The organism is Sagittula sp. NFXS13, assembly GCF_040148795.1.
In the GTDB taxonomy this organism is placed as follows: domain Bacteria; phylum Pseudomonadota; class Alphaproteobacteria; order Rhodobacterales; family Rhodobacteraceae; genus Sagittula; species Sagittula marina.
In genome coordinates, this window is sequence record NZ_JAGEMH010000005.1 from 112,145 (window position 1) to 166,746 (window position 54,602).

52 protein-coding genes, 1 tRNA gene, 9 pseudogenes and 3 riboswitches (2 of these 65 running past the window's edge) are annotated in these 54,602 nt (G+C 61.5%); of the genes and pseudogenes, 32 read left to right on the top strand and 30 right to left on the bottom strand.

All coding sequences use genetic code 11. The annotated features are described in order from the left end of the window. The 5 genes in view from J4E08_RS12680 to J4E08_RS12700 are tightly spaced (at most 23 nt apart) and all read left to right on the top strand, a layout consistent with a single transcriptional unit that may run on beyond the window. Positions 1–61, top strand: partial view of a sugar phosphate isomerase/epimerase family protein gene (locus J4E08_RS12680; RefSeq protein WP_349538810.1) — the final stretch only. Its footprint begins 998 nt before the window's first position; only the last 61 of its 1,059 coding nucleotides appear in the window; its start codon lies off the left edge, out of view; it ends in the stop codon at positions 59–61. Next, the gene (locus J4E08_RS12685; protein ID WP_349538811.1) at positions 58–1,215 is read left to right on the top strand and encodes a Gfo/Idh/MocA family protein; all 1,158 of its coding nucleotides are present in this window, start codon (positions 58–60) and stop codon (positions 1,213–1,215) included. Before J4E08_RS12680 ends, J4E08_RS12685 begins: the two co-directional genes overlap by 4 nt. Next, positions 1,212–2,711 carry a sugar ABC transporter ATP-binding protein gene (locus J4E08_RS12690; protein WP_349538812.1) on the top strand — a complete coding sequence of 500 codons (1,500 nt, stop codon included), beginning with the start codon at positions 1,212–1,214 and terminating at the stop codon, positions 2,709–2,711. Before J4E08_RS12685 ends, J4E08_RS12690 begins: the two co-directional genes overlap by 4 nt. Continuing rightward, positions 2,708–3,712, top strand: a complete 1,005-nt coding sequence (locus tag J4E08_RS12695) for an ABC transporter permease (RefSeq protein WP_183968171.1) — start codon at positions 2,708–2,710, stop codon at positions 3,710–3,712. The genes J4E08_RS12690 and J4E08_RS12695 overlap by 4 nt, the downstream gene beginning before the upstream one ends. Positions 3,713–3,735: 23 nt before the next feature. Further along, on the top strand, positions 3,736–4,689 hold the full coding sequence (locus J4E08_RS12700; protein WP_349538813.1) for an ABC transporter substrate-binding protein: 954 nt from the start codon (positions 3,736–3,738) through the stop codon (positions 4,687–4,689). Positions 4,690–4,786: 97 nt separating this feature from the next. Here J4E08_RS12700 and J4E08_RS12705 read toward each other — a convergent pair whose 3' ends face one another. The 5 genes from J4E08_RS12705 to J4E08_RS12725 all read right to left on the bottom strand — a co-directional run bounded on the left by J4E08_RS12705 (position 4,787) and on the right by J4E08_RS12725 (position 8,272). Beyond that, positions 4,787–5,455 (bottom strand): TenA family protein, encoded by a 669-nt coding sequence (locus tag J4E08_RS12705; protein ID WP_349538814.1) that lies wholly within the window; start codon positions 5,453–5,455, stop codon positions 4,787–4,789. Continuing rightward, positions 5,452–6,258 (bottom strand): bifunctional hydroxymethylpyrimidine kinase/phosphomethylpyrimidine kinase, encoded by an 807-nt coding sequence (gene thiD / locus J4E08_RS12710; RefSeq protein WP_349538815.1) that lies wholly within the window; start codon positions 6,256–6,258, stop codon positions 5,452–5,454. Before thiD ends, J4E08_RS12705 begins: the two co-directional genes overlap by 4 nt. Continuing rightward, entirely contained in the window at positions 6,255–6,869 is a 615-nt protein-coding gene (thiE, locus tag J4E08_RS12715; RefSeq protein WP_349538816.1) for a thiamine phosphate synthase, read from the bottom strand. Before thiE ends, thiD begins: the two co-directional genes overlap by 4 nt. Continuing rightward, complete coding sequence (thiM, locus tag J4E08_RS12720; protein WP_349538817.1) at positions 6,866–7,654, bottom strand: hydroxyethylthiazole kinase; 789 nt, start codon at positions 7,652–7,654, stop codon at positions 6,866–6,868. The genes thiE and thiM overlap by 4 nt, the downstream gene beginning before the upstream one ends. A 45-nt stretch (positions 7,655–7,699) precedes the next feature. Continuing rightward, positions 7,700–7,796: riboswitch (TPP riboswitch) on the bottom strand. Positions 7,797–8,029: 233 nt separating this feature from the next. Beyond that, positions 8,030–8,272 (bottom strand): hypothetical protein, encoded by a 243-nt coding sequence (locus tag J4E08_RS12725; RefSeq protein ID WP_349538818.1) that lies wholly within the window; start codon positions 8,270–8,272, stop codon positions 8,030–8,032. A 125-nt stretch (positions 8,273–8,397) separates the two neighbouring features. On the opposite strand from J4E08_RS12725, the gene J4E08_RS12730 reads away from it, so the two are divergent. The 3 genes and pseudogenes from J4E08_RS12730 to J4E08_RS12740 all read left to right on the top strand — a co-directional run. Then, entirely contained in the window at positions 8,398–9,627 is a 1,230-nt protein-coding gene (locus J4E08_RS12730; protein ID WP_349538819.1) for an MFS transporter, read from the top strand. A gap of 519 nt (positions 9,628–10,146) precedes the next feature. After that, positions 10,147–10,230, top strand: a tRNA-Leu gene (locus tag J4E08_RS12735). Positions 10,231–10,745: 515 nt separating this feature from the next. Then, a pseudogene (locus J4E08_RS12740) lies at positions 10,746–11,001 on the top strand (transposase); the annotation flags it as partial. A 369-nt stretch (positions 11,002–11,370) separates the two neighbouring features. Here the strand turns inward: J4E08_RS12740 and J4E08_RS12745 are convergent. Together J4E08_RS12745 and J4E08_RS12750 are read right to left on the bottom strand one after the other, a co-directional pair. Continuing rightward, positions 11,371–12,804 (bottom strand): aldehyde dehydrogenase family protein, encoded by a 1,434-nt coding sequence (locus J4E08_RS12745; RefSeq protein ID WP_349538820.1) that lies wholly within the window; start codon positions 12,802–12,804, stop codon positions 11,371–11,373. 76 nt (positions 12,805–12,880) lie between these two features. Next, complete coding sequence (locus tag J4E08_RS12750; RefSeq protein ID WP_349538821.1) at positions 12,881–13,474, bottom strand: TetR/AcrR family transcriptional regulator; 594 nt, start codon at positions 13,472–13,474, stop codon at positions 12,881–12,883. Between the two features lie 169 nt (positions 13,475–13,643). On the opposite strand from J4E08_RS12750, the gene J4E08_RS12755 reads away from it, so the two are divergent. The 6 genes from J4E08_RS12755 to J4E08_RS12780 all read left to right on the top strand — a co-directional run bounded on the left by J4E08_RS12755 (position 13,644) and on the right by J4E08_RS12780 (position 19,995). Beyond that, positions 13,644–15,011, top strand: a complete 1,368-nt coding sequence (locus J4E08_RS12755) for an aminotransferase (protein WP_349538822.1) — start codon at positions 13,644–13,646, stop codon at positions 15,009–15,011. Between the two features lie 73 nt (positions 15,012–15,084). Then, positions 15,085–16,161, top strand: coding sequence for an ABC transporter ATP-binding protein (locus J4E08_RS12760; protein WP_349538823.1), 1,077 nt, complete (start codon positions 15,085–15,087; stop codon positions 16,159–16,161). Then, entirely contained in the window at positions 16,158–17,051 is an 894-nt protein-coding gene (locus J4E08_RS12765; RefSeq protein ID WP_349538824.1) for an ABC transporter permease, read from the top strand. The genes J4E08_RS12760 and J4E08_RS12765 overlap by 4 nt, the downstream gene beginning before the upstream one ends. Continuing rightward, positions 17,048–17,842 carry an ABC transporter permease gene (locus J4E08_RS12770; RefSeq protein WP_349538825.1) on the top strand — a complete coding sequence of 265 codons (795 nt, stop codon included), beginning with the start codon at positions 17,048–17,050 and terminating at the stop codon, positions 17,840–17,842. The genes J4E08_RS12765 and J4E08_RS12770 overlap by 4 nt, the downstream gene beginning before the upstream one ends. A gap of 23 nt (positions 17,843–17,865) precedes the next feature. Then, positions 17,866–18,792: an ABC transporter substrate-binding protein gene (locus tag J4E08_RS12775; protein ID WP_349538826.1), complete on the top strand. Its 927-nt coding sequence runs from the start codon at positions 17,866–17,868 to the stop codon at positions 18,790–18,792. Between the two features lie 171 nt (positions 18,793–18,963). After that, positions 18,964–19,995, top strand: coding sequence for a histone deacetylase family protein (locus tag J4E08_RS12780; RefSeq protein ID WP_349538827.1), 1,032 nt, complete (start codon positions 18,964–18,966; stop codon positions 19,993–19,995). A gap of 83 nt (positions 19,996–20,078) precedes the next feature. Here the strand turns inward: J4E08_RS12780 and J4E08_RS12785 are convergent. Then, positions 20,079–20,210, bottom strand: a pseudogene (locus J4E08_RS12785) (ATP-binding protein); the annotation flags it as partial. A gap of 6 nt (positions 20,211–20,216) precedes the next feature. Continuing rightward, positions 20,217–20,637 (bottom strand): annotated as a pseudogene (locus tag J4E08_RS12790) (IS21 family transposase); the annotation flags it as partial. Positions 20,638–20,852: 215 nt separating this feature from the next. Here J4E08_RS12790 and J4E08_RS12795 point away from each other — a divergent pair. Continuing rightward, a complete protein-coding gene (locus tag J4E08_RS12795) occupies positions 20,853–21,275 on the top strand; it encodes a hypothetical protein (protein WP_349538828.1) in 423 nt (140 codons plus the stop codon). Between the two features lie 567 nt (positions 21,276–21,842). On the opposite strand, the gene J4E08_RS12800 is transcribed toward J4E08_RS12795, so the two are convergent. After that, positions 21,843–22,274: a MarR family winged helix-turn-helix transcriptional regulator gene (locus J4E08_RS12800; RefSeq protein WP_349538829.1), complete on the bottom strand. Its 432-nt coding sequence runs from the start codon at positions 22,272–22,274 to the stop codon at positions 21,843–21,845. A gap of 85 nt (positions 22,275–22,359) precedes the next feature. On the opposite strand from J4E08_RS12800, the gene J4E08_RS12805 reads away from it, so the two are divergent. Continuing rightward, entirely contained in the window at positions 22,360–22,803 is a 444-nt protein-coding gene (locus tag J4E08_RS12805; protein ID WP_349538830.1) for a hypothetical protein, read from the top strand. Positions 22,804–22,987: 184 nt separating this feature from the next. Here the strand turns inward: J4E08_RS12805 and J4E08_RS12810 are convergent, their stop codons facing one another. Next, positions 22,988–23,545 (bottom strand): TetR/AcrR family transcriptional regulator, encoded by a 558-nt coding sequence (locus J4E08_RS12810; protein WP_349538831.1) that lies wholly within the window; start codon positions 23,543–23,545, stop codon positions 22,988–22,990. A gap of 148 nt (positions 23,546–23,693) precedes the next feature. Between J4E08_RS12810 and J4E08_RS12815 the strand changes: the two genes are divergently transcribed. The 5 genes and pseudogenes from J4E08_RS12815 to J4E08_RS12835 form a co-directional block, all read left to right on the top strand. Next, the gene (locus tag J4E08_RS12815) at positions 23,694–24,746 is read left to right on the top strand and encodes an aldo/keto reductase (RefSeq protein ID WP_349538832.1); all 1,053 of its coding nucleotides are present in this window, start codon (positions 23,694–23,696) and stop codon (positions 24,744–24,746) included. A 62-nt stretch (positions 24,747–24,808) separates the two neighbouring features. Next, on the top strand, positions 24,809–25,441 hold the full coding sequence (locus J4E08_RS12820) for a glutathione S-transferase family protein (protein ID WP_349538833.1): 633 nt from the start codon (positions 24,809–24,811) through the stop codon (positions 25,439–25,441). An 866-nt stretch (positions 25,442–26,307) separates the two neighbouring features. Further along, complete coding sequence (locus J4E08_RS12825; protein WP_349538834.1) at positions 26,308–28,095, top strand: sodium:proton antiporter; 1,788 nt, start codon at positions 26,308–26,310, stop codon at positions 28,093–28,095. A gap of 266 nt (positions 28,096–28,361) precedes the next feature. Continuing rightward, the gene (locus J4E08_RS12830) at positions 28,362–28,718 is read left to right on the top strand and encodes a DUF6500 family protein (protein WP_349538835.1); all 357 of its coding nucleotides are present in this window, start codon (positions 28,362–28,364) and stop codon (positions 28,716–28,718) included. 230 nt (positions 28,719–28,948) lie between these two features. After that, a pseudogene (locus J4E08_RS12835) lies at positions 28,949–29,390 on the top strand (IS5/IS1182 family transposase); the annotation flags it as partial. A gap of 303 nt (positions 29,391–29,693) precedes the next feature. On the opposite strand, the gene J4E08_RS12840 reads toward J4E08_RS12835, so the two are convergent. Next, on the bottom strand, positions 29,694–30,707 hold the full coding sequence (locus J4E08_RS12840; protein ID WP_349538836.1) for an AraC family transcriptional regulator: 1,014 nt from the start codon (positions 30,705–30,707) through the stop codon (positions 29,694–29,696). 114 nt (positions 30,708–30,821) lie between these two features. Here J4E08_RS12840 and J4E08_RS12845 point away from each other — a divergent pair, with 114 nt between their 5' ends. After that, the gene (locus J4E08_RS12845; RefSeq protein ID WP_349538837.1) at positions 30,822–32,573 is read left to right on the top strand and encodes an acyl-CoA dehydrogenase family protein; all 1,752 of its coding nucleotides are present in this window, start codon (positions 30,822–30,824) and stop codon (positions 32,571–32,573) included. Between the two features lie 21 nt (positions 32,574–32,594). Further along, positions 32,595–33,404 (top strand): methylthioacryloyl-CoA hydratase, encoded by an 810-nt coding sequence (gene dmdD / locus J4E08_RS12850; RefSeq protein WP_183968218.1) that lies wholly within the window; start codon positions 32,595–32,597, stop codon positions 33,402–33,404. Positions 33,405–34,066: 662 nt separating this feature from the next. Here the strand turns inward: dmdD and J4E08_RS12855 are convergent. From J4E08_RS12855 to J4E08_RS12875, 5 genes are all read right to left on the bottom strand, one after another. Next, positions 34,067–34,729, bottom strand: a complete 663-nt coding sequence (locus J4E08_RS12855) for a glutathione S-transferase (protein ID WP_349538838.1) — start codon at positions 34,727–34,729, stop codon at positions 34,067–34,069. Positions 34,730–35,120: 391 nt separating this feature from the next. After that, positions 35,121–36,146, bottom strand: coding sequence for a FecCD family ABC transporter permease (locus J4E08_RS12860; RefSeq protein ID WP_349538916.1), 1,026 nt, complete (start codon positions 36,144–36,146; stop codon positions 35,121–35,123). Positions 36,147–36,174: 28 nt separating this feature from the next. After that, positions 36,175–37,107 carry an ABC transporter substrate-binding protein gene (locus J4E08_RS12865; protein ID WP_349538839.1) on the bottom strand — a complete coding sequence of 311 codons (933 nt, stop codon included), beginning with the start codon at positions 37,105–37,107 and terminating at the stop codon, positions 36,175–36,177. Beyond that, positions 37,104–37,901 carry an ABC transporter ATP-binding protein gene (locus J4E08_RS12870; RefSeq protein WP_349538840.1) on the bottom strand — a complete coding sequence of 266 codons (798 nt, stop codon included), beginning with the start codon at positions 37,899–37,901 and terminating at the stop codon, positions 37,104–37,106. Before J4E08_RS12870 ends, J4E08_RS12865 begins: the two co-directional genes overlap by 4 nt. Then, positions 37,898–38,317, bottom strand: a complete 420-nt coding sequence (locus J4E08_RS12875; protein ID WP_349538841.1) for a DUF1636 family protein — start codon at positions 38,315–38,317, stop codon at positions 37,898–37,900. The genes J4E08_RS12870 and J4E08_RS12875 overlap by 4 nt, the downstream gene beginning before the upstream one ends. Positions 38,318–38,438: 121 nt before the next feature. Beyond that, positions 38,439–38,659, bottom strand: a riboswitch (cobalamin riboswitch). A 110-nt stretch (positions 38,660–38,769) separates the two neighbouring features. Between J4E08_RS12875 and J4E08_RS12880 the strand changes: the two genes are divergently transcribed. Continuing rightward, on the top strand, positions 38,770–39,036 hold the full coding sequence (locus J4E08_RS12880; RefSeq protein WP_349538842.1) for a helix-turn-helix domain-containing protein: 267 nt from the start codon (positions 38,770–38,772) through the stop codon (positions 39,034–39,036). 46 nt (positions 39,037–39,082) lie between these two features. Here J4E08_RS12880 and J4E08_RS12885 read toward each other — a convergent pair. Continuing rightward, a pseudogene (locus tag J4E08_RS12885) lies at positions 39,083–40,246 on the bottom strand (S-(hydroxymethyl)glutathione dehydrogenase/class III alcohol dehydrogenase). Between the two features lie 141 nt (positions 40,247–40,387). Here J4E08_RS12885 and J4E08_RS12890 point away from each other — a divergent pair. Both J4E08_RS12890 and J4E08_RS12895 read left to right on the top strand, forming a co-directional pair. Beyond that, positions 40,388–41,047, top strand: a complete 660-nt coding sequence (locus J4E08_RS12890) for an AraC family transcriptional regulator (RefSeq protein WP_349538843.1) — start codon at positions 40,388–40,390, stop codon at positions 41,045–41,047. Then, a complete protein-coding gene (locus J4E08_RS12895; RefSeq protein WP_349538844.1) occupies positions 41,032–41,361 on the top strand; it encodes a helix-turn-helix domain-containing protein in 330 nt (109 codons plus the stop codon). Before J4E08_RS12890 ends, J4E08_RS12895 begins: the two co-directional genes overlap by 16 nt. On the opposite strand, the gene J4E08_RS12900 is transcribed toward J4E08_RS12895, so the two are convergent. The 3 genes from J4E08_RS12900 to J4E08_RS12910 are packed head-to-tail and all read right to left on the bottom strand — an operon-like array spanning position 41,358 to position 44,003. Continuing rightward, the gene (locus J4E08_RS12900; RefSeq protein ID WP_349538845.1) at positions 41,358–42,263 is read right to left on the bottom strand and encodes a nickel/cobalt transporter; all 906 of its coding nucleotides are present in this window, start codon (positions 42,261–42,263) and stop codon (positions 41,358–41,360) included. The genes J4E08_RS12895 and J4E08_RS12900 overlap by 4 nt on opposite strands. Beyond that, positions 42,254–42,907, bottom strand: a complete 654-nt coding sequence (locus J4E08_RS12905; RefSeq protein ID WP_349538847.1) for a DUF1007 family protein — start codon at positions 42,905–42,907, stop codon at positions 42,254–42,256. Before J4E08_RS12905 ends, J4E08_RS12900 begins: the two co-directional genes overlap by 10 nt. Before the next feature lie 43 nt (positions 42,908–42,950). After that, positions 42,951–44,003 (bottom strand): zinc ABC transporter substrate-binding protein, encoded by a 1,053-nt coding sequence (locus J4E08_RS12910; RefSeq protein WP_349538848.1) that lies wholly within the window; start codon positions 44,001–44,003, stop codon positions 42,951–42,953. A gap of 93 nt (positions 44,004–44,096) precedes the next feature. Between J4E08_RS12910 and J4E08_RS12915 the strand changes: the two genes are divergently transcribed. The 3 genes from J4E08_RS12915 to J4E08_RS12925 are packed head-to-tail and all read left to right on the top strand — an operon-like array spanning position 44,097 to position 46,137. Next, positions 44,097–44,591: a transcriptional repressor gene (locus J4E08_RS12915; protein WP_349538849.1), complete on the top strand. Its 495-nt coding sequence runs from the start codon at positions 44,097–44,099 to the stop codon at positions 44,589–44,591. After that, positions 44,588–45,328 (top strand): ATP-binding cassette domain-containing protein, encoded by a 741-nt coding sequence (locus J4E08_RS12920; RefSeq protein ID WP_349538850.1) that lies wholly within the window; start codon positions 44,588–44,590, stop codon positions 45,326–45,328. The genes J4E08_RS12915 and J4E08_RS12920 overlap by 4 nt, the downstream gene beginning before the upstream one ends. Next, complete coding sequence (locus tag J4E08_RS12925; protein ID WP_349538851.1) at positions 45,325–46,137, top strand: metal ABC transporter permease; 813 nt, start codon at positions 45,325–45,327, stop codon at positions 46,135–46,137. The genes J4E08_RS12920 and J4E08_RS12925 overlap by 4 nt, the downstream gene beginning before the upstream one ends. 151 nt (positions 46,138–46,288) lie before the next feature. Here the strand turns inward: J4E08_RS12925 and J4E08_RS24530 are convergent. From J4E08_RS24530 to J4E08_RS12940, 4 genes and pseudogenes are all read right to left on the bottom strand, one after another. After that, positions 46,289–46,369 (bottom strand): annotated as a pseudogene (locus J4E08_RS24530) (phosphoribosyl-AMP cyclohydrolase); the annotation flags it as partial. 38 nt (positions 46,370–46,407) lie between these two features. Continuing rightward, a pseudogene (locus tag J4E08_RS12930) lies at positions 46,408–46,617 on the bottom strand (GTP-binding protein); the annotation flags it as partial. Positions 46,618–47,088: 471 nt separating this feature from the next. Further along, positions 47,089–47,538 carry a hypothetical protein gene (locus J4E08_RS12935; RefSeq protein WP_349538852.1) on the bottom strand — a complete coding sequence of 150 codons (450 nt, stop codon included), beginning with the start codon at positions 47,536–47,538 and terminating at the stop codon, positions 47,089–47,091. Positions 47,539–47,790: 252 nt separating this feature from the next. Beyond that, entirely contained in the window at positions 47,791–48,696 is a 906-nt protein-coding gene (locus J4E08_RS12940) for a LysR family transcriptional regulator (protein WP_349538853.1), read from the bottom strand. 118 nt (positions 48,697–48,814) lie between these two features. Here J4E08_RS12940 and J4E08_RS12945 point away from each other — a divergent pair, with 118 nt between their 5' ends. From J4E08_RS12945 to J4E08_RS12955, 3 genes are all read left to right on the top strand, one after another. After that, complete coding sequence (locus J4E08_RS12945) at positions 48,815–49,216, top strand: DoxX family protein (protein WP_349538854.1); 402 nt, start codon at positions 48,815–48,817, stop codon at positions 49,214–49,216. A gap of 75 nt (positions 49,217–49,291) precedes the next feature. Next, positions 49,292–49,873, top strand: a complete 582-nt coding sequence (locus tag J4E08_RS12950) for a flavodoxin family protein (RefSeq protein ID WP_349538855.1) — start codon at positions 49,292–49,294, stop codon at positions 49,871–49,873. A gap of 14 nt (positions 49,874–49,887) precedes the next feature. Further along, the gene (locus tag J4E08_RS12955; protein ID WP_349538856.1) at positions 49,888–51,357 is read left to right on the top strand and encodes an aldehyde dehydrogenase family protein; all 1,470 of its coding nucleotides are present in this window, start codon (positions 49,888–49,890) and stop codon (positions 51,355–51,357) included. A gap of 380 nt (positions 51,358–51,737) precedes the next feature. On the opposite strand, the pseudogene J4E08_RS12960 reads toward J4E08_RS12955, so the two are convergent. The 5 genes and pseudogenes from J4E08_RS12960 to cobA form a co-directional block, all read right to left on the bottom strand. Continuing rightward, positions 51,738–52,037 (bottom strand): annotated as a pseudogene (locus J4E08_RS12960) (transposase); the annotation flags it as partial. An 11-nt stretch (positions 52,038–52,048) separates the two neighbouring features. After that, positions 52,049–52,325 (bottom strand): annotated as a pseudogene (locus J4E08_RS12965) (hypothetical protein); the annotation flags it as partial. Positions 52,326–52,380: 55 nt separating this feature from the next. Then, positions 52,381–53,130: a precorrin-6A synthase (deacetylating) gene (cobF, locus tag J4E08_RS12970; protein ID WP_349538857.1), complete on the bottom strand. Its 750-nt coding sequence runs from the start codon at positions 53,128–53,130 to the stop codon at positions 52,381–52,383. A gap of 64 nt (positions 53,131–53,194) precedes the next feature. Beyond that, on the bottom strand, positions 53,195–53,872 hold the full coding sequence (locus J4E08_RS12975; RefSeq protein ID WP_349538858.1) for an energy-coupling factor ABC transporter permease: 678 nt from the start codon (positions 53,870–53,872) through the stop codon (positions 53,195–53,197). A 59-nt stretch (positions 53,873–53,931) separates the two neighbouring features. Further along, positions 53,932–54,111: riboswitch (cobalamin riboswitch) on the bottom strand. Positions 54,112–54,137: 26 nt separating this feature from the next. Then, positions 54,138–54,602 carry the 3' portion of a uroporphyrinogen-III C-methyltransferase gene (gene cobA / locus J4E08_RS12980; RefSeq protein ID WP_349538860.1) on the bottom strand. 255 nt of this gene lie beyond the right edge of the window, so the window shows 465 of its 720 coding nt (coding positions 256–720); its start codon lies beyond the right edge, outside the window — the gene reads right to left on this strand; the stop codon is at positions 54,138–54,140.

Genomic DNA, 54,602 nt, shown 5'->3' on the forward strand with positions numbered 1-54,602 from the left:
TTTCGCCGATGGTGGCGCGGATGAGGCCGCCAACCGCAAGATGCTGGGGCTGTCGCAATGAACCGGTTCGAGGGCCGCAGCGGGCCGATCCGGCTGGGCATGGTCGGCGGCGGGCAGGGCGCGATGATTGGCGGCGTTCATCGGGTGGCCGCCCGATTGGATGGCGCGTTTCAGCTTGTGGCGGGGGCGCTGTCGTCGACCGAAGACAAGGCGCGGGCCTCTGCGCAGGAGGTCGGTATCGCCGAAGATCGGACCTACACCGACTATATCGAGATGGCCAAACGCGAGGCGCGCTTGAAAGATGGCATCGAGGCGGTGTCGATCGTGGTGCCCAATCACATGCACCTGCCTGTGGCGCGTGAATTCCTGAAGCGTGGCATTCACGTCATTTGTGATAAGCCGCTGACCGGGACGTTGTCGGATGCAAAGCGGCTGAAGACAGCCGCGGAGAAATCCGATGCTCTGTTTATCCTCACGCACAATTATACAGGGTATCCGCTGATCCGTGAGGCGCAGGCGCGGGTTGCACGCGGGGATCTGGGCGATATCCGGCTGGTGCAGGTGGAATATGCACAGGACTGGCTTGCCGAAGCGCCGGACGCCGACAACAAACAGGCCGCGTGGCGCACTGATCCGGCCAAAAGCGGTGCCGGCGGCGCCACTGGTGACATTGGCACCCATGCCTGGAACCTGCTGCGGTTTGTCACCGGGCTGGCACCGGAGGCCATCGCGGCCGACTTGCAGAGTTTCGTGCCGGGACGCACGCTGGATGACAACGGCCATGTGATGTTGCGGTTTGAAGGCGGCGCACGCGGCACGCTGTGGTGCAGTCAGGTCGCGGCGGGGCGTGAGAATGATCTGCGCCTGCGCATTTTTGGCACGCGCGCAGGGCTGGAATGGCGGCAGGAAAACCCCAATGCCTTGCAGATCACACCGCTTGGCGGCAGCACCGAGATCATCACGCGCGCCTCAACGGCGACCACCGCAGGCTCACGGCGACTGACGCGCATTCCGCCCGGACACCCGGAGGGGTTTTTCGAAGCCTTTGCAAACATTTACGGCGAAGCGGCGCAGGCCATTCGCGCGGCGCGCACCGATGCGCCCTTGCCGGCGGGCGTGACTTTTCCTTCCATCGCGGACGGGGTGGAGGGCGTGGCCTTTGTCGAGGCTTGCGTGCGCTCGTCCAAACGCAACGCCGCGTGGGTTTCGCTGTGACCGCCATTCTTGAGGCACGTGGTGTCACCCGGTCCTTTGGACCGATCGAAGTCCTGCACGGCGTCGATTTTTCACTGGTCCCCGGCGAAATACACGCCCTGATCGGAGAAAACGGCGCGGGCAAGTCGACGATGATGAAGATCCTCGGCGGTTATCTGGCACCGACGACCGGCGCGCTTATGCTTGATGGCAAGCAGGTCCGTTTTGCCGATCAGCGGGCAGCCGAAGCCGCTGGCATCCTCATGATCCACCAGGAATTCAATCTCGCGCTCCAGCTTACAGTCGAGGAGAACCTCTTCCTTGGCCGGGAAAAACGGCGCGGGCCTTTTCTGGACGGGCGGGCCATGCGGGAGGAGGCTCGCACGCTTTTGGCGCGGCTTGATTGCCATGTGGATCCGCGCAGGCGCATTCAGGATCTGTCGGTCCCCAATCGCCAGATGGTCGAGATCGCCCGCGCGCTTGGGCGACAGGCGCGCGTCCTTATCATGGACGAACCGACGGCCGTTTTGACGGGACGCGAGACGGATGTGCTGCTGGAGCAGATCGAACGGCTGAAGGCCCAAGGCACCGCGATTTTGTACACCAGTCACAAGCTGGACGAGATCGCCCGCATCGCCGACCGTGTCACGGTTCTGCGCGATGGCACGCATATCACCACCCGCCCGGCAGAGGAGTTTACCGAACATGCGATGGCCGAAGCAATGGTGGGGCGCGAATTGTCGGACCTGTTTCCGGCCAAGGCAAAGCCCGGTGCCGACGTGGTGCTGGAGGTCGAGGGGCTGACCGTGCCCGGTTATGTGCGCGATGCGTCGTTCACGCTGCGCCGGGGCGAGGTTCTGGGCTTTGCCGGGCTGGTCGGAGCAGGGCGCACGGAACTGATGGAGGGGATCGTCGGCCTGCGCCCCGCGCAGGGCACGGTGCGGGTCAACGGCACGCCGCTGAAACCCGGGTCAGTGCGGGCCGCGCGTGAGGCCGGGCTGGTCTATCTGACCGAGGATCGCAAGGACAAGGGGCTGCTGCTGGGCAAGGCGCTGACCGAGAACCTGACGCTGCTGGCGCTCGACACGTTCGGCGGCGTGTTCATCGACCCGCAGGCCGAGGTTCAGGCGCTGGATCAGGCGATCGAGGAATTCGACATCCGTGTGAAGGATCGCAAGATGCTGGCTGGCAGCCTGTCTGGTGGTAACCAGCAAAAGCTGCTTCTGGCCAAGACGATGCTGGCCAAGCCGCAGATCGTCATCATCGACGAGCCGACACGCGGCATCGACATCGGCACCAAGCAACAGATCTATGAGTTCATCGCCGCGCTGGCCGCGCAGGGGAAAAGCGTGATCGTCGTGTCTTCGGAATTGCCCGAGGTGATCGGGCTGTCCTCGCGCGTGTGCGTGATGGGACGGGGGCACATCGCCGCTGAACTGAGCGGTGCCGAAATCACCGAAGATGCCATCCTGCGCCGCGCCATGGGCGTCAGTGAAACGACCGGAGAACCCGCATGACTGACACGACCGTAGAAAGCGACGCCACGCCGCGCCGAGGCGCCCTTCGCCTGCAAACCATTGGTCCGGTTCTGGCGTTGATCGCGCTGATCATCCTTGGTGCGTCGCTGAATTCCAACTTCCTTGGCTATGCCAACGTGACCAACGTGCTGGCGCGGTCTGCCTTTATCGGCATCATCGCCATCGGCATGACCTTCGTGATCACCGGTGGCGGGATCGACCTGTCCGTGGGGTCGATGGCGGCCTTTGTGGCAGGCGTCATGATCATGACGATGAACGCGCTTATTCCCGTGCTTGGGATTGGCGTGCCCCTGGTTGCGGCAGGTATGGCCGTGGCGCTCTTGACCGGGCTTGCCGCCGGGCTGCTGAACGGCGTCCTGATTGCCAAGGTGGGCATCGAGGCGTTCATCGTGACGCTTGGCGCGATGGGGGTCTACCGGTCGTTGACCACGTGGCTGGCCGATGGCGGCACGCTGTCACTGAACTTTGACGCGCGCAGCTTTTATCGCCCGGTCTATTACGACGGCCTTCTGGGTGTGCCGTGGCCGATCATCGTATTTGCCGTTGTCGCCATCGTGGGGGAAATCGCCATGCGCAAGACCGCCTACGGCCGCCATTGTGCGGCGCTGGGGGCGAATGAGCAGGTTGCCCGATATTCCGCTGTCCGCGTCGATGCGGTGCGCATGTCGACCTACGTGTTGCTCGGTGGCCTCGTTGGCCTTGCCACAATCATGTACGTGCCGCGCCTTGGCTCCGCCTCCGGGTCCACCGGAACGCTGTGGGAGCTGGAGGCGATTGCCGCCGTCATCATCGGGGGCACCGTGCTGAAGGGGGGCTTTGGCCGCGTCTGGGGCACTGTGATCGGTGTGCTGATCCTGAGCCTGATCGACAACATTCTGAATCTCGCCTCGATTGTCTCACCCTATCTCAACGGCACGATCCAAGGCGTCATCGTTATCCTGGCCGTGGTTTTGCAACGGCAAGGAAAATCTGCCGACTGAACGGCACATAAGGGAGGAACCACATGAAACGCAGACATATCCTGAAGGGGGCGGCGCTGAGCCTCGCGCTCGCAGCAAGCCCTGCATTGGCCCAAGAGGACAGCTACACCATCGGCGTCGCCATCCCCTCGGCCACACATGGCTTCATGGGCGGGCTGAACTATCACGCGCAGGCGTCGATCACACGATTGGAGGAGACCTACCCCCAGATCGAATTCGTTCTTACCACCGCCGGGGACGCCGGGAAAATGGTGAACGACATTGAGGACATGGTCGCTACGCGCGGCATTGATGCGCTCGTTGTCCTCCCCTTTGAGTCCGAGCCGCTGACCTCGCCGGTGCAGGCCGTGAAGGAACAGGGCATCTGGGTGACGGTGGTTGATCGCGGCCTCGCCGTCGAAGGGATCGAGGACCTCTACGTCGCGGGCGACAACACGGGCTTTGGCCGCGTGGCTGGCGAATATTTCGCCGAAACTCTGGGCGAAGGCGACAATATCGTTGTGCTCCGCGGCATTCCGACAACGCTCGACAACGAACGTGTGGAGGCATTCGAGGCTGCAATCGAAGGGTCCGGCATCAACGTGCTCGACATGCAGCACGGCAACTGGAACCGCGACGATGCGTTCAATGTGATGCAGGATTTCCTGTCGAAATACGACGACATCGACGCTGTCTGGGCGGCAGATGATGACATGGCCATTGGCGTTCTGGAGGCCATTGCCCAGGCCGGGCGCGAAGACGACATGTGGGTTGTCGGCGGCGCAGGCATGAAGGAAATCATCGCGCGGATCATGGAAGGCGACCCGCAGCTTCCTGTTAACGTCACGTATCCTCCGGCGCAGATTGCAACGGCGATCGAGCTGACGGCGCTTGGCCTTGTGTCGGCAACGCCGGTCTCGGGTCGGTTCATCATCGGCAGCCAGCGCATCACGCCAGAGAATGCGGAACAGTTCTACTTCCCCGACAGCCCGTTCTGATCGGGATTGCGAAACGGCGACAGGCGCACAGTGGGTGTGCCTGTCGCCAATATTATCGGCCAATGCCGGCGGACAATACCGAGGGGCAGTGCCTTTATCAGGCCGGGATGTCCCACGCTTCGCCGCGATAGGCACTTTCCCAGAACATCCACTCGTGCCACGACGCGCGTGTAAATGCGGCGGTCATCGCTTTGCGGGTCTCCTCATCGGCTTGTGCGGCCAGTCGGTTCGTCAGGTCCAGCATGGCCGTCACGGCGTCCTCGAAATCGGGGCTGGCGTAGGTGTCGATCCAGGCGGAAAACGGATTGTCGGGCTTGGCGCGTGCGTGGATCATCACTCCGATCTTATGGTAGATCCAAAAGCACGGCAGAAGGGACACGACCGCCACGGGAAACGGCTCGACGGCCGCCGACCGGATCAGGAAGCTGACATAGTGGTCGCAGGCGCGCGATGGCGGCGCGGCGGCAAAGTCCTCGGCGGAGACATCGAACCGGTTCATGTAGTCCGCGTGCAGCAGACGTTCCACGACGATGGCCCCTTTGGCTGACCCTGCCAGTTGCGCAACGGCGTCCGCATCCGGCGCGCGGGCGGCGGACAGGGCCAAAGCGCGGGCAAACCCCTCCAGGTAATGCGCATCCTGAATGATATAGCGGCGGAAAGTCTCCGGCGGCAAAGTTCCGTCCGCCAATTCGGTGTTGAACGGCATTGTGGCAATGACGTTCTGAAGATCTGAGGTGTCCGTCCAAAGCGTGTCGGTGAATGTCATGCTGTCCCTCCATCGAGGCTGTAGAAGTGGTGAATCGGGCCGTGACCGCGGCCCACCGTCAGGTGATCGGCGGCGGCAATAGCGGCGGAGATGTAGCTCTTGGCGCGCTGTGTCGCCTCTGCCAGCGCGTGGCCCGCGCCCAGGTGCGCCGCCAGCGCGGAGGACAAGGTGCAGCCTGTCCCATGGGTGTTCCGGGTCGCAGCGCGTGGTGCGGCGAAGCGCTGGCTGCCCTTGGCCGTGATCAGGACGTCGGTGGCGTCACTGTCGGAGAGGTGGCCGCCTTTCACCAGGACCGCAATGCATCCAAACTCTCGCAGACGCTGACCATGGGCGGCCATTTCCTCCAGCGTCTTAGCCGGCGTGGTGCCTAACAAATCTGCCGCTTCCGGCAGATTGGGGGTCAGGACCGTTGCGCGTGGAAGCAGTAGATCACGCAAGGCGTTGACGGCCTCGGCGGCCAGCAACCGGTCGCCACCCTTGGCGACCATCACCGGATCAAGGACCACGGGAACGTCGAGGCCGTCCAATGCCTCGGCCACCACGGCCACGGTGGCGGCGTCGCCAAGCATGCCGATCTTCACCGCATCAATGCGAATGTCGTCCCGGAGCGCGGCGATCTGGGCGCGGATCATCGCGGGCGGTATCATGTCGACGGCCTGAACGCCGCGCGTGTTCTGCGCGGTCAGCCCCGTAATGACCGCCATGGCATAGCCGCCATTGGCCGATATGGCCTTGATGTCGGCCTGGATACCAGCGCCGCCAGAGGGGTCCGACCCCGCGATGGATAGAATATTGGGGATCATGTTTCGTTCCAGTTTTGCACAAAGGTTTGCGCGGCAGCCTCAGGGTTCGTGGCCCGAGAGATGGCAGAGACCACGGCCATCCCGGCGCAGCCCGCACGGCGGACCTGTGTCGCATCGTCTGGCCCCAGTCCGCCGATGGCCATGCAGGGCAGGGCCGTGCGGGACACGATGTCTGCCAACCCTGTCCACCCCAGCGGTGGCGCGTGATCCGGTTTGGACGCCGTGGCCCGGACCGGCCCGACACCCAGATAATCGACGCACCCCGGCGGCACGGCGGCTGCCTGCTCGGCGCTTTCGATCGAGAGACCAAGAATGGCCTCTGGCCCAATGCGGGCGCGGGCGGCACGTGGATCGCCATCGGACTGGCCAATGTGCAGACCTGCTGCGCCAATGGCGCGCGCGATCTCTGTCCGGTCATTTACGATCAGTTTCGCGCCAAGCGGTGACAGCCGGTCCATCATCTGGCACGCCAGATCGGCAAAGGCCGCATCGGCAAGGGTCTTGTGCCGCAACTGCACCCAAAGCGCACCGCCGCGCGCCGCCTGCTCGGCCTGCTCCAGCAGGGTCCAGGGTGCCTCGGCATCAGTGACAAAGCAAAGGGACGGGATCATGTCGTGCTGATCCGTGCGGCTGCGTCCAGATCCGGCCCTGTCATGGCGTAGAGCGCATCCAGAAAGGCAGGCTGGAAACTGCCGGGTCCATGTGCGGTTTTGGCAGCGATCTCTCCGGCGAGACCGTAGTAGGCCAGCGCCGCGACCGTGCTGTCAAAGATCGACCCGGAGGTGATGAACGCCCCCACCACGCCTGTCAGCGCACAGCCCAATGCGGTGACGCGTGTCATGATCGGGTCGCCATTGGCCACTCTGGCGGTGCGCGTCCCGTCCGTGACAAAGTCGATGGCCCCGGTGACCGCCACAACGCCGCCGGTCTTTGTCGCAAGGGCGTGCGCGGCCTGTTCGGCGGCCTCGACCCCATCAGCGGCATCCGCGCCCCGTCCGCGCGTGTCAGCGCCCGCCAGCGCGAGGATCTCTGAGGCATTGCCCCGGATCACTGTCGGCTTCAACGCGAGCAGCCGCTGGCCAAGCGCACGGCGCATTCCCGTCGCGCCAACGGCCACCGGGTCGAGCACCCAGGGCGTGCCATGATCCTGCGCCGCGCGCGCCGCCAGGACCATGCACTCCGCCCATTCCGCATCGAGCGTGCCAATGTTCACGGTCAAGCCCTGCGCAAGGCCCGCGAACTCACTGGCTTCTTCTTTGGCATGGACCATGGCGGGTGAGGCGCCCGCCGCCAACATGACATTGGCGGCGATGTTCATGGCGACATAATTGGTGATGTTCTGGATCAGCGGCGCCGTGGTGCGCATCGCCAAAAGGGAACGGGAGGGATCGGTCATCGCATCTCTTTCCTATTGGGCGGAGATGCAGAGAGGACCGCACAAGGCGACCGTCATACAACTTCCTCCGCCGGTATGAGCCGGTTCAGGTTCAAAGGGTGCTTCTCAACCCGGCGGATGCCGGATGCCCCTGTTGTGCGCTTTGGATTGCACATGTCTTTTGGAATGTCGATAGGCACGTCTCGCAGGGACCACCGGGGCGCGGGCTGTTGGCTGACCTTCGGTCGTTTTACCGCGATCGTCGTGCGCAGTTTTTTCGAGGGTAAGCGCGGGCAGGGGCGTCCCTCGCAATCGTCAACGGGACGGAGGGCCGTCTGGCGGTCGAGCGCGGAAGGCAGTGTCACGTTTCGGGCTGTCGGCCGGTGCGTCCCGGCATCAAAGATGCTGAAACCCTGAACGGAACGGACCATCGGGCACGAGGGAAAGCATTGCACCAAAGTCGTTCTTTGTGCTTTTCGAGCGCTGCACGATCATGGTTGCAACGACATTGAAAGACGCGGGGCTGTCCCCGCCGGGGGGGGCTTCGGCCTGTTCATGCGGGTGGTTGAGTTCGGACCTTGGGGGCATCATGATGAACGGGGCCAATGTGGCGGCTTTGACCTCGCGGCCTCCACACATTGAGGCTTGTCGAGCCGGTGCAAAAGCCCGACATGCTGGCGGGCACACCATGGGCCCCGACGACCATCGGCGGGGGCATTCTGCCCTGCGTCCGACCCGGGCAAGCATATCTGGAGGGAATGCCAATGACTGACGCTTCGGTGATGCCGCACGCCACGGGGCGCTGGCGGATGCTGGCGATCATTTGCGTCGGCGTTGTCGGTGTGCTTGCGACCTGGTTCTCGGCGACGGCCATCGTGCCCGAGCTGATCCGTGTCTGGCAGCTTTCTCCGGGGCAGGCGGCGTGGCTGACAAATGCCGTGCAATTGGGGTTTGTCGTGGGCGCCGTGGGCGCGTCTCTCGTCAACCTGCCCGACATCCTGCCCATGCACCGCCTGATGACCGGTGCGGCGCTTCTGGCGGCGTCGTCGAATGCTGCGCTGCTAGTGGTCGGCCCGGACACCGCGGTGATTGCCCGTTTCGTGACGGGCGTTGCGCTTGCCGGGGTCTATCCGCCGGCGCTCAAGCTCATGGCGACCTGGTTCGTAAAGGGCAGGGGCCTCGCGCTCGGGTTTCTGATCGGGGCGCTGACCTTCGGCTCCTCCATGCCCCATCTTGTGCGTGCAGTGGCCGATGGCGTCGATTGGCATTCGGTGGTCTGGGCCACTTCGGCCTCTGCCCTGGGTGGCGCGTTGATATTTGGCCTCTTTGTACGTGAGGGACCAAATCCATTTGGCAGAGCCACCTTCAACCCGCGCCAGTCCCTTACCGTCTTTACCGATCGGCCACTTCTGCTCGCCAACATCGGCTACTTTGGCCATATGTGGGAGCTTTACGCCATGTGGGCCTGGTTTCTCGCCTTTGCCGCCGCGGCAGAAGCGGGGGTGCACCCGTTCCCCTTCGGCTCTCCTTCGATGCTGAGCTTCGTTGTGGTCGCATCCGGGGTGATCGGGTGCCTTGCCGGGGGCTGGCTTTCGGATCGGATCGGGCGCTGCCTGACCTGCGCGGGCATGATGATCGTGTCGGGTGCCTGCGCGATGCTGATCGGTGTCTTCTTCGACGGGCCGCCACTTCTGCTTGCGCTGCTGGCGCTCCTGTGGGGCGTGACAGTCATCGGCGACAGTGCACAGTTCTCGGCAGCCGTGACAGAACTCGCCGACAGTGCCTTCGTTGGCACAGCGCTCGCACTCCAGATGGGGATCGGCTTTGGCCTGACGGTCGTTTCGATCTGGGCGCTGCCCATCTTTGCACAGTGGATCGGCGGATGGCAGTGGGCCTTTTTGTTCCTGGTGCCGGGACCGGTCGTTGGCACGTGGGCAATGCTCTCCCTTCGGGGCCGCCCCGAGGCACAGAAACTCGCGGGGGGCGCGCGCTAGGCAGGACTTTCGTGCGCGGGCTGAAGAGGCGGCAGAAAGTGTCTGGCTCAGGCTGCGGCGTCGGCAAAGGGCAAGGTTTTGTCGCGCTCCCAACCGCTTGGCGTTGAAAATCATCACCGTGTGTGGGTGCCTTTTCCGGTCCTTTGTTTGGGGGGCATTGCTGTTGGAAAACCAAAACAAAGGTGAAGCAGACCCACCTCAATCCGGCACACTGCGATGTGGCTGCGTGGGATAGTGACGCTTTCGTTGATACATGTACTCATTGATACATGGGTTCAGATTTCAGCGGGCGACTTGCCAAGCTGTGTGCGCGTGGATTTCTGGCGACCGGCGTCGGCGCGTGTTGCGGAACGAAGGCAGTGCAATGCGCCTCCCCTACGCTGACGGTGGCACAACAAGGCGGGTTCACAAACGCGGTGAAGCACATTTGCCGCTTCCAAGGCTGTCAAAGATCTTGACGATCTGAGGCGTTTTTCCTCTCGCACCTCGCGACAGGCTTTGCTATCTAACGCCGAATGTGCGGGTGTGGCGGAATTGGTAGACGCACCAGATTTAGGTTCTGGCGCCTTTGGCGTGGGGGTTCGAGTCCCTTCACCCGCACCATCTTGATTTCAAAGGAAAAGTTACTGAAGTGGAAACGCTGCGCTCAGATCGAGCGCCCGAGTTTGGCACTTTGTTAGCGCTTTCCGGTTTCGTTTCTGCTCTGTTCGCGTGCAGTCTGCGCCCTTCTGGAAGCTGCTTTCTGGTTCGCCTGGGCGGTATATTTCTGAACCATCGAGAGTGTCTTGTGGCCGGTCACGGTCTGGATGTCGCGTGTTTCGGCACTCATGAGGCACGAGACGATCTTTCCCGGACAGGACGCCGATCGCTTTCCGGATATGCTCGAGCCTCCTCTGCACCTGCCGCTTGCCAATGTGCGGTTCTCCGCGAGAATATAGGCTCCGCTCCGGGGAACGGTTTCCAGGAAGCGCTGAAGGCGCGGCGAGCTGGTAAAGTGATGTCATGCGTGTCGGTAGAAGGGGCGACAGGTCGGAGGGCGTATAACCAAGCCGCTGCGCAAGGGCCCGGGCGGTCATTTAGCGCCGATGCACCAGGTCGTTCGAGACAATCAATACTGACCGAACACCGACGCTCGAAAGATTACCCGCGAAGAGCGCGAAGATGGCCGGGACATCCGGCAGACCGAGCAAGACGCGGTCTCATCCAGACTCCGAAAGAAGGTCGAGATGCTGTTCGCCCACCTCGAGCGCATCCTCGGCCTCGGTAGGCTCCGATTACGCGGCCCATCCATGCGGCACGAACGAGAAATTCCTCCTCGCCGCCACCGCCCAGAACCTCCGGAAACTGGCAAAGATCTTTCCCGCACCGCAGTAAGCGCGAAAAGACCGATGGGGAATGCGCGCGCACATTTAGCGGCCGTTGATTTTGGCGCTCGCGAACGGGTGTTTTTCCACAAAGTCGGCGGTTTGAGGACCCTCGCAGGCACCCCCAAACCAAAAATAGGCAATCGTCAGAAAGCGCACTTTCCGGACTGAGATGAGGCAGTTTCCGGGGAGCAGCTGCGGCGAAGGTACAGATTTCCACCGAATTGATCGATACAGCGTTTTCTGCGAAAGATCGCCACGATCTTTTTGACGCGCCCCTCGCTCAATAGCCATTCCGCACCGAAGTGGCGGTCTGGTGCGGACGGCCATTGAACAAGCGGTCTAAGAGGTCGGTGACCAAGCCGCAGCCTGCACATCGCTACTCTGGAAGCGCAATGGCTTTCACCTCGAGAAAGTCGCGCATACCTTCGGCCCCGCCTTCGCGCCCGTTTCCGGACGATTTGTACCCGCCGAAGGGAGAGCCCGCCGCCAGGTAGGCCCCGTTCACGTTGACAGTGCCCGACTGCAGCGCCTTGGCGACGCGCAGCGCACGCGCGGGATCGCCGCTTTGCACGTAGGCACCAAGACCATAGGGCGTGTCGTTCGCCAGCCGGATGCCGTCCTCTTCGTCGTCGAAGGGGATCATCACCAGCACCGGGCCAAAGATCTCTTCCTGCGCGATCCGCATGTCGTTGGAGACGTCGGCAAATACCGTGGGCTTGGCGTAATAGCCGGTCTCGAACCCCTCGGGTTTGCCCAGTCCGCCGCAGACCAGCCGCGTCTTTTCGTCGAGGCCGACCTGGATCATCTTCTGCACCCGGTCGTATTGCATCTGGCTGACCAGCGGCCCCAGATGATCGCCGGGCTGCGACGGATCGCCAATCTTGACGCGGGCGCACTTCGCCGCGGCCAATTCGACCGCGCGATCATAGACCGGGCGCTCGACCAGCATCCGCGTGGCGGCATCGCAGCTTTGGCCTGAATTGATGAAACAGGCATCGATGCCTTCGTCGATGGCGCGCTCCAGGTCGCAATCGGCAAAGACGAGGTTGGGCGATTTGCCACCAAGCTCCAGCGTCACGCGTTTCACCGTGTCGGCGCATTCCTTCAGGATCGAGGTGCCCGCCCGCGTCGATCCCGTGAAAGACATCATGGCGATGTCGGGATGGCGCGATATGGCCGAGCCAACGGTGGGGCCCGCGCCGTGGATGAGGTTGAAGACCCCGGCGGGGACGCCGGCTTCGTCCATGATCTCGGCCAGAAGGTTGGCCGAAAGCGGCGTCAGTTCCGAAGGTTTCAGCACCATGGTGCAGCCTGCCGCAAGGCACGGCGCGATCTTGAGCATCATCTGGTTGACCGGCCAGTTCCACGGCGTGATCAGCCCGCAGACGCCCACGGGCTCCATCACGATCAGATCGCCGTTGGGCAGGGTGTGCTCGAAGGCGAATGCCTCGAGATCCGCGACCATGGCGGTCAGGATATCGACGCCGACCTGCGCCTGCTGTTCGCGCGCGAAGGAGATCGGAGAGCCCATTTCGATGCTGATGGCCTGCGCCATTTCGTCGATGCGGCGGGAATAGACCTCGAGGATACGCTCTAGAAGCGCGCGCCGCTCGGGCATGGTGGTGGCCGCGAAGGCAGGCCGGGCAGCCTTGGCGGCGGCAACTGCAGCATCGACATCGGACGCGTCGCCCATGGCCAGCACCGCGACGGTTTCTTCGGTCGCAGGGTTGATCATGTCGAGTGTGTCGCGCCCGGACGGGGCCAGCCACCGGCCATTGATGTAGAATTGCGAAAGATCGGTGGTGGACATGTGTTCATCCCTTGAGGCGGCGTGATTTGGCGGTGTTGATGCCCCCGCGGATCGGGGGTGTGAGGGTCGGCCCTGTCTACGCAGATGCGTTCCGAGGCAGGGCGAGGGCGGCGATCGTCCTGGTCATGTCCATGATCACCTTGTTGAGATCGTCGTAGGTCGATCTTTCCGACCAGGTGAATTCGAAAAAGAGCATGTTGGCGTTGTTGAAGATCGTGGCGCCGAACGCCTCGCAATCCAGATCGGACGACAGGCGGCCCTGCGCTTGCAGCGCTACCGTCAGATCAATGATCTGCTGGCGCAGCACCCGGTCCGACTGGCGCAGCCTGCGCGCCTCGGCCGTAGCGGGCGCCGCGAAGGCAAAGGCAAAGCCCTGCCGCCAGAGATCACGCTGAAGGACCATGTGCTGCGCGTTGAAATGCATGCCGACCAGGGTGCAGAAATTATCCTCCACCGAGGCTTCAGCACTGGGTTCGAACTTTGCGCCAAGCTCTGCCAGACGTTCGTTTTCGATGGACGTAAGGGTCAGCAGGATTTCGTTTTTACCACCGAAATAGTTGTAGAGCGTCCCGACGGAGACATCGGCCATCTCCGCGATGCGCTCCGCTTTAACGGCATCAAATCCGTGCTCAAGAAACAGGCACTTGGCCGCGTCCAAGAGGCGCTGCATGCGTTCGGATTTGTGTTTTTCGCGTAAACTCATGTTTGCACCTTGACGCAATTTTTATCTGACTACAAGTTTTAACCCAACTACCAAATTGAAGTTCACTATAATTTCTCTGACGCGACCGAACTTCGTGACGAAGTTTCGGACCCGGCCAGCTTGAGGAGGATAAATCATGTCAGGCGTTGTACAAGCAGCGGACGAGACTTGGAAAACCGACGACCACTTCCTGCATCCTTGGCAGGACGTCACCGCAATGGACCGCGATGAATGGACCCATCTCGAAGCCAGCGGCGGGATCTATGTGCGCGATTCCAAAGGCAATCAGCTGATCGACGGGCCGGGCGGCATGTGGTGCGTCAACGTTGGCCACGGCCGCGAAGAGATCGTCGAGGCGGTCGCCGACCAGATGCGCAAACTCAGCTACTTCTCGCCGTGGTCGATGGCTTCCACGGCGTCGTCGGAGCTTGCCCAACGCCTGACCGCCATGACGCCCGGCGATCTCAACACCGTCTTTTTCACCACTGGCGGGTCGACCGCCGTGGATTCCGCGCTGCGGTTTGTCTTTTTCTACAACAATTGCCTCGGGCGCCCGGAAAAGAAGCACATTATCTCGCGTGTGAACGCCTATCACGGCAGCACTTATCTGACGGCAAGCTGTTCGGGAAAGATGCGCGAGAAAGCGCAGATGGACATGATCGAAGACACGATCCATTTCCTGCCATGCCCGAAGCCCAAGGACCGCGCCGCCGACATGTCGGTAGAGGCGTTCTGCGACGAGAAAGTCGCCGATCTGGAGAACAAGATCCTGGAACTGGGCGCGGACAAGGTTGCGGCCTTCATCGCAGAACCGGTCATGGCATCGGGTGGCGTGATCATCCCGCCCGACGGCTACTACAAGCGCTGCCACGAGATCTGCAAGAAACACGACGTCCTTTTCATCGCGGACGAGGTGGTGACGGCCTTTGGTCGCCTTGGGCACTACTTTGCGTCAGAGGATGTCTTCGGCGTAACGCCGGACCTGCTGACCACCGCAAAGGGGCTGACCTCTGGCTACCTGCCGCTCGGGGCGCTGTTTATCTCCGACCGGCTGATCGAAGAGATCAAGTCCGTGAGCAACGAGCCGCGCAGCTTTTTCAGCGGGTTCACCTATTCCGGGCATCCGGTGTCGGTCGCGGCGGCGCAGGCCAATCTGGACATCTTTGAAAACGACAAGCTGCTCGAACATGTTCGCGAGATCAGCCCGTATTTCGCCAACGCGCTAAAATCCCTGAGCGATCTGCCCGTGGTCACAGACGTGCGGGTGCAAGGCATGATGGCAGCCGTCGAATGCGAACTTGACGCGGGCACGCCTGATGAAAACCGCGACACGGGTTTTACGGCGAAGGTGGATGCGATCTGCCAGCAGCTTGGTCTGCTGGTCCGCCCGACCTACAACGCGTGCGTGATGTCGCCGCCCTTGACCATCACCAAGGCCGAAATCGACGACATGGTGGCCAAGCTGCGTGAGGGCATCACGAGGGCCATGCAAGTCGAGGACTGATGTCGTTGCGACGACCGAACGGGGCGGCGGACCACCGGTTCGCCCCCCGGGCAAAATCGAACAGGGGACAGGAATGCAGGACGCGATCACAATCAACGGGCTGACAAAGTCCTATCCGGGGACACCGCCGGTGCGGGCTTTGAAAGGTTCGGATCTGAGCATCCGGGACAATGAATTCTTCACCCTTCTCGGGCCGTCGGGATGCGGCAAGACGACCTTGCTGCGCCTGATCGCCGGGTTCGAAGTGCCGACCGACGGCACGCTGAAACTTTTTGGCGAGAACATTTCACAGCTGCCGCCCGAAAAACGGCCCGTGAACACTGTGTTTCAGCACTATTCCCTGTTTCCGCACATGAACGTGCTTGAAAATGTGGCCTACGGGCTGCTTCGCCAAGGCAAACCGGATGCTCGGCGCACGGCGCAGGAGATGCTCGACCTCGTCCACCTGGGAGAGTTCGCCAAGCGCCGCCCCTCGCAACTTTCGGGCGGGCAGCAGCAGCGCGTGGCCCTGGCCCGTGCTCTTGCCCCGCATCCGCGTGTTCTGCTTCTTGATGAACCGCTGTCCGCGCTGGACCTCAAGTTGCGCCAGTCCATGCGCGCGGAGTTGAAGCGTCTCCAGCGCGAGACCGGGATCACCTTTGTCTTCGTGACACATGATCAGGAAGAAGCGCTGTCGATGAGTGACCGGATCGCCGTCATGTCGCAGGGCGAGATCCAGCAGGTAGCCAAGCCTGCGGAAATCTACGAATACCCGGCCACGCGATTTGTGGCGGAGTTCATCGGGGATGCGAACTTCTTCGAGGCCACGCCGCGTGCGAGCGGCGACAGCGCCGCCACCTACCACGTTTCCGACAGCATCCGGTTTGCCGGTCCCGCCATGCCCGCCAAAGCGAATGGCGGCAAGGTGACGGTGATGTTCCGGCCCGAAAAGGCGCGCATCGTGCCCGGACGCGCAGACGGCGGCCTTGGCGGCACGATCAGCGACATCGAGTATCTCGGCAACCAGACGGAATACCGGGTCACGCTTGATGACGGCCTGAGCGTCGCAGTGCGCAGCGAAAACCGCCAAGACGGCAGCGCGCTCGCAGATGTAGGGGCCCGGGCCACGGTCGAGGTCGACCCCGAAGCCATCCGGGTGCTGGTGGCATGAGCGAACTTCTGGAACGATTGCGGCACTATATCGGTGTGCTTCCCGCGACATTCATGATCGTCGTGTTCATGCTGGCGCCGCTGACGATCATCTTTGTCTATTCCTTCCTGACGCCCGGCGATTACGGCGGGGTGAAATTCGAATTCTCGACAGAAGCGTACACACAGCTTCTGTTTCAGAAGAACCTCTTTGACGAGGTCGAGTTCGACATATCCTACCTCACGATCGCCTTCCGGTCGATCTGGGTTGCCACGGTTGCGGTGTTGGGGTCGCTGGCCCTGGGCTTTCCGGCGGCCTACTACATCGCACAGCAGCCCGAGAGCCGGCGCAACACCCTTCTCTTGCTCATCACCATTCCGTTCTGGACCAATCTGCTGATCCGCACCTACTGCTGGATCCTGGTCCTGCGTGACACCGGGTTGATCAACAACCTGCTGATCGGGCTTGGCGTGACGGACGAACCGATCACCATGCTCTATACAGAGGGCGCGATCGCGCTGGGACTGGTCTATACCTATGTTCCCTTCATGGTGCTGCCGATCTACGCGGCGCTCGAACGGCTCGACAAGCGATTGATCGAAGCGTCTCGCGATCTTTATGCCAATCGCTGGACCACGCTGCGGCACGTGACGTTGCCGCTGGCGTCTCCGGGGATTGTGGCGGGCGCGATCCTGGTGTTCATCCCGGCGCTTGGCGCGTTCATTGCCCCGGACCTGCTGGGGGGCGGCAAGAAACTCATGCTGGGGAGCCTCGTTCAACTGCAGTTCTCTGCCGCGCGCGACTGGCCGTTCGGATCGGCCCTGACCATGGTGATCATGTCCGTGGTGCTGATCTGCCTGCTTCTCTTCGCGGTGAACCAGCGTCGCAACGAAGGAGGGTTCCAACATTGATACGCTCTTCCGATAGGGACATCCGCTGGCTTCCGGGGTTCAACTGGATCACGCTGTGCTTTTTCCTGTTCCTCTATCTGCCGCTGATCATCCTGGTGATCTTTTCCTTCAATGCCACGCGCTCGGCCACCGTCTGGGAGGGTTTCAGCCTTCAGTGGTATGCCAAGGCATTCTCGAACGACGACATCCAGAGTGCGGCGAAGAACAGCCTGATCATCGCGGCGGTCTCGACGCTCTTTTCGACGGTCTTTGCCACGATGGCGGCCATCGCCCTGGGTCGAAACCGCGAGATCAAGCACAAGACCGCTTTCGGTGGATTGTTGCTGTTGCCGCTGATGATCCCCGAGATCGTGACGGCTGTGGCGACGCTGACCTTTTTCACGGCGATCAACCTGTCCTGGGGGATCGGCAACATCATCATCGCCCACACGGTGTTCTGCATTCCGTTCGCCTACCTGCCCATCCAGGCGCGGCTTCGGGGGTTGGATGCAAGCCTCGAGACGGCGGCGCGCGACCTCTATTCGGATCGCAAGACGACGCTGCGGCTGATCACTTTGCCGTTGCTGGCGCCGGGCATCTTTTCCGGTGCAATGCTGGCCTTCATCATCTCGCTCGACGATTTCATCATCACGATGATGGTCGCCGAAGCCGGGTCGACCACGCTGCCGATCTACATCTACGGCCTCGTGCGCACTGGCGTCACGCCCGAAGTCAACGCCGTCTCGACGGTATTGCTGGGGATCTCCGTCATCGCCGTTCTGGTGTCGCAGTGGTTCGCAAAGAAACAATAAAAAACCAATCAACAGGAGAAAACATGTCCTTCAACCGCAAGACACTTCTTGGCCTTGCCAGCGCGGGTCTTGGCCTGACCGCAACCATCGCCTCCGCCGACGGCAAACTGCAGCTTTACAACTGGACCGACTATACCTCGCCGGAGCTTATCGAGAAATTCGAGACGGAAACCGGCATCTCGGTCACCGTGGACACCTACGATTCTGGTGAGACGCTGCTGGCAAAGCTTCAGTCCGGCGCGGCTGGTTATGACATTGCGATCCCGACCCACAACTTCGTTCCGATCCTGATCTCCGAAGGTCTGGTCCAGCCGATCAACGCGTCCGAGCTCGAAGGCTACGACCGGATCGTGCCCAACCTGGCCAGCCCCTGGTGGGACGAAGGCAATGTCTATTCGATCCCCTGGCACTGGGGCACGACCTCGTTCACCGTCGACACCGCCGTCTATTCCGGCGACGTCGACGACTACGACGTGATCTTCAATCCGCCCGAAGAACTGGCGGGGCAGATCGCGATGTTCAAGTCCCCCGACGAGGTCATCACCATGGCTCAGGTCGCTCTGGGCCTGCCGTTCTGTAGCGAGGACCCGAACGAAATGCAGCAGGTGCTCGACCTGCTGATGGGGCAGAAGCCGCATGTGAAGACCTACAATTCCGACGGGATCCTGGAACGGCTGGTGTCTGGCGACGTCTCCGTGCACCAGAACTGGAACGGCTACTCGCTTTTGGCGCGCAAGGAAAAACCGTCGCTGCAATATGCCTTCGCCGAAGAGGGCGTGGTCGCCTGGGCGGATAGCCTGGTGGTGCCCAAGGGCTCACCGAACTACGACAACGCGATCACCTTCATCGAGTTCATGCTGGAGCCGGAAAACATCGCCATCCAGTCGAACTCCTCCGGCTATGCCAATGGCGTCACCGGGAGCGAAGCCTTCATGGACGAGGGCCTCTAGGACGCCGCCGAGCTGTCGCCGCCAGAAGGCACGCCGCTCAAGTTCATCGAAAGCTGTTCGCCCAAGGCCGTTGAGCTTCAGAACCGGGTCTGGACCGCGCTGCTGAAGTAAGACCGTTTCAACGGGCGCCGTGCCGCATGGTCGGCGCGGTGCCATTTGCAAGGAATGACGATGAAGACCGTATTCTCCGAAAAGCACAAACTGCGCGACGCGAAGGGCGAACTCTATCAAGGAGAATTCGTCGCGCCGTTCGAATGTCCGCGCCGGGCCGAGATCATCATCGACGCGGTGCGAAGCCGCGGCCTTGGCGATGTGCTGGAGCCCGCGGACTATGGCCTGGACCCGGTCCTGGCGGTGCATGACGCGGGCTTTGTCGAGTTCCTGAGAACCTTCATGGATGAATGGGAGGCCGCCGGGTACAAGGGCGAAGCGCTCGCCCCCTGTTGGCCGAGCCGGTCGATGACCGCGTCGCAGATCCCGCTCCACGTCGAAGGCCGACTTGGGTATTACGCGCTCAGCACCGATACGGTGATGTCGCCCGGAACCTGGGAGGCGGCGATGTCCAGCAAGGATGTCGCGCTCACTGCGACGGATCTCGTTCTCGAAGGCACGGAAAACGTGGCCTTCGGGCTGTGTCGCCCGCCGGGCCATCACGCGGCGACGGACCAATTCGGCGGCTACTGCTTTTTCAACAATGCTGCGGTTTCGGCGCAGCATGCGTTGAACAAGGGCTGCGCCAAAGTCGCCATCCTGGATGTGGATTTCCACCACGGCAACGGCACGCAGGAGATATTCTACGATCGCGACGATGTCCTGTTCCTGTCGCTGCACGGCGACCCCATGCACACCTTCCCGCATTTCCTTGGCCATGCCGACGAGACGGGCCGAGGCGCCGGAGAAGGGTTCAACCAGAATTACCCGTTGCCGCCGGGTGCGAGCTACCAGATGTGGCTGGCGAAACTGCAAGACGCGCTGGCGCGAATTGAAGCCTATGACCCGGATCTGGTGATTGTTTCGCTCGGCGTCGATACATTCGAAAGCGACCCGATCAGTTTCTTCAAGCTGTCGCATGACGATTTCGTCGACTACGGCCGAAGGATCGCGGCACTTGGCAAACCCACCGTCTACTTGATGGAGGGCGGATATGCCGTCGAGGAAATCGGCATCAACACCACCAATGTGCTCTTCGGGCACGAGAGTTGATCACGATATTAAATGTCGCTGAGAACTGACCTGCCAATGTTCCCGAGATCTGGCCCGCCCGTTCGTTACGTTTCTTGATTGGGTCAGTGCCACTGTCTCCTCCTATTTTTTGCTGTCTCGGAGCTGATTTTGAGCCGATAAATGTCGTATCCGGTTTCAAGGATGTGGCCGCGATGGGTGAGGCGGTCGAGGAGTGCAGTGGCCATCTTGGCATCCTCTGCCTCGCTCCAGACGAACTGGAACGTCTCGTCCGGGTGGACCACCAGCGGCACGAATGTCCCCCGATCGGTTGTATGCTGCGGGCGTTGCCGCTCACCCTTTCAAACCCGCACGAAGGCTGCGACCCGCTCATACGAGCTGTCATAGCCAAGTTGGACCAAATCAGCCGACATCTGCGTCGCGGTGCGCTGGTCCTTGCGCGACTTGCGCTGTTCCGTCACCCGCCAGCCTGAGAGCTTCGCGGCATACGAGTCCAGTTTGGTTGGCCCTGGTGCTGCCCGGACCTTGGGTTCAACGGTGCCCGCCCAGATACCTCTTGATGGTATTGCGAGACTGCCCGGTCAGACGTGAAACCTCGGGGATGGGCATCTTGTCCCGCAACGTCCGACGTCGAATGACGCTTGAAAACTCCATGTCGATCATTTCCGGCAACCGTTCCCGGCATGAGCAAAGAGGGATCGGGGCAGGCACGGATCCGACATTGGCGTAGGTCAAATGCGGGGGCGTCTTCAACGACGGTTTACAGACCCTTGGAACCTCCGGATATAGTAAGTGTTGCTGACTGAATGATGGCGGATAGTGCGAATAGTGCTGGCCCGTGGCAGGAGCCAGCGCGCCCGGCGGCGCAGGGAGGTCGGATGATGATGAGCGAGCGGCAGTTCTTCAACGTGGAGCCCGAGGTTGCGGGCGGGCTTGCCGAGGGCACGGTCCTGGATCGGTCGAGCCATCCGCCCGTGGTGTCCAAAGTGCATTACCGGGTCGAGGGCTGGCTTGGCGATGCACTGATCGAAAGTTTCCCGGTCTTTCTGCTGCGCCAAGAAGCCTGGAATGCTGTTGTTGCAGAAGGTCTGACCGGCGCGCGCATCGATCATGCCGAGATCTCCGTCTCGCCGGACTTGCGCGATTTTGCCCTTCCGGCTTTCGTCTGGTTTCAGCCGGCAGGCATCGCGAAGACGGACGATTTCGGAACAGCCGCCGACGGGCGGCTGATCTTATCGCAAAGGGCGCGGGATCTACTGGCCCGGTTTGGGCTTGCCCATGCCGAGATAACGTCGGTCTAACCGTTAGACCCTCGATACTGGGCGTTCGTATCTATCATGTCGAAGGCGACGCGCGTCGGAATCCGGATCCTCCCAAGCCTCTTCGTCCGCAGGCGCCCAAGCGTTGAGCCGTGTCAGCCACAGGAGGACCAACTGATCGTCCTCCGGATTGAAATTACCCGATAGTGCGAGAAGCCGGTCGAGTGCCGCCGTGGAGGGAGCACTGTCCCACAGAACGGCAACCTTTGCCATTCTATCGCATGGCAAAAGGTCCTGCAGTGTGGACCTCAAGCTGCCGCACGACGCTGCCCCACGCTGCGAAGCGCCCGGTCCGGAGAAGCCGCGCTGCAACAAGCGCCATCTTGGCGAACGGAAGGTTTGGGCGATAGCGACACTCTACACGACGGGCGGAGAGCCGTTGTTCGCTGTGGTGGCAATCCGGCCCTCAGGCAAAACTTTAGGCTGACACTCAGGGCTGTCCAACATCGAGCTTTCCCCTGCATCTCCGCATAGCGGAACAAACCACAGAAGCGACCGGTGGGGCGTTGACGTCGATTTTGCGCAGACAGCGTTTCGATAATCTCCGCGTTATCCCGACATCTTGGTTTTAATGACCTTCTGGATCAGTGCGATGAATTGGCGCTTTTCATCTTCGTTGAGACCGGCCAGTCGCATCGCGTTCTCTTCCTGGGCCGCCGTGATGGCGGGGTCGCGAAGGTTGCGGGCGCGGTCGGTCAGCCAGACGCGTTGAGCCCGTCCGTCGTTTGCATCCTTCTTGCGTACAATCAGGCCGTCTCGCTCCATGCGCGCCAACGTATTGGCCATTGTCGCCTGTTCGATGTCGAGCCGCTCCGTGAGCTGCTTCTGGCTCAGACCGTCCGTGTCCCAAAGCTCCAGAAGTGCGGGAAACGTGCCGGTGGTTAGGCCCAGAGGCTTGATCCGCGAGGTCAGGCCTTGCGCGAAGATGCGCGCCATGTGGTTCGCGAGGTATCCCGCCGATTGATCCTTCGAAAATTTCATGGGGACGTCTTAGCACTTGCATAGCTCGCTATACAATTGATATATAGCAAGCTATATAAAATTCGCTGCGACAAGGAGTTTCGTCATGTCGAAAACCATTCATCCTATCGCCGGAACGATAGCTCTGATTACGATTTTAAGTTTCTGGCTCTCCACTGCCTGGTCCGAGATTTTTGCTGGAGAACAGGCTGTTACGACGGTCAAGACTTGGGTTCCCTATGGCTTCCTCGTTCTGCTTCCTGCCCTGATGGCAGCAGGCGGCTCGGGGTTCAGGCTGGGCAGGAAAATGCGCGGTCCGGTGGTCCACGCCAAGAAAGAGCGGATGCCGTTCATCGCGGCCAATGGCATCCTGATCCTGATCCCCTGCGCACTGTACCTGTCTTTCAAGGCGCAGGCGGGGGCGTTCGATATGGCTTTTTATGTGGTGCAGGTGATTGAGTTGCTTGCGGGTGCGGCCAATATATCCTTGCTGACACTTAACATGCGGGATGGGCTGCGGTTGTCACGCAGACGGACGGCCCATCCATGAAACAGGGCCGACCAGGGATCTTCGCCAACCCGGTCTTGACCCGATCTCGAACGGAATAAAAGGGCCCATGCGGTCGCGTTCCTGACGAAACGGATGGGTGAGTTATTTCACCCTGAATGGCGACGGGGGAGTATGCGAGGCTTTCGAGCTTTGACAACACCGGGTCCCCCGAACGCTTGTCGCTCTAGCTCGGCGTCGGCTGACCTATCACAGCAACTGCGATAAAGTTGACCAGCCGATCGGCCCGATCTTCGAAGACCAGCTGATCGCCGATCCAACCGGCCGCGGCGATGAGGGCAAAAAGGTCCTCTCCGTCGATATCGGTGCGGGCAACGCCGTCTTGCTGTGCGCGGCGCAGGAGGACTGCCCCGGCCTTGCGCAAGTTTTTGCAGTCTTCGTGAAGCGCGGAGCTGGGATCAGCAAGCGCCTTCGCCATCAGGTCGACAATCCCGTTGAAGGCATGGACGAATGTGGTCGCTTCAGTGAACCAAATTGTCAGGGCGATATTCGACGGATGGTCGCGGGAAAGGGTTTCGGACCGTGCGATCAGGTCACAGAGCGCCTTGTGCAGCAAAGCTTCCAACAGGTCCTCGCGGGTCGGAAAGTGGCGGTACAGTGTCGCCAGCCCGACCCCAGCCCGCCGTGCGATGTCACGAAGCGAGGCATCGACGCCCTGTTCGGTAATGACCTCGCGCGCGATGGCGAGGAGGCTTTCGTAATTTTTCTTTGCATCTGCACGCATTCGGGCGCCTCAGTCTCTTCCTGTTGACAAGCGGATCACCGCTCCACATATAAAGCGGAGCAGTGATCCGAATGTAGCGTATCTGCATCGGATTTGAAAGGTCACACCGCCCACACGGGCCGGATTGGCGTGTAAAGTGGAGATGAGAATGCGATACAAACTCTTTGGGGAGCACACCGGGCTGAGGGTGTCGGAATCGGTGCTTGGCACTTCCAATTTCGGCACGCGCTGGGGGCATGGCACTGAACTGGCAGAGGCGCGCCGCATGCTGGATGCTTATGCCGACGCAGGCGGCAATATCCTTGACAGTTCCAATGGGTACCAAAGCGGCCAGTCGGAAGAATTCCTTGGTGACATGTTGCAAGGCCGCCGCGACCGGTTCGTGCTGGGCACGAAGTTCGCGGTCGCGACGGACGAGACAGCAAACGTGCTGACAACAGGGAACAGCCGACAAGCGATGCACGCTTCGGTAGAGGCAAGCCTGAAGCGTCTGGGAACGGATCGTATTGATCTTTACTGGGTTCACGTTGCAGACAGCGTTACCCCGATGGACGAGATCATGCGTGGCTTCGAAGACCTCGTGCGGCAAGGCAAGATCCTCTACGCCGGGCTATCGGACTTTCCGGCTTGGCGGGTGTCCCGTGCGGCGACACTGGCGGAATTGCGCGGGACAGTTCCTGTCGCGGGTCTGCAATTGGAACACAGCCTCGTTGCCCGCACCGCCGAAGCCGAACTGATCGAGGCAGGGCGCGGTCTGGGCCTCGGGATCACCGCCTTTTCACCTCTTGGTGGGGGCGTCCTGACGGGCAAGTATCGCAAGCCGCTGACCGAAACCGGTCGCGAGGAAGGCTTGAACGGGGCCGCGTTCCACCCCGAGGACACAGCGCAACGCTCCGCGATCCTGGATACCGTGATTGCAGTGGCCAAGGAGCACGAGGTCACGCCGGGCGAGGTGGCCATAGCATGGGTCGCGTCTAAGGGGATTTTCCCGATCATCGGCCCGCGCACCATGGCGCAGCTCTCGGAAAACCTGGCTGCCGCCGACCTGCATTTGTCGGCAGACCAGATAGGGCGTCTTGATCGGGTCAGCGCGATTCCTGACGTCTTTCCGCACACGGTTCTGAATGACGCTCGAATCCGCAGTTTGATCACGGCCGGACAGGATGCGTGCATCGACATGCCGAATTTGCCCGTGGCCTGACCAGCGGTTCGCTGGAGCACCCGGCGGACCTCCTTCCCTTCTCAGCAATCAGGAAAACCGATATGATTACGCTCTACTACCACCGGGGCGCTTGTTCGACCTCGAACCACTTTGCCCTTGAGGATGCCGGGATCGCCTACGAGGCCATCGAAGTGCATCTTGATCGCGAAGACGATCCCATTGCGCAGAAGGTGCGTAAATTGAACCCGATGGCAATGACACCGGTCCTCGTACTCGAGGACGGCGAGGTGCTGACCCAGAACGCCGCAACGCTATCCTATATAGCCGATCTTGTGCCAGAGAAGGCGCTTTTGCCGAAACCCGGCACCCTTGCGCGGGCCCAGGCGGACAGCTGGATGGCCTTCGTAGCCTCCGACCTCCATCCCGTGATCATCGAATACATCTACAAGGGCTTTGGTGAAACGGATGCCGAACGGGCACGTCTGGTCGCATTTTACGAAGACCGGGTGGCGCGACGCCTAGCTGTGCTCGAAGATCGGCTTACCGACCGAGCCTATATCCTCGGCAGTGACTACTCTGTCATCGACGGCTATGCGTTGATCGTTCTGAACTGGTCCCTCCCTGCCGGGCTTTCACTCGATGCCTATCCGTGCATCCGCAGTTACATGGATCGGATCGAAGCCCGCCCGACAATCCAAAGGGTCCGCGAGGCCGAGGGTTCGATCACCTGGTAAGACCTGATTTCAGCACAAACTGTCGATTTCAACTTCTCCAGCGGCAATGGCGACTTTGGGTGTCGCCATTGCTCGTTGCGCGGCACAACGTCAAAAGAAACGGTGCCAGAGGTTGGTAAATTGGAATTAGAAGACGACGGGTCGAAAACTCCTTTGTAGTGCATCTCTTACTGTCGGATTATGCTGCAAAGCGTCATGAAAGTCCGATTTGGCCAAGCTGCGCCGCAACAATGACCAGCTTGGCGAAGGTGTGATCAGGATCGCCTCTCCCGCGTCACACTTTCGACAGTAATGGTGATTGCGGACCTTCGCGGCAAATGCGTGAAAGACCATCGTTCGCGTCCAGAGCGGACAGTCATCCACACCTTTACCAGGAAGCAAATTCTAAGGGTTTGTTAAGGCGGATACCTCAGATGGCAGAGAAACTTCCAAGACGACAACATCATTCCGGCCTCGCAAATCATCTGGCACATGCGCTTCGATTGCAGCTTGAATCCGTGAGGCGGATTGGTAGGTATGACGTGTTGATCCTGCGACCACTCCTGAGCACCGTAACAGAGGACAAGGTAGACAGCCTGTTCATCCGCGTCCGGGTGCATGGCGTATGGTTGGCGCTTTATCCCATGTGCTGTTTTCGTCGGAATCGTGAAACTCCTGCTCCGGACACTTGATCGTGTCAGACGTAATTGCTGGCTGCGGTCGGTGACAGTGGGTCCTGAGGCAGCCTGGGGCGGATCCCCTTGTGCCGCATTCCCGCATTTCAGATCCGTGCCGGGGTTGGAACTCGATCGCATCTGGAATTGTTCACCATCCGACGCGGTGGGCACCTTTGCCCCAGCACGCAAACTCTCGCAAAGGTTTTCGCAATGAGTGAATTCATCGGGGCGAACGCGCCCATCATCGCTCTCGTTATTCTTGCACTGCTCTTCATCGCGTTCACCCTCGAAAAGTACCCGCCCGAAGTGACAGCCGCCGGTGCGGCCGCCCTGTTTATCGTGCTTGGACTGGTGCCGAACAAAGATGTCATGAGCGTCTTTTCCAGTTCCGCCCCAATCACCATCGCTGCAATGTTCGTCGTCTCCGGTGCGTTGGTACGGACAGGCGTTCTGGACGCTATCGCCGGTCTTGTGATCGGTCGGGCAAAGAACCGGCCGGTTCTGGCCATCGGCATTTTCATCTTTGCAACCATTGCCGCGTCCGGTTTCATGAACAACACCCCGGTCGTTCTGGTGCTGATCCCGGTGGTCATCCGCCTTGCGGCCAGCCTGAACGTCGCCTCGACCCGGCTTCTGATCCCGCTGTCCTATGCCGCGGTCCTTGGGGGGACCTGTACGCTGATCGGAACCTCGACCAACCTGCTGGTCGATGGTGTCGCACGCGAAGCCGGGCTGGAGGCTTTCTCCATTTTCGAAATTGCGCCGGTCGGCATCGTCGTTGCCATCGTGGGCGGTGTCTCAATGTTGCTTCTGGGCAATTACCTTCTGCCGGATCGGGCTTCTCAGAGCGATGAAGGAGAGAGCGCCGAGACAGCGTTTCTGTCCGAAATCACAGTGCTTGCGGATTATCCGCAGATCGGTATGCCCCTGTCCGACATCGCCGACTTCCAGCGCAATGGCATTCGGATCACCGGGCTGCGTCGCGGCACTCAGATCCTTCGCAAGGATTTGCCGGAACAGGTCCTGCGCAAAGGGGATGCGGTGCTTGTCCTGGCGCCGACCTCGGAGTTGCTGACATTTGCTGAAGCATCGGGCCTGCGGGTCGGACTGCGGCGCACGGTCGAGCTGGACCCCGAGGCGCAGGTCCGCGTCGCTGAGGCAATCGTCACACCCTCGCGGCGCAGCTCGGGCATCCGCATTGCCGATCTTGCTCTGGGGCGGCGCGCCGGCATGCGTGTGCTGGGTGCATTTCGTCCCGGCCACTCGGTCGCCGGAGCGGATCTTTCGAGCGTGCGTTTGCGCCCGGCCGACAAGCTGCTGCTTGAAGGCACGGTTGAGGGGTTCGACGAGTTGCGGCGCTCAGGTGATGTTGTCTCGGTTTCTGCCCCGAACGGGCGGGCGTTCCGCCGACGTCAGGCTCCGATCGCCATCGCAACGCTGGTCGGGATCGTCGCACTGGCCGCATTCAACATCATGCCGATCGGTATCCTCGCGCTTGTTGGGGTTGCGGCGATCCTCGTGCTGCGGTGCATCGACAACGACGAGGCCTGGGCATCCATTGATGCATCCATCCTTGTGCTGATCTTTGCCATGCTGATTGTCGGTGCCGGGCTGGAACATACCGGCGCGGTCGAACTGATTGTCAACGTGCTGACCCCATGGCTGCAGGGCTTGCCGCCTTTCCTGACCTTGCTCGCGATCTATGCCGTCGGCTCGATCCTGACCGAAGTGGTGACGAACAACGCCGTCGCGGTCATCTTCACACCCATCGTTATCGCGTTGGCCGGGCAGCTCGGGGTTGATCCACGACCCTTCGTCGTGGCGGTGATGTTCTCGGCCAGCGCAAGCTTTGCAACGCCCATCGGATACCAGACCAACACCTTGGTCTACGGTGCCGGAAACTACAGGTTCACGGATTTTCTGAAAATCGGCATTCCAATGAACCTCATCGTGGGCATTACCGCTGCCTTGGCGATCAGTGTGTTTTTTCCGCTTTGATCCGGGCAATTTTTAAGGGGTTGGTGACGGGCAGTTCCGTGCCCCACAACCCCGATCAACCTAGAGAAAAGCCGCGGCAGATTGCATCGTCGGGTTTCACATGCGGTATCGCAGCATGAAAAGTCACCTCAACCCGGCAAGTAGTCGAGTCTGCAAAGGCGGCTCCCTGCCGGTGGAGCGGTCTGCCGCGTCATCGAGCGTTGTAGCGAAGTGCAGAGCGTCAGCTTGCAGGAATTTGGCGTAAGGATTTCGCACGGGCAGCGTCGATGTCGCTGCCGATGTGCTGCCGGACCGCCGCAAGGCATTTATTAGCCCATAGCTACGGATTTTCCTGCCTTGCAGACCGCAAATGTTCCCCATATGTACCTCTGAGGAAATCCGAGACCGGAAAAAGTAAATTACCAGTGCGCCAATCGCTTAGAATCAAAGCAATCGGAATATGTAACGACAAGATTGCCAAGAAAGGCGAGACGGTAGGTCTTTCTTTCTATGCGTTTTTTGCGAACAAAAATGATGATCCAGAGCTGCTCATGGAAGCCGCGGAGTGGTGGATCAAGACCCATGAACTTGATCACTTCGAGAAAGCGACAAAAATCCGAGATATGATGCGTTCGGGCGATTGAGCAAAGCCCCCAATGTTTCGCTGAGCCGCCCTCCCGCCAACGAAAAGTGCTGTACGCCGTTTTGCATGGCTGCTTCGGGAAGCTGATATACAGCACTTGGACATCTGACCATAGGCGGGTGGAGGCCGTTCACGTCGATAAACGTGAGAAGCGTATTTTGCTGAAAAACGCTTGTTTGATTGTGGCCTGAACTACTGATGCATTTCCTGCAACGGGCGGGAGGATTGGCAATGATGGAACCGTGGCAGGAGGCGCAACAGGCGCGGTTCTACGAGCTGTCGCTTGAAGTTCATGTGCCCCAGAACCACCTTCTGCGCCCCATCGACCGGTTCGTGAATTTGTCCAGTATCCGCCTCTACCTCGCCGATTCCTACAGCCATACCGGGTGGCCTTTCGTCGTTTCCAACGGAGGATTGGGACCCAGCGCAGGTCGATCCCGTTGACGCACCCCGAGCCGTTCGTGCGTCTCTGGACACCCTGAACGAGGCCGTCTTCGGCGCGGTCAGCGAGGGTCAGCCCAAGTTCAGATTGCATTCCGACCGGGCCAGCCAATGGACCGCGGTCCGTAAAGGCCCAGCTTTCTTCAGCTATTCCGACAATTACCTGATCGACACAGACCACGGCGTCATCGTGGACGTTGAGGCCACCAAGTCCATCCGGCAGGCCAAGATCCTTTCCGCACCGCAGCAACCGCGAAACGCCTGACAGGGAAAGGCGCTCCCGCCAAACTAAAGCGACGAACTTCTGTGCCCGCGAACGGGTATTTTCCAAGGAACCGGTGTGAAGCGGTCATGCGGCGGCGCGCGAATTGGAGTGGCTGTTTCAACGAGTGCGGACACTCTGACGGCGGAGGGCAACCTGGAAATGCCTGTTCGTGCCACACGACAGCCTGCTCTTGGCCCGCCGTATTGAGGTACTGGCAGAGGTGCTGGATCAGATCATCCTTGATAAGATTTCGATATTCGAACCCCGAACTTATAATCGGTATGATCCGGGCGTCCGGTTGGTCCATTTGTGAAAAGCTCGGTGGAAGTTCGACGGTGCAGAAAAGCCGGTGTCAAAGGCGATCTTTTCGATGCTGTCCGTGCGTTGTTGAAGCGCCCCGATGGCGATGTCCCGGCGCAAAGCGTCCTTTATTTCCTGAAAAGATGTCCCTTCTTCTTTCAACCGGCGATTCAGCGTCCGGGGCGTGACTTTCAGCGCGCGGGCCGCATCCGGAAGTTGGCAGTTTTGCCAAGTCTCCCCGTAAAGAAAAGCGCGGACGCGAAGGCTGTTTGTATGCACGCGGGAGCCGGTGAAAATCCAGTCGATCGGTGCGCGTTCAAGGAACACGGAAGCCTCCGCCGGGCTGCGGCTGATCGGACTGTTGAATTGGCGTGGATCGAAAAGGATGCTGGTGTGCGGAGCGTCAAATTCTACCGGACAAGGAAAGACAACCGCGTAATCTGCCGCGAAATCCGGACGAGCGAAGGCAAAGCGTACTGCTTTCACGGCCGTTTCCGACCCGTCGAGCCAGGACAGGAGACCATGCGCCAATTTCAGCATTAACATGTGGCCAAATCGCTGCGGGCGGGTTTCGTCCGAATAGGGGATCAACGACAGCTCCACTTCCTCTGGGCTGTTGCGCAAGTCCAGACGAAAATCATCCAAAAGCAGGTTCCAGAACGTCGAGAACCGATACAGCGCCGAGACAAGGCTTTTCGCTTCACGCTGCACGGTCACAAGATGTTGCAGTGTGCGGGGCCGGATCGGGCGACTCCAGAGGCCCATCATCTCGTCGCCGATCTCTGGCGCCGCAAGCTGATACAGCCGGGCGATTTCTTCGAGCGTGATGCGCTGAGTGGGCGCCATCGGGCTGGTTTGCAGGCCAGCACGCTCCAACAGCGAGGCCATCGCCTCTGACGTGCATCGAGATTTGAGCGCATCAAGCCAGTCCCGGATGAAACCTGCTGAAACGGTCGTCAGTGAGATGGGGTCATGACTGGCCATGCAAAAGCCTCTCCTTGGCGCGATCGGATAAGAAATTGGCAAAAGATGAGCTTATTGGCAAGAAATACAGCGGGTAAATGTCGGGAAGCCATAATTTCTGTCGGAGAGTCAGGTATGTCCTATCAGCCGCCCGTGCAGGATTTGATGTTCTGCATCGAACACTTGTCCCATTGGGAAACGGTGTCTGCGCTGGAGGTGTATTCCGAATGCGAGCTACCGGACATAGGCGCCGTGCTGGAGAGCTATGCCCGGTTCTGCGCCGAACAGATCGCGCCCTTGTCGCAGGTCGGGGACACGCAGGGCGCTCGGTTTGACAAAGGCCGTGTGACCATGCCCGAAGGCCACGTGCGGGCCTATGCTCAGTTTGTCGAAATGGGCTGGCAGGCCCTGACTCACCCGGTGGAATATGGTGGCATCGGGATGCCGCGTGCCGTTGGCGCGGCGGCGGTTGAGATGCTGAATGCTGCCGATATGAGCTTCGGTCTGTGCCCCCTGCTGACCGACGGGGCGATCGAGGCGCTGCTGCTCACCGGATCGGACGAGCAGAAGGCCACATACCTTGGGCCGCTGATCGAAGGTCGGTGGTCCGGCACGATGAACCTGACCGAACCGCAAGCGGGGAGCGATCTGGGCCGGGTGGCGACAAAGGCGGTTCAACGCGCGGACGGCAGCTATGGCATCACCGGCACCAAGATATTCATCACTTATGGCGCCCATGATCTGACAGAGAACATCATCCACCTGGTGTTGGCGCGTACTCCGGATGCGCCCGCTGGGCCGAAGGGGCTGAGCCTCTTTATCGTGCCACAGAAACTGGTGGAGCCGGATGGCACGCCCCGGGCCGCGAACGCGGTCAACTGCGTAAGCATCGAACACAAACTGGGCGTACGCGCCAGCCCGACGGCCGTGTTGGAATACGATGACGCTACCGGGTTCCTGATCGGCGAGGAAAACAGCGGGCTCGAGTACATGTTCATTATGATGAACGCCGCACGGTTCTCGGTGGGTGTGCAAGGGGTTGCGATCGCTGAGCGGGCCTATCAGCGTGCGTTGGCATACGCGCGCGACCGCGTTCAGAGCCGCCCGGTGAACGGTCAGGTCAAGGACGCCGTTCCGATCATCGAACACCCTGATGTCCGCCGTATGCTCCTGCGGATGCGCAGTCTCACCGAAGGCGGACGGGCCATGGCGGCATCGACCGCGGGGTTGCTGGATATTGCGCATCACCAAGAGAATTCGAAATTGGTTGCACTGGCCGAATTCATGGTCCCCTTGGTCAAGGGTTTTTGCACTGAACGCGCGGTCGAGGTCGCTTCTCTGGGTGTGCAAATCCACGGCGGCATGGGCTTCATCGAAGAAACCGGCGCCGCACAGCACTACCGTGACGCCCGCATCCTGCCGATTTACGAGGGCACCACCGCCATTCAGGCAAATGATCTTCTTGGACGCAAGGTGATGCGGGACGGAGGAGCGACCGCCCGCCTGTTCGCCGCTCAAATTGCGGAAACCGAAGCAAAGCTGGCAAGCGGCGACGCATCTGCACGTGCCATCGGCACAAACCTCAAGACGGCGCGCGCCGCTTTCGAAACTGCACTGGGCTGGATGCTGGAAAACAGCCGCACGGATATCGACGCGGCCTTCGCGGGCTCCGTGCCCTTCCTGATGCTGACCGGAACATTGGCCGCCGGGTGGAGCCTCGCCAAAGGCGCGCTGGCGGCGCAAACCGGGCAGGACAACGCGTTCCTGACCCAGAAGATCGCCACCGCGCTGTTCTATGCCCAGCATATCCTGCCCGAATGCACCACCGAACAAAATCGCATCCTGTTCGGCTCACAAAGCCTGCTGGACGCGGCTTTCCCCGATTGATCCCTCGAAAGGACCCAGCCCATGAATGACGTCGTCAACCCCGCCACCTATGAACGCCTCGCGATTTCCGCGCGTGACAACGGCCTTTATGTGCTGACGCTGAACCGCCCTGACAAACGCAATGCGCTCGATGAACTCACCATCGAGGAACTGATCCGCTTTTTCAGCGGCGCGCGCTTGGCAGGGGTCAAGGCGGTGTTGCTGGAAGGGGCGGGCGACCATTTCTGCGCGGGTCTCGATCTGGTCGAACACTGGAAGGCAGACCGCAGCCCCGACGACTTCATGCATGTTTGCCTGCGCTGGCACGAGGCCTTCAACAAGATGGAATATGGCGGCGTGCCAATCATTGCCGCGCTCAAGGGGGCGGTGGTCGGCGGCGGGCTCGAACTGGCCAGCGCGGCCCATGTGCGGGTGATCGACCCCGGCACCTACTTCGCCCTGCCCGAAGGCCAGCGCGGCATCTTTACCGGGGGCGGTGCGACGATCCGGGTCTCCGACATGATCGGCAAGTACCGCATGATCGACATGATCCTGACCGGCCGCGTCTATCAGGGCCAAGAGGCCGTCGATCTGGGTCTGGCGCAGTACATCACCGAAGAGGGAGACAGCTTTGCCAAGGCGATGGAACTGGCCGACAAGGTCGCGCAGAACCTGCCATTGACGAACTTTGCGATCTGTTCAGCCGTCAGCCACATGAACAACATGTCCGGTATGGATGCGGCCTATGCCGAAGCATTCGTGGGTGGCATCGTCAACACCCAGCCGGCTGCGCGCGAACGGCTCGAGGCCTTCGCCAACAAGACCGCTGCCCGCGTGCGTCCAAACAGCTAAGCCACGCCAGTCGCAGAAGACGGTGTAGACCGGACAAAGATCGATCAAAAGCTGTGTGGTTCTATTGATAAGGAAGACGTCCAAGAACTGATAAAGGAGCTATTGGAAGGCGGAGAACGTGCGTTTTTAACGCGTCGAAGAAAGTGTGGTTTTAACATATGCTGCATCAGTCGTGCGTCATTGAACGCCACAATCGATACTGCTCTTGCGGTGAACATAAGCAATAAAGGCCGTGATCTCAGCATTGCCATGGTGCTTTGGACGGCAGCTTTGGGTCGAGGTGCCAAATGGCGCGGCGCAGGTCGTTCTCTTTGCCCAGTTTTCGAGACACGCGAAATGGGCGCTGTCTACCTCGGGCGTATCAAAAAAAGCGGTCTTTGCGGTCCTCGGAGGCGATGCAAGCTTCCATGGTCCGCAGGGCCTCTTCGGCCCGGGCTGCCGTCCAGAGCCGCCGCGCAGCATCCTGCGCAAACGTGTGATCCGTCAGTTGCTGCGCTGTACTGCGACAACCAAGTATCCACATCTCCGTGGGCGTCGACAATGTCGGATAGGATAATTCGGAGCGCGCGGTCGCGGCCGTCTTCTGCCATCTCAAGGTGCTTTTCTGCGCACAGGGCTTCCGGGTTCTGCTTGTTCAGGGATTTGTCCTGCCAGTGTCCAAGTTATTCAGATGCGTTGCCAAAACGAAAGGGATCCTGGCCGCCGTCCCAAACGGGGACTTTCGTCATGGCCTTCTGAAAATCGGTACTTTGAAGGAAGCCGTCCAGCCAAAGGATCACATGGGGCCAAGGCTGTGCGTCAAACCACGCGCGGTCAATGTGGGCGAACTGCCTCACAAACGGAAAGATCGCAACGTCGGCGAGGGTTGGCGTGTCGCCCGTCAGGAACGCTTGCGCGGCCAGCCGTGTCTCAAGCGATTGAATGAAATCAGAGGCTTTCGCCCGTTCGGTTTGTGGATCCAGATCAGGATAACGGACGGCGTATTTTGTATGATCAAGCGCGGCTTTGAAGGGGCCATCGTTCTGGGCAATCAGGGTTTTGCCTATGTTTGGCATTTTCAGAAGCCCATGCGGATCACTTTGCCCAAGCACCCAGAGCATGATGTCGAGACTCTCATCCAAATTCAGATCGGCCGCTTGCAGGTTGGGGACCGTGCCCGAGGATGAGGCACTGAGAAACGCCTGCGGCTTGTCTTTCAATCTGATCTCGCGCAGTTCGACCTCGAGTCCCGCGCTCAATACTGCCATCCGCGCCCGTATTGCATAGGGGCAGCGTCGAAAGGACCACAAGATCGGTCGAGGTCTGGTCAATATGCTTTGCATCATTGGGACAGTGTAAGGGTATTTCGAATTGCATACAAAACCGAACCCTTCGGATGAATGTCAAGCCGGTAAGAGAATGACCACTTCGCTTGTTGGCGCCGACTTCCGCCCATTGTCCATTGATAAAATCGCAGCGAATGACGGCTCCTGCAGGCCGCTGGCGCAACGGCGCGACTCTTGCGCCAACGGCAGAAAAGGGTCGGGAGCGACGCCGCGCGAGCGAGAGCAGACGCTTGGCCCTGCCGCGCAGCGATGGCCGGGAACGACCCCATCTTTCGGATGCCGCACCGCGCCCAAACGGCGGCTATGCGCAGGAAACGGACATGTGTTGAGGCTGGGCCGAGCGCAGGTGGCATGTCACGTCGGTGCGATACGGGACGGCGTTCCGAGGGTGTCAGCTTTTGCCCCTTAGCAGCCAGACGAAGAAGATGCCGCCAACGAGGCCGGTGACGATTCCGATGGGCATGTCTTCGGGGGCCATGATGGTGCGGGCCGCGATGTCGGCCCAAAGCACGAAGACCGCGCCCACGAGCGCCGAGGCGGGCAGGACGCGCCGGTAGTCTCCGCCCACCAGGAGCCGCACGATATGCGGCACCATCAGCCCGACGAATCCGATGATGCCGGAGAAGGCAACCATGATGCCGGTCACCAGTGCGCCCACGACAAAGACGGCCAGCCGAAACCGCGCTACGGGAATCCCGAGCGTCGAGGCGGTCTCGTCGCCCACGGTCATGGCGTTCAATTGACCCGACCGGGCCACCAGCCATGCACCGCAGGCCAGCAGGATCACCAGTGGGTAGGCAAGCTGGCTCCATTGTGCGAGGCCGAGACCACCGAGCATCCAGAACACCACAGTATGCGTGGCCCTGGGATCGGCGAGGAAAATCAGGATATTGGCCCCGGCCATGATGATGAAGGACACCGCCACACCGGCCAGCACCAGCCGATCGGCGCTTGTGGCCTCCGTGAACCTCGAGACAGCCAGCACGATCATGGTCGCCCCCAACGCGCCGAGGAAGGCCAGCAGAGGCACCGTCAGCAAACCGATGAACAGTCCGGTATGCAACAGCGCCAGGATCGCGCCAAAGGCACCGCCAGAGGAGATTCCCAGCAAATGCGGATCGGCCAGCGGGTTACGGGTGACGGCCTGAAGGCTCGCCCCCACAAGCGCCAACCCTGCACCGACCATCATGGCCAGCAGAGCACGGGGGAAGCGGATTTCCCAAACGATGGCCTCGCGGCCTTGGGTCCAGTGCGGCTCGATCAGCCCGGGCACGAGCTTGTTGCCAAGCACGCCCCAGACCGTTTCGATCGGCACGCGCACCGCGCCGACCGAGATGGCAAAAGAGAGCGAGGCGAGCAGCAGCATGCCGCCCAGCACAAGGACCAAGGGGCCTTTGACATGATGGCGGTGCGGCACGGCATTGAGGGTCGTCTCGCTCACGGGATCACTCGCCCCAGAAGGCGTTTGCCAGCGTCTTGACCGCTTCGATATTGCGCGGTCCCGGCGTGGCCTCGACGTATTCCAGCGTGACGAAACGGTCGTTCTTCACCGCGTCGAGATCGGCGAAGGCCGGATTGGACATCATGAAGTCGCGCTTTTGCTCGGCGGTGACCTCGCCGTAGTTGACGATCACCACGACCTCCGGATTGCGCTCAACCACCTCTTCCCAAGTGACGGTGGCCCAGCTTTTCTCGAAATCGTCCATGATGTTGGTCCCGCCCGCGGCCTCGATCAGGGCCGTGGGCATGGCATAGCGCCCGGCGGTAAAGGGCGTGTCTTCGCCGCTGTCGTAGACAAAGACGCGCAGCGGCTCCCCGGTTTCCAGACCGTCGGCAAAACGCGCCAGGTCTGCGCGGTAGCCCGCAACGAGGTCGTTTGCCTTGTCCTCGACGGCAAAGATGCGTCCGAGGTTCAGCAGGTCGTTGTACATGTCTTCGATGCTGGCCTTGTCCTTGGCCATGATGTGGGTGCAGCTTTCGGTCAGCTCGTAGACCTTGATGCCAAAGGGCGCCAGCGTCTCGGGGGTGACCTCGCCGCCAACTTTCATGCCGTAGTTCCACCCGGCAAAGAAGAAATCTGCGTCGGCGCCCAGCAGTACCTCCTTGGTCGGATATTTGGCGGAAAGCTCTGGCAGTTCTTCGACGCCTTCGCGCATGTCCGCGTCCAGTGTCTTCCACCCTGAAATGCCGGTGTATCCGACCATCTTGTCCGCGAGGCCAAGCACCAGCATCATCTCGGTCAGGTTCACATCGTTGGAGATGGCGCGCTGCGGCGGGGCCTCGAAGGTGACCTCGCGGTTGCAGCTTTCGACGGTGGTGCCAGCGGCAGCAAGGCTGGCGGTGAGCGCCAGGGCAGAGGTGAGGAGAAGCGTCTTCATGAGGTGTACCCTTGGGTCTGAAGATGAAAGGAAAGGTGATCGGTGTTCGAGGGCGCGAGCCGTTCGCGCCGGGCGTCGACCCGGAACACGCGCGATACTGCGCCCTCTGACAGGACGGTATCGGGCGCGCCAAAGCCCACCATGCGGCCCGCGTCGAGCATCAGTATCGTGTCGCAGATCCCCGCTGCGAGGTTGAGGTCATGCAGCGAGGTGACGATGGTCAGCGGCAGGTCGCGGATGAGTTGCAGCACTTCGAGCTGGTGGCGGATGTCGAGATGGTTGGTCGGCTCGTCGAGGATCAGCAGGTGCGGCTCCTGAGCGAGCGCGCGGGCGACCATGACGCGCTGGCGTTCGCCGCCGGACAGCGCGCCCAAATGCCGGTCCGCCAGCCCATGCAGGTCCAACCGGTCGAGGACCTGCGTGATGATCTGCTGATCCCGCGCGCCAGTGCTGCCACCGAAGCCCCGGCGATGCGGCGTGCGCCCCAGCGCCACGATCTGGCCCACGGTCAGGGCAAAGTCACTGGGCTGCTCCTGCAGAACGGCGGCGATGCGCTGTGCCGCGACACGGGCAGACAGCTGCCAGATGTCGTCACCATTCACCGCAACGCGCCCGCTTGCCGGGCGATGATAGCGATAAAGCAGCCGCAACAGCGTCGTCTTGCCTGCACCATTCGGGCCAACGATGCCCAGCACGCGGCCCGGCTCAAGCGCGAAACTCAGGGGATGCACGAGGGTCTTGCCGGTGCGCGTGGCCCAGGACACGCCATCCACCGTCAGGGAAGCGGCGCTCATGAGACCTGCGCCTCGCTCTCCTCAATCACCATCATCGCCGCGGGCACCCTTGCGAGTGTCGTGCGCCGCAGCTTGCCGGGGCGATCCACCGAGGAGCACCAGCCGTCCTGCAGATATGCGTACTGGCGCGCGAAGGCGACGAGGTCTGCGATGTCCGTGGCCGGATCGATGTCGCCGAAAAGATAGGTCGCCTTGCGCGTGCCGTGATAGGCCACGGTGCAGGGGCGGTCGCATCCGGCCATGCAGGCCACGCCGGAAATCTCGAAGTCTTCGGGGACCGCGTCGTCTGCCTCCGCGATGGCGCGGCGCAGTTTGTCGATCAGCTCATAGCCGGGGCGACAATGGTTGCCCTTGTGCTTGCAAGAGGTGCAGACCGTGATCCTGTGGCGTGTCGAAAATGTTGTGCTGGATGCCATGGGGCCCTCCGCCCGGAATACGGGGGGCGCGTGCAAAACCATGTCGTTGCGGGAAAAGCCGCTGTGTCATCATGATCTCCTGACCAGGCACCCCGCCTGATGGGTTGGAATTCCACCCGTGGGATCACGGGCGGTGATGGCAGGTCTCCTGACTTGCGGGTCAACGCTCTCCCGAACCTTCCCGGACGCGGACGTCCAGTGGCCTTTCGGGGTCGCTCACCGCTTACAGTTGCGGGGGCAGTCGCGGACTTGGCACCTTGACAGGCACCGCACCACGTTCCCTTTTCATCCCTGCCGCCAGCGCAGAGCGCGGACGTTCGGGAACCATCTGCCCCTAGATGAGGCATGCGCGCGGTGGATTGCAAGGACGAAAGGCTATGCGATCCAAGATTGATTTTCAGTGGCAACCTACGGTATCCCGTCGTCTCGTTTTCACGGACCGCGGAGCAGACATGACTGCCATTTCCCCCGAACGACTGACCGATATCCGCAAGCTGCGTGGCCTTGGTCGCCCGAAGCTGGCAAAGCTGTCGGGCCTGTCGGAACGCCAGCTTGCACGGCTCGAAGGAGCCTTGCCGATGAAGGACGCGCCGAGCGCGGACATGCTGACGAAGCTGTCCGACACGCTGCGTGTGCGACCGGAGGCCTTCTCTGGCACGGAACCGCTGACCGACGCGGATTTCGATTTCACGCACGGTGTCTCCTGTAGCTGCTGCTGAAGCGGCCTGTCCATTGTGAAGACAGGCCAACCGGGCGCCTCTCCGATCAGGCCGGGACGATCACCCCGGGCAGATCATTGACCAGCATCGTCTCGGACGTCTGGAAGTGGGTGACCGAGCGGTTCGACTGCCCAGCGTGCAGCAGATCGAACGCGGTGTTGATCTGCTCATGCGTCATGTTGTGGGTGATGTAGGGATCGACGTCGAAGTCGCCCCGGAGTCATTCGTCCACCATGTCCGGCAGCTGGCTGCGCCAGAGCAGGCCACCAAAGGCCGACCCGCGCCAGACACGGCCCGTCACAAGCTGAAAGGGCCGCGTCGCGATCTCTTCGCCTGCGCCGGCCACGCCGATCACGGTGCATTCGCTCCAGCCTTTGTGACAGCATTCCAGCGCCGCGCGCATGACGTTGACGTTGCCGATGCATTCAAAGGAATAATCGACGCCGCCGTCTGTCATCTCGACGATGACATCCTGAATGGATTGCGCGAAATCCTTTGGGTTGATGCACTCACGTGCGTCAAGTGACTGCGCCAGCGTGAACTTGTTGGGGTTCGTGTCGATGCCGATGATGCGGGCCGCGCCTTGCATCTTTGCCGCCTGGATCACCGCCATGCCCACCGCTCCGAGGCCGAAGACCGCGACCGTCGCACCCGGTTCCACCTTGGCAGTGTTGCGCACGGCGGCCATGCCCGTCGCGATGGCGCAGCCCATGACGGAGGCCTTCGCCAGCGGTGCTTCCTTGGAGATCTTCGCCAGCGCGATCTCGGGCAGCACGGTGTATTCGCTGAAGGTCGAGGTCCCCATGTAGTGATGGACCATCTGGTCCTTGTAGCTGAACCGCGAGGTGCCGTCGGGCATAAGGCCCTGGCCTTGGGTCTTGCGGATGGTCTGGCAGAGGTTGGTCTTGCCGGACTTGATATAGGGGCAGTTCGGGTCTTCAGGCGTGGAGAGCGGGATCACGTGATCGCCGGGCTTCAGCGAGGTTACGCCGCGCCCCAGCTCCTCGACGATGCCCACGGCGTCGTGGCCGAGCACAGCCGGAAAGAGACCCTCTGGATCAGCACCGGACAGGGTGAACATTTCGGTGTGGCGCAGGCTTGTGGTGACGATGCGAATGAGGATCTCGCCCTCCTTGGGACCGTCGAGGTCGATCTCTTCGATCTCCAGCGGGCGGTTCGCTTCCCAGGCAACGGCGGCACGGGTTTTCATGGCTGTCTCCTTGTCATGTGTCTGGGATTGCTTGTAATGGTATAACACTTTATCCGTGACGCCTTTACCGGGCGGATCGTGTCAAACACCCTGTCTTTCCGGCCAAGGACACCCCCGAGGCCAACACCTACCGCAGGGCTCATGACCCCGGATTGCCGGCGCGAGGTCACCCTAGTCGTCTATCGCGGCTTCAAGACGCTGGAAGCCACCGGCCCGCTCAGCGTGCTGGGCTATGCCTCGCAACACTTGCAGGCGGCGGGCCACAAGGGCGGTTACGATGTGACCATTGCCGCGCCGCGCACAGGGTTGACCCCATCGGATACGGTGATGTCGCTGGAGGCCGAGGTGGTCCTGCGCGATCTCGGCGCCTGCGACACGCATCGAAGAGGTGCTCGACGCCGAGCCGGAGGTGGTGCGCTGGTGTCGCCAATACGGGCGCGAAACAACCCGCTGTGCCGCGCTCTGCACCGCATCGTTTTTCTGGCGGAGGCGGGCTTGCTTGATGGCCAGCGAGCGGCGACCCACTGGAACTACGCCGCGCGGATGCGCCTGCGCTTTCCCGATGTCACTGTCGATGCGGATGCGATCTTTGTTCAGGCGGGCAGCTTCTGGACATCGGCGGGGGTGACGGCGGCGATTGATCTGGCCTTGGCTTTTGTCGAACAGGACTACGGCCGCGATAGCGCGCTGGCCCTCGCGCGCGACATGGTGATGTACCTCAAATGTCCGGGCGAGCAGTCGCAGTTAAGTACGCTGCTCACCGGCCAGTCTGCCGGAGCGACGGCATGGGCGATGTGCTGACGTGGATGAGCGCGCGATTGGATCAGGCTCTTACCCTCGAAGACATCGCCCGCGCCGCTTGTATGAGCGTGCGCAGCCTGACGCACGGGTTCACTGCCGAATTCGGGGCTTCCCTCATGGCCACGCTGGAGCGGCTGCGCTGTGACCGGGCCAAGACGCTTTTGCTTGATACGGACTTACCCCTGAAGACCGTGGCTTTCCGCGCCGGATTCCAGTCGGACGAGCAGGTGCACAAGGCCTTTCGCCGCCGCTTCTCATTATCGCCACGCGACTACCGCGCACGCTTTGCGACCACTCGCTCGGAACCAGCCTAAACGAAAGGCCGGAGCAGCGCCGCAACCGCCGTCACGATCAGCAGACCGGCAAACACCTGCATCACGGGTGCGGCGAGGCTTAGCTTGCCATCGGGATCGAGGCGTACCGCCAGCCGTCCGAGGCCAAGCCCCGCGCCAGCGACGCCGAGGTTGAAGGCCGCAGTTCCAAGGCCCATGGCAAAGGTCGCGATGACCCCTGCAGACAGGATGCCGAAGTGCCAGCAGATCACAAGAAGGAAGAGGGCACCGGAACAGGGCCGCATGGCGATGCTGATCACGAGAGCGCTCATCTCGCGCAGGCTCATTTCCTCGCGGATGTCGGACAATTCCGGGCCATGCGCGTGGCCACAGCCGCAGGCTCCATGGGCATGATCGTGGCCATGGTCATGATGCGCCTGAACCGGACGTTGCCGCCACAGCCCGCGCGCGCCGCGCAAGGCAAGCCACAGTCCAATCAGCCCGATGAACAGGTAGCTGAGCGGGGCAAGTGCCTCCTCGGTCAGGCCAACCAATTGCTCGCTGGTCACGCGGATCAGGCCGATGCCAATCAGCACCAACAGGATCGCGGTGAGCGACTGTCCCAGGCTCGACAGCAGGGTCAACACCGTCAGCCGCCGCATCCGCGCACGGCTGGCCAGCGCCGTGCTGCCCAGCAGAACCTTGCCGTGCCCAGGGCCTATGGCGTGGACCACACCATAAGCAAACGTCAGGACACACAAGGACAACAAAGCGCCCGCTTCGCCGCGTTGCACAGCGCGGACGCCGGTGGCCATTGTGTTCTGGATCTCTCGCTGCGCCTGTGCCGCCCACCACGTCAGCCGCGTGGTATCCAACAGCGTCGCCAGGAGCACAATCACCGCGACAACGGCGAGCAAGATCAAGGTGATGCGTGTCAGGGACATGTCAGCTCGAGCGTTTCGGCAAACAGCCCGCCGACATTGGGGTCGTCGGGGATTTCTTCTCGTGACAGTGCCCGCAGCTGGACTTGCAGCTTGGCGATTTCCTCGTCGGGATCGAAGTGGATTATCTCAAAGCGACACGCGCCTGCCGGACCCTCGACCGCGCTTTTGTCGGTCACGGTGTAAGCGTAATAGTAGTTCGGATCGTAGAGTTTGAGCGTCGCAGTGCGCCCGGTCATGTCAATGGGCTTGCGCAGAGAGAGTGTGAAGCCAACGCCGATCTGGTCGCCGGGCGCCTCCGCCCAGGCCTTCTGCGGACGTGACAAACGGACCTTTTCCCCGTCGATGTGGAGGTATGTGTCACCTTCGTAGTCCGGTGCCCAGTCCGTCTCGCCTTCGATGATGCGGTTCAGATCGGCCTCGTCGAGCGTGCCGTCCCGGTCGGGATCAAGCCCCAGGTTCTGGATGACCATCAGGGTCGTGAAGGCATCGTAGAGCCAGTGGATGCGCACTGCCTCCAACTGGCCGCTGTCATTCAAGACGAAGCTGCCGGTCACATCCACAAAGACATGCGGATGGGCCTCTGTTCTGGAGGGGAGACTGGTCACGAGGGTCACAGCGGCGAGGAGGGTAATGAGGATACGCATGGACGCCAGATGGGGGCGCTTTCGCGCCCCCGTCAAGTCACGCTCAGGACGTGCCAAGACAATCGGCAAGATTTGATCCGAGGTTCCGGATCAGTTGCGGATAAAGGTCAGCCCCCGGTTCCAGATCAGCGCCCAGCGGATCAAGGACACCAAGGGTTGCCTCGGTGCCCCGGAACACGGTGTCGATCATGCTGGCATTGTATTGCGGCTCCGAGAAGGCGCAGGTGATGCCCAGTTCCTGAACCTTGTCGTGGATTTCCTGAATGCGGGCCGGGCTGGGGTCGGAGCTGTCGCCCACACGGATCGAGCCCGCCGCCGGAAAGTCGAACCGGTTTTCGAAATACTGGTAGGCATCGTGGAAGACGACGAAGGCCTGTCCCCGCACCGGTCCAAGGCGGGCCATCACATCGTTGATCGTTGCGTCGACCTGCTGCTGACCTCTGGCGGCATTTGCGCTGTAGGTTTCGGAATTCTCCGGGTCCAACTCGGAGAGTTCAGCGGCAATCACGTCCAGCCAGACACGCGCGTTCTCCGGGTCGAGCCAGGCGTGCGGGTCGTGGCCACCGTGGTGATGGTGGTCGTCGTCATGCGCTTCTTCATGCGCGTGTTCATCATGATCGTGCTCGTCATGATCGTGGTCATCGTGATCCTCATGAGTCTCGGCGTGCTCTTCCTCGACATGTTCGTCATGCCCGTGCTCTTCCGTATGACCCTCGTCACCGTGGCTGTGCTTCTCAAAAGTCGCGCCTTCGCGCACCTCGAGTTCGGTCACCCCCTCGGCTTCGATCAGCTCGACGACATGCGCATCCGAGGCCAGCGCCTCCAGAGGACCTTCGAGCCAAGGCTCCAGATCCTCGCCGATCCAGAAGACCAGATTGGCCGCCTCCAGAGCTTTCGCCTCTGAGGGCCGCATGGAATAGCCGTGCGGCGACGCGCCGGGCTGCACCAGCAGATCTGGGCTGCCTAGATCCCCCATCACCATCGAGACAAGCGAGTGCACGGGCGCAATATCGACAGCGACCTTCGGGACATCCGCCGCAGCGGAGGTGGCGATGCCGATGGCCGAGACGGTTCCGAAAAGCAGGGTGCGGGACATGGAGAACTCCTTGATCTATTTTGCCTAAGGTGTAAATAGTATGTTATAACCTATCAAGTAGAAAAACGAAGACATGAGCCCGGGCGCATGCAGATGAAGCCTTATCAATTTGGACCGCACCCCTCGGAAAGCGCGGTCTCTGCCTGTTTCGCCCGCGCAGAGCGTTTCTTTGAAGGCAAGCGCAAGCGGCTGACGCCGATCCGTCGCCGGGTGCTGGAGACCTTTTCGGTGCAGCGCAGTGCAATGACCGCCTACAAGATCCTCGATCAGCTGAAGACCGACGGCAAGGCGCCGCACACACAGGTCGCCTACCGGGCGCGGGAGTTCCTCGTGGAGTTCGGCTTTGTGCACAAGAACGAACACCTGAACACCTATGTCGCCTGCACCCAGCCGCACGCGCATCACAAGCCGGCCTTCATGATCTGCCGGGCGTGCGACAAAGCCACGGAAGCGGCCTCTCCGGTCTCCGGCGACACGATGCAAAGGCAGGCGCAGGAGACTGGCTTCGTGGTCGCGGCAACAAAACTGAAAGCCGTCGGGATCTGCCCCGGTTGCCTCGACGACGCAGGATCCAAAAGGAACACATGACCCTTTTTACATTTGGCAGCGTTGGGCTGACCTTCGGGGACAGCGCGATCCTCAAATCCGTGTCCTTCGAAATGGCCGCAGGCGAAATCGTTACCATCGTCGGGCCGAACGGCTCCGGCAAATCGACGCTGCTGCGGCTGTTGATCGGCTCCATCGCGCCGAGCACCGGGCGGATCACCCGTCAGGCAGGTCTTCGCATCGGGTATGTGCCGCAGAAGCTGGCGCTCGATCCGACCTTGCCGATGACTGTAGACCGATTGTTGAGCTTGCGACGGCGCGTGAGCCGCGCGCGGATCGTGCAAGCGCTTGAGGAGGCCGGCGTTCCGGGCTTTGAGCGCCGCCAGATCAGCGCCTTGTCCGGGGGACAATTGCAGCGCGTGATGCTGGCGCGCGCGCTGCTGGGTGAACCCGATCTGCTGGTTCTGGATGAGGCAACCCAAGGCCTGGATCAACCGGGCGTGGCGGCCTTCTACCGCCAGATCGAAGCGGTGCGGCAAGAGCATGGCTGCGGTATCTTGATGGTCAGCCATGATCTTCATGTGGTCATGAGCGCCTCTGACCGGGTGATCTGCCTGAACGGGCATATCTGCTGCCAAGGCACGCCGCAGCATGTGGTCTCCGCCCCGGAGTATCGTGCCCTGTTTGGTGAAGGCACCGGCGGCGCGCTGGCGCTCTACTCGCACCATCATGACCACCGGCATGACCACCGGCATGACCACAAGGAAGGTGCGCAATGAGTTGGGCAGACGCAATACTCGACGATTTCGTTTTGCGCGCCATTCTCGCCGGTATCGGGCTGGCGTTCGCAGCGGCGCCTTTGGGATGTTTCGTGGTCTGGCGGCACATGGCCTGTTTCGGCGATGCCACGGCGCATGCTGCGATCTTTGGCGTGGCGCTGTCGCTGACATTTTCCGTATCGATCTTCATGGGGGTGATGGGGGTGGCGTTGGTGATGGCCTTCACCGTCTCCACACTCGGCGGACGCGGCTTTGCAATGGATACGATGCTGGGCGTGCTGGCGCATTCTGCGCTGGCCTTCGGCCTCGTTGCCGCGTCCTTTCTGTCGGGCATCCGGATCGACCTGATGGCTTATCTTTTCGGCGACATCCTCGCGGTGATGCCGCGCGATCTGGGTGTGATCTGGGGCGGCGGCGCGCTGGTCGTTGGTCTGCTGATCTGGCGTTGGTCGGCCCTGCTGACATCGACGCTCAACCCCGATCTGGCCTATGCCGAGGGGGTGGATCCCCGGCGCGAGCAGATGGTGCTGAACGTGGCCTTGGCTATCGTGGTGGCCGTCGCGATCAAGGTAGTGGGCGCCTTGCTTATAACCGCGATGCTGATCATCCCCGCCGCCGCCGCACGCCCGCTGACCCGCACGCCCGAGACCATGGCCCTGTTGGCCGGAGGGCTGGCCTCTGCCTCCGTGGTCGGAGGCATTCGCGCGGCCTGGGTCTTCGACACGCCGACCGGCCCGACAATCGTCTGCGTCGTGGTTGGGGTCTTTGCCCTGTCGGTGAATGTCGGTCAGATTTTGGCGCGGCGATAAGGCGGCGACCCCGGTGTGGGGATGCGCTGTCTCGGTTCACGTAGTCCACGGCGATTTCTTCCTCGGGATAGGCAATCGGCGGAGAGCGCTGCAGCACCCCCGCATCGTCGCGTTTGTAGCAAAAGCCCTTATCGATCTTGGGCACCGCGCCGGTCTTGTCCGTGAGGCTCACCCAGCCCATCCATAGCGCAACATCGCCCTGAATGAACTCGGCTGCGGTTTCGCTCTCCATCGACCGCCAGCTCTGGATCGCGAAGCCCGCGTCCAGCGGATAACCACATCGGCGAATTCGATCTGGTCGGTCAGCAAGCTTACGAGACAGCGATCGTCCTGTTCGCCAAGGCTCTCGCCCCGGCCGGTCAGAAAATCATGGCTGGAATGGTCATTGCGCAGGTTCACCGGAGCCACCTCCGTCACCATTTTATCAAGCCGCGCCACATCGGACAGGCTCTCGCCCGGCTCGTCGCGGAAATCGAAGCTCTCGACGCGTTATTCGGGAACTCGACCAGCCACTCACCAGGCGGAGTTCATTCCGTGCGCCAGTCAGATCACCTCTCTTGTTTTACGATTTTAGCAGTTATTGTTGCATGATGGCGGGGCAAGGATTGTACGCCACTGGGTCAGGATGGACCGCTCCCGAGTATGGTCCGCTGACCGTCAGTCAGGGTCTTGCGTAAAGAAAGAGCCCGAGAGGTGCCCCGGGCTTTCTTCGATACTGAACGGAGTTCCAAAGGGCCCGCAAATAATCCGGCAGATCAATCGCCCGAATGACAGGCGTTGGTTAGGCATGACAAGACAAGGTAGAGAAATTTCATGCATAATGTGATTGGGATCGACGTGTCCAAGGCAACTCTGGATGCGTATTGTCTGACAAGAAACAAGCATCGACAAGGCGTGAACGCGACCGACGGGTTGGTTTCACTCTTCGATCGCGTTTCCATGACCGGGCGTTCATCGTCTTCGAAGGTAAGGCGGACACGGCGACGATCCGAGGGATTCTTGCCCAGCCGAACGAATCCTGACTGTTTGTTTGAAACGCATGTTGTCAATCCACGGCAGGCGCGATGATGCGCCGAAGCCATGGGCCGTGCCGCCAAGGTGGATCGTCTGGACGTCGAGATGCTGGCGAGAAAGGGAAGCGCCCTGTAACAAAGCCACGCAAACGCATTCCGCCGCCCTAGGCAACCTTCGCGAGTTAATTTTTTTGCGCAGCGGCGTGATCAAGGGTCGCACCGCAGCCAAGACACGGCCGAAGATCGAAATGCTTGCGATGCTGCGACGTCTGCTCATCCAGTGATTGGGCCAAATCGAACCGCAGCTGGCGCGAGTGGCTGCCGCCATGAAGGCGATCGTGCGCTCTGTTCTCAGACTGACCGATCGTTTCGAAATCTTGGCCAGCATTCCCGACATTTCGACGACGTCAGCGGTCGTTTTGCTCGCAGATATGCCGGGAGCGGCGCGATCAAGCGCTTGACCCTGCCGTGCAGCGTAGGTCCGGTCCGAGCCCAAGATACGAAATGCTGCAGAGTGGTCTAATGGCCGCTTCGACGGACCTTTCGCCATCTCAGCTTGGCGGCTTTGAAACAGCGCCAGACAGCCTATCTGGTTCGTTCGGCCTGCTTGCTCTCGCGAGGCTGGCAATGGTTCAGCCCGTCAATCAAGATAGGGTGCCAGTACATCTTCGACCCAGGCCATGAACAAGCGAACCCGCCGCGACAGGTTGCGACGGTGTGCCACCACAAGGCTGACCTCCAGCGGTTCGGGTCTGAGGTCTGGCAATACCTCAACCAACGCACCGCTTTCCAGATGTGCGTGGATGCCGGTATGGGCGGCCTGGATCAGGCCCAGACCCGCGAGACCTGCGGCCTCATAGGTCTGCACGCTGTTCACTTGCAATGCGCCGGGCAATGGCAGCGTCGCGTAGTCATCGCCGTCGGGATGTTCCCAGCCGTAGGGCCGCGCGCCAAGGGTTCGGCTGTAATGGATGGTTCTGTGACCTTGTTGCCGGAGATCATCCAACGATAACGGGGTGCCATGTTGCGCCAGATAGGCGGGGCTTGCGGCATTCACCATGCGCAGCCGCCCCACGGGGCGGGCGATCAGGGTGTCGTCTCCGATCGGGCCGATCCGCAGCACGCAGTCGAACCCCTCGTCGACAAGATCCACCTGCCGGTCGGTGCTGGACAGTTCCAGCTCCAGATCCGGGTACAAGGCCATGAAACCCGGCAAGGCGGGCACCAGCGTCGAGCGCGCCAGTTCGGTCGGAAAATCCACCCGCAACCGTCCCCGCAGCGCCACATCATCGCCTGCGAACATCGTGCTCATGTCGTCGAAATCGCTTAGCAGGTCGCGCGCGCGCTGGTAGAAGCTGCGCCCGTCCTCGGTCAATTGCACAGTGCGCGTCGTGCGGTGCAACAGCCTGACGCCCAGCTCTTCCTCAAGCTGCCGCACCACGGTCGAGGTCCGGCCCTTCTGCGTGCCCAGGCTTTCGGCCGCACGGCTGAAGCTGCGCATTTCGGCGACACGCAGAAAGATCTGAAGGTGTTCCAGGCTGTGCATCCGGGGGTCGCCATTGTTTCTTTTGAGGTGAACAGTACGTTCTTATTTGCATGATTTACAGGCCCAATGTGGAGGGGTAGATAGGGGAGCAGAAGAAAACTCCACAAGGCCCCACATCATGTCAGACAGATCGAAATCAGACGGCCTGCACCGGCTTGGACGCGCAGCCAGCGCGCTGGCTGTCGTGGCCCTGCTTGCCGACGGCATCGTGCAATTCCTTGTTCCCGCGCTGGCGGGCCCGATGTTGGACGAGGCCGGGTTCGATACCGGCATGGCCCCGCTTCTGGGCACTCTGATGATCGGCTGTGCCGTCCTTTATGCCCTTCCGAAAACAGCCGTGCTTGGCGCGATCCTGACGACCGGATTCCTGGGCGGCGCGATCTGCGCACATGTCCGACTGGGCGAGATCGGGTCCCCGCCCGAAATCATCTCGCTGGTGCTGGGTGTGCTGGTCTGGGGCGGCCTCTGGCTGCGCGATCCACGCCTGCGCACGCCGCTCCCGATCCGCAGCACCACCTGATCCATCCCTCTGAAAGCGGCGCCACAGGGATCCCCTGCGGCCTGCGCCTCCCCCTCGAATCTCAAGGAAAACCTCATGACCAAAGACACCATCACCACCGCCATCGTTTACCATTCCGGCTATGGCCACACCCTGCGAGTGGCCGAAGCGGTCGCCCAAGGCGCGAACGGCACGCTGATCCCCATCGACGCCGAAGGCAACATCCCCGACGCGGCGTGGGAGACACTGCTGAACGCGGATGCCATCATCTTCGGGTCGCCGACCTACATGGGTGGTCCAAGCTGGCAGTTCAAAAAGTTCGCCGATGCCTCCTCCAAGCCTTGGTTCGCGGCAGAGTGGGAAGACAAGATCATGGGCGGCTTCACCAATTCCGCCAGCCTTAACGGCGACAAGCTGAACACGCTGCAATACTTCATGTTGCTTGCCGGTCAGCACGGCGGGCACTGGGTGTCGCTTGCGATCAAGCCTGCCAACACCAAGGCGGCCAAGCGCGATGACTTGAACAGGATGGGCGCCTATGCCGGCCTCATGACCCAGGCCGATGCCGATGCCGCCCCTGAAGAGATGTCGACGGGTGATCTGGAAACCGCGCGTCTTTACGGCGCTCGCGTGGCGAAGGTCGCCGCACAGTTCGCCGCGGCGCGGACAGCTCTGTAATGCGGGAGCATTAAATGAAAGATACCGATGACACTCTCTTCATCGGCGGGCACTGGTTGCCCGCCAATGGCGGAGAAACCTACACCTGCCTCGATCCTTACACGGGCCAGACGGCGACCCGCGCCTCGGCAGCCCGCACGCTTGACGTTGACCGCGCGGTCGAGGCCGCGCAGCGCGCTTTCGCCCCCTGGGCCGCATTGTCGCCCCATGTGCGGGGTGACTATCTGATGGCCACGGCCGATGCGGTACAGGCCCGCGCCGGCGAAATATCTGCCGCGATCACGGTCGAAATGGGCGGCCCTGCCGCCTGGGGCACCTACAACGTCAAGGTGCTGTGCGAGAAACTGCGCTTTGCGGCGGGCGCTGCCTATCAGGGGCTGACCGGCGAGGCGATCCCGTCGAACACCCCTGACCGCACCATGATGGCCATCCGAAAGCCGGCGGGCGTCGTCGTGAGCATCATTCCCTGGAACGCACCTGCGCTGCTCGTCGGGGCTTCGGTGCCGGCCGCGCTGGTGGTCGGCAATACCGTGGTGATGAAGGCCTCGGAACAGACACCGCTGACCCACACGCTGGTCACACAGTGCTTTGCCGATGCGGGGATCCCCGACGGCGTCCTCAACCTGATCACGAACGCACCGGACAATGCGGCCGAAGTGGTCGATGCCCTGATCGCCCACCGGGACGTGCGCCGGGTTCACTTTACCGGGTCGACGCAGATCGGACGCATCGTCGCCCAGAAGGCAGGGGCGCATCTGAAACCTGCGGTGCTGGAACTGGGCGGCAAGGCACCCTGCATCGTGCTGGCAGATGCCGACCTCGACCGGGCGGTCAGCGCAGCCGCTTTCGGCTCCTTTGCCAACGCCGGTCAGGGGTGCCTGTCGACAGAGCGCATCATCGTGGATCGTTCCATTGCCGATGCCTTCTGTGACCGCCTTGCCGCGCTGGCGAAGACCGTTCCTTACGGGGATCCGCGCCGGGACGGCACGGTTCTGGGCCCTGTGATCAACGAGGCCGCAGTGACACGCCTGCGCGAAATGACCGAGGATGCTGTCGCCAGGGGGGCGGAATGCCTTGCCGGCGGAACCGCCGAAGGGCGCGTCTTTGCCCCGACCGTGCTGAAGGGCGTCACGTCCCAGATGAGGGTATACCAAGAGGAAAGCTTTGGCCCCATGGCGAGTGTCGTCATCGTGGACGGCCCCGAAGACGCCCTGCGGGTGGCCAACGACAACGACTACGGCCTTTCCTCTGCAATCTTCACTCGCGACGTGACGCTGGCGCTCGACATGGCCAAACGTCTGAACGCGGGGATGTCGCATATCAACGGCACGACGCTGGATGACGAACCGCAGATCCCCTTCGGCGGCGTCAGGGACAGTGGCTATGGCCGCTCGGGCGGCGCCATTGGCTTTGAGGCGTTCACCGAAATTCAGTGGATTTCCATCGAAGGGCCGAACGCAGGGCGCTACCCTATCGCGGAATAGCGGCCCGAATGCGGTTGGTTCGTACCGCGAAGAGTATCGGTTTGCCAAAGCGAATCCATTGATGGAACATTTTGGGAAAGCGTCCAAAACCAGCCGTTGGCGCACTTGCAGCGCAATGGGGCTTCGTCCCGCAAAGCTGACCTTGGCCCGCCAGAGCATGCTGCACGACGCGACCGATGCCCGGTTCGGCGAAGTTGCACCGCAGCGAGGCCCACCTCGGAGAGGGTTCGCAGAGGGTCGTGTGCGTCACGACACCGGCTTGGAAGGCTGCCGCACCGCCGCATGACCGCTTCTCACCGTTTCCGTGGAAAACACACCCGTTCGCGAGCACAGAATTTCGTCGCCTGAGTTGGGCGGGAGCGGCTTTCCTGTCGGGTGTTTCGCGGTTGCTGCGGTGCGGGAAGGATCTTGGCCAGCTTGCGGAGGTTACGGGCGGTTGCTGCGAGGAGGAAGTCGTCATTTGCGTCGCATGGGCCGCGAAATGGGAGCTGGTTGAGGCAGCGGATCCATTTGAGGTGGGCAAAGAGCATCTCGACCTACTTTCGCAGCTTCATCGAGATGGCGTATTGGTCGGTTTGGGCGATGTCGTGGGCGACCTGACGGGCGTCTTCATGTTCCTCGCGGGTGATCTTACGTGCATCCACGTTCGGGCAGCATTTCGCCTGGGAAGGACATGCCTTGGGGTCAGGACTCATAGCCAGCAGATGACGCGTGCTGCGAGAGCGATGGCTGACAGGCAGACCTTCGGGCATCTGCCGTAGCGGGTTGCCACACGGGGCCAATCCTTCAACCTGCCGAACATGATCTTGTATCGCTGCCCGGCAGGGCATCACGGTACGTGATGTCCCGAGAGGTGCGGTTCCGGCGTTTGTACCGGCGCTTGTCGCTCGCCCGGAAGGGTATTGCGAAGCAATGTCCCGAGAGGGGTACTTTACCGGTTCCTTCCTCTGCCTCCGGCCAGGGATGCATATTGCACGTCCCCAAACTGCGGCCGGGCCTTGGGACTGGGCGTCCTTGGCTCTCTCAGCGGGACGTGCGGCGCAAAAGGTAGCTGTCCATGATCCATCCGAATTGAGCGCGAGCGTCGCTTCGGGTTTGAATGATTTCGTCGCAAACCTCGTCGAGCGGACCGTGAATGAGGATCTGGTTCCTTGTTCCCAGGTAGGCGCCCCACCAGATGTGTAGCCCATCGGGTGGGAGGTCCTTAAAGGCACACTCCCCGTCGAGCATCACCACTGTCGTATCGCCCTGAGGCAACCCGAGTGTGCGCAAACGGCGCCCGGTGGTGACATGCACTGCGCCGTTGACGGTGTTTAGCGGGATCGCATGCGCTGCCGTCAACGCCTGTATCGCAGTGATGCCGGGGATCACGCGCACCTTGGGTTCGGGTGTCAGCCGCGCGGCAATACGCAACGTGCTGTCATACAGAGACGGGTCCCCCCAGACCAAAAGCGCCACGGGGCCATCGACCTGGGCCGTATCCAGCGCAGCCGCCCAGCGGTTTGCGATCTCGTCATGCCAGAGCGCGACACGCTCCTGATAAGGCAAAGCGGGATCGCGTTCGGGATAGTCGAAATGCACCACTTTGGCCCGGGTTTCGCTGGCCGCGATGATTTGATGACGCACCTCTGCCAGATCGTCCTTGCCAGCACCCTTGCGGGGCACAAGGATGAGGGCGGCATCCCGCAAGGCGGCCACCCCCTCCAGCGTGATATGCGACAGGCTGCCGGTGCCGATGCCGATCAGCCAGATGTCTTTGGGTGCGCGTATCATGGTCGTCTTTCGATCACAAAAACTCCGGACCGCCGATTGTGCGGCCCGGAGGGGAATGTTGGGGTCAGGCCGCGTTAAACAACCGATCCGTGAAAATGCCGGACGTGTTCTTATTGCGCAGTGCTTTTGCCACGGCCAATACGGCAAGGTCGGCCACCGGCTCGACGATGACGACAAGCATATAGGCTGCGCCGAAGCTGAGCACTGAGCTCAGGTTTTCGGCACCGATGCCTTGGCCGTAGATTGCCCAGAACGCGACCCAGGCCACGACACCCCCCTGATAAAGGGCGGAGAGTTTGAGCACTTCGCCGTACCCGAGGTCGACGTAAGCCGTCTGTCGTGGAATGATCCGACGCGCCAATTCGGTGATCGCAAAGAGCGGCACCAGCAGGGTCGTGACATTGACGAAATACATCGGCATGTCGGTCGGGGCAAAGAACATCCCCTGTACCAGCAGGCCGAGCGCGAGGCCAAGCGCCGCCGGGGCCGCGCCGAGAAGCAGCAACAGCGTGGTCCCGAGGATGAAATGCACCTCTGACACGCCGACCGCGAAATGCGGCATGATTTCAAAAAAGACGAAGGTTCCAACAGCCGCCAAAACGGTGCGGGTGGCCAGTGAAACAACGTTGCTTGAGCGCAGTTCATCGCGCACCAGTTTGGCCGTGTAACCTGCCGCGCCTGCCGCTGTTGCGTAGGCAAATGCCATTTTGGCGCCGTCCACGACGCCGGGTTCAATATGCATGGTCTAGTCCCTCATATATGGTGCTGCCCCTCCGGCAGCGGGGATACCCGCCGGACTGGCGGGGGGTGATGAGTACGGCAGGTCTCCTGACTTGCGGGTCGCGGCGTTCGGGGCCTTCCCAGCCAATGGGCCAGTGGCAGTCCTTCACGCTCACCGCTTACAGTTGCGGGGGCAGTCCAGGTGTTTCACCCGGTTCCCTATTCGTCACGGGTCGTGACACCGTACGTGGCGGTCGGTATGTCGGTCTCCTTTCGTGGTTCTCGTTTCATGTCTCTGCCAGTGGTCCGTAAAGGATCAGGGCGGGTTTGTCGGAAAGCCAATTTTCGAGCGCCTCTGACAGGGACGTGACAGTGTGGCGTTGGATGGTCTGCTCGGGCGTGCTGATCGCCTCTGCGAGGATCGCAGGTGTATCGCCCGGCAGCCCAGCGTCGCTGAGCATGGCGAGCAGTTTCGGGAAAGTCCGTTTGGCCATGAACAAGACGGTCGAGGCCGTCGGGTCCGCCAGCGCGCTCAGGTTCATGTCTTCCGGCAGTTGGCCGGACACATCGTGGCCCGTGACAAACTGCACGCGACGTGCCGTCAGCCGCCGGGTCAGCGGGATGCCAGCTGCGGCGGCGGCGGCACAGGCCGATGGCACACCGGGAATGATCTCGTAACCGATGCCGGCGGCCTTCAGCGCGGTGATTTCCTCTTCGAGCCGACCAAAGATGCCACTGTCCCCGGATTTCAA

What these genes read in the sequence shown, in the direction of transcription:
- J4E08_RS12685 (WP_349538811.1), top strand. Translation starts at nt 58, where the DNA reads ATGAACCGGTTCGAGGGCCGCAGCGGGCCGATCCGGCTGGGCATGGTC.
- J4E08_RS12695 (WP_183968171.1), top strand. Translation starts at nt 2,708, where the DNA reads ATGACTGACACGACCGTAGAAAGCGACGCCACGCCGCGCCGAGGCGCC.
- J4E08_RS12700 (WP_349538813.1), top strand. Translation starts at nt 3,736, where the DNA reads ATGAAACGCAGACATATCCTGAAGGGGGCGGCGCTGAGCCTCGCGCTC.
- J4E08_RS12705 (WP_349538814.1), bottom strand. Translation starts at nt 5,455, where the DNA reads ATGACATTCACCGACACGCTTTGGACGGACACCTCAGATCTTCAGAAC.
- thiD (WP_349538815.1), bottom strand. Translation starts at nt 6,258, where the DNA reads ATGATCCCCAATATTCTATCCATCGCGGGGTCGGACCCCTCTGGCGGC.
- thiE (WP_349538816.1), bottom strand. Translation starts at nt 6,869, where the DNA reads ATGATCCCGTCCCTTTGCTTTGTCACTGATGCCGAGGCACCCTGGACC.
- thiM (WP_349538817.1), bottom strand. Translation starts at nt 7,654, where the DNA reads ATGACCGATCCCTCCCGTTCCCTTTTGGCGATGCGCACCACGGCGCCG.
- J4E08_RS12725 (WP_349538818.1), bottom strand. Translation starts at nt 8,272, where the DNA reads ATGTGTGGAGGCCGCGAGGTCAAAGCCGCCACATTGGCCCCGTTCATC.
- J4E08_RS12730 (WP_349538819.1), top strand. Translation starts at nt 8,398, where the DNA reads ATGACTGACGCTTCGGTGATGCCGCACGCCACGGGGCGCTGGCGGATG.
- J4E08_RS12745 (WP_349538820.1), bottom strand. Translation starts at nt 12,804, where the DNA reads ATGTCCACCACCGATCTTTCGCAATTCTACATCAATGGCCGGTGGCTG.
- J4E08_RS12750 (WP_349538821.1), bottom strand. Translation starts at nt 13,474, where the DNA reads ATGCAGCGCCTCTTGGACGCGGCCAAGTGCCTGTTTCTTGAGCACGGA.
- J4E08_RS12755 (WP_349538822.1), top strand. Translation starts at nt 13,644, where the DNA reads ATGTCAGGCGTTGTACAAGCAGCGGACGAGACTTGGAAAACCGACGAC.
- J4E08_RS12760 (WP_349538823.1), top strand. Translation starts at nt 15,085, where the DNA reads ATGCAGGACGCGATCACAATCAACGGGCTGACAAAGTCCTATCCGGGG.
- J4E08_RS12765 (WP_349538824.1), top strand. Translation starts at nt 16,158, where the DNA reads ATGAGCGAACTTCTGGAACGATTGCGGCACTATATCGGTGTGCTTCCC.
- J4E08_RS12775 (WP_349538826.1), top strand. Translation starts at nt 17,866, where the DNA reads ATGTCCTTCAACCGCAAGACACTTCTTGGCCTTGCCAGCGCGGGTCTT.
- J4E08_RS12780 (WP_349538827.1), top strand. Translation starts at nt 18,964, where the DNA reads ATGAAGACCGTATTCTCCGAAAAGCACAAACTGCGCGACGCGAAGGGC.
- J4E08_RS12795 (WP_349538828.1), top strand. Translation starts at nt 20,853, where the DNA reads ATGATGATGAGCGAGCGGCAGTTCTTCAACGTGGAGCCCGAGGTTGCG.
- J4E08_RS12800 (WP_349538829.1), bottom strand. Translation starts at nt 22,274, where the DNA reads ATGAAATTTTCGAAGGATCAATCGGCGGGATACCTCGCGAACCACATG.
- J4E08_RS12805 (WP_349538830.1), top strand. Translation starts at nt 22,360, where the DNA reads ATGTCGAAAACCATTCATCCTATCGCCGGAACGATAGCTCTGATTACG.
- J4E08_RS12810 (WP_349538831.1), bottom strand. Translation starts at nt 23,545, where the DNA reads ATGCGTGCAGATGCAAAGAAAAATTACGAAAGCCTCCTCGCCATCGCG.
- J4E08_RS12815 (WP_349538832.1), top strand. Translation starts at nt 23,694, where the DNA reads ATGCGATACAAACTCTTTGGGGAGCACACCGGGCTGAGGGTGTCGGAA.
- J4E08_RS12820 (WP_349538833.1), top strand. Translation starts at nt 24,809, where the DNA reads ATGATTACGCTCTACTACCACCGGGGCGCTTGTTCGACCTCGAACCAC.
- J4E08_RS12825 (WP_349538834.1), top strand. Translation starts at nt 26,308, where the DNA reads ATGAGTGAATTCATCGGGGCGAACGCGCCCATCATCGCTCTCGTTATT.
- J4E08_RS12830 (WP_349538835.1), top strand. Translation starts at nt 28,362, where the DNA reads ATGTCGCTGCCGATGTGCTGCCGGACCGCCGCAAGGCATTTATTAGCC.
- J4E08_RS12840 (WP_349538836.1), bottom strand. Translation starts at nt 30,707, where the DNA reads ATGGCCAGTCATGACCCCATCTCACTGACGACCGTTTCAGCAGGTTTC.
- J4E08_RS12845 (WP_349538837.1), top strand. Translation starts at nt 30,822, where the DNA reads ATGTCCTATCAGCCGCCCGTGCAGGATTTGATGTTCTGCATCGAACAC.
- dmdD (WP_183968218.1), top strand. Translation starts at nt 32,595, where the DNA reads ATGAATGACGTCGTCAACCCCGCCACCTATGAACGCCTCGCGATTTCC.
- J4E08_RS12855 (WP_349538838.1), bottom strand. Translation starts at nt 34,729, where the DNA reads ATGATGCAAAGCATATTGACCAGACCTCGACCGATCTTGTGGTCCTTT.
- J4E08_RS12865 (WP_349538839.1), bottom strand. Translation starts at nt 37,107, where the DNA reads ATGAAGACGCTTCTCCTCACCTCTGCCCTGGCGCTCACCGCCAGCCTT.
- J4E08_RS12870 (WP_349538840.1), bottom strand. Translation starts at nt 37,901, where the DNA reads ATGAGCGCCGCTTCCCTGACGGTGGATGGCGTGTCCTGGGCCACGCGC.
- J4E08_RS12875 (WP_349538841.1), bottom strand. Translation starts at nt 38,317, where the DNA reads ATGGCATCCAGCACAACATTTTCGACACGCCACAGGATCACGGTCTGC.
- J4E08_RS12880 (WP_349538842.1), top strand. Translation starts at nt 38,770, where the DNA reads ATGACTGCCATTTCCCCCGAACGACTGACCGATATCCGCAAGCTGCGT.
- J4E08_RS12890 (WP_349538843.1), top strand. Translation starts at nt 40,388, where the DNA reads ATGACCCCGGATTGCCGGCGCGAGGTCACCCTAGTCGTCTATCGCGGC.
- J4E08_RS12895 (WP_349538844.1), top strand. Translation starts at nt 41,032, where the DNA reads ATGGGCGATGTGCTGACGTGGATGAGCGCGCGATTGGATCAGGCTCTT.
- J4E08_RS12900 (WP_349538845.1), bottom strand. Translation starts at nt 42,263, where the DNA reads ATGTCCCTGACACGCATCACCTTGATCTTGCTCGCCGTTGTCGCGGTG.
- J4E08_RS12905 (WP_349538847.1), bottom strand. Translation starts at nt 42,907, where the DNA reads ATGCGTATCCTCATTACCCTCCTCGCCGCTGTGACCCTCGTGACCAGT.
- J4E08_RS12910 (WP_349538848.1), bottom strand. Translation starts at nt 44,003, where the DNA reads ATGTCCCGCACCCTGCTTTTCGGAACCGTCTCGGCCATCGGCATCGCC.
- J4E08_RS12915 (WP_349538849.1), top strand. Translation starts at nt 44,097, where the DNA reads ATGAAGCCTTATCAATTTGGACCGCACCCCTCGGAAAGCGCGGTCTCT.
- J4E08_RS12920 (WP_349538850.1), top strand. Translation starts at nt 44,588, where the DNA reads ATGACCCTTTTTACATTTGGCAGCGTTGGGCTGACCTTCGGGGACAGC.
- J4E08_RS12925 (WP_349538851.1), top strand. Translation starts at nt 45,325, where the DNA reads ATGAGTTGGGCAGACGCAATACTCGACGATTTCGTTTTGCGCGCCATT.
- J4E08_RS12935 (WP_349538852.1), bottom strand. Translation starts at nt 47,538, where the DNA reads ATGCTGGCCAAGATTTCGAAACGATCGGTCAGTCTGAGAACAGAGCGC.
- J4E08_RS12940 (WP_349538853.1), bottom strand. Translation starts at nt 48,696, where the DNA reads ATGCACAGCCTGGAACACCTTCAGATCTTTCTGCGTGTCGCCGAAATG.
- J4E08_RS12945 (WP_349538854.1), top strand. Translation starts at nt 48,815, where the DNA reads ATGTCAGACAGATCGAAATCAGACGGCCTGCACCGGCTTGGACGCGCA.
- J4E08_RS12950 (WP_349538855.1), top strand. Translation starts at nt 49,292, where the DNA reads ATGACCAAAGACACCATCACCACCGCCATCGTTTACCATTCCGGCTAT.
- J4E08_RS12955 (WP_349538856.1), top strand. Translation starts at nt 49,888, where the DNA reads ATGAAAGATACCGATGACACTCTCTTCATCGGCGGGCACTGGTTGCCC.
- cobF (WP_349538857.1), bottom strand. Translation starts at nt 53,130, where the DNA reads ATGATACGCGCACCCAAAGACATCTGGCTGATCGGCATCGGCACCGGC.
- J4E08_RS12975 (WP_349538858.1), bottom strand. Translation starts at nt 53,872, where the DNA reads ATGCATATTGAACCCGGCGTCGTGGACGGCGCCAAAATGGCATTTGCC.